Source organism: Enterovibrio sp. FF113, from assembly GCF_041439165.1.
In the GTDB taxonomy this organism is placed as follows: Bacteria; Pseudomonadota; Gammaproteobacteria; order Enterobacterales; family Vibrionaceae; genus Enterovibrio; species Enterovibrio norvegicus_A.
In genome coordinates this window covers 170578-223071 of sequence record NZ_JBGONO010000004.1, presented here as the reverse complement: position 1 = coordinate 223071, position 52494 = coordinate 170578, and the positions used below count along the sequence as shown (strand labels likewise).

52 protein-coding genes (1 of these 52 only partly in view) are annotated in these 52494 nt (G+C 48.5%); 15 read left to right on the top strand and 37 right to left on the bottom strand.

The genetic code is table 11. The annotated features are described in order from the left end of the window. From ACED36_RS05015 to fkpA, 9 genes are all read right to left on the bottom strand, one after another. The coding region (locus ACED36_RS05015; protein WP_371732866.1) for a GTP-binding protein at nt 1-277 on the bottom strand (277 nt) is incomplete at its 3' end. Nucleotides 278-377: 100 nt separating this feature from the next. Further along, nucleotides 378-2474, bottom strand: a complete 2097-nt coding sequence (gene fusA / locus ACED36_RS05010; RefSeq protein ID WP_016962007.1) for an elongation factor G — start codon at nt 2472-2474, stop codon at nt 378-380. A gap of 72 nt (nt 2475-2546) precedes the next feature. Next, complete coding sequence (gene rpsG / locus ACED36_RS05005) at nt 2547-3017, bottom strand: 30S ribosomal protein S7 (protein WP_016962006.1); 471 nt, start codon at nt 3015-3017, stop codon at nt 2547-2549. Nucleotides 3018-3114: 97 nt separating this feature from the next. Next, a complete protein-coding gene (rpsL, locus tag ACED36_RS05000) occupies nt 3115-3489 on the bottom strand; it encodes a 30S ribosomal protein S12 (RefSeq protein WP_002535163.1) in 375 nt (124 codons plus the stop codon). 179 nt (nt 3490-3668) lie between these two features. Beyond that, on the bottom strand, nt 3669-3959 hold the full coding sequence (tusB, locus tag ACED36_RS04995; RefSeq protein ID WP_371732865.1) for a sulfurtransferase complex subunit TusB: 291 nt from the start codon (nt 3957-3959) through the stop codon (nt 3669-3671). A gap of 27 nt (nt 3960-3986) precedes the next feature. Then, on the bottom strand, nt 3987-4343 hold the full coding sequence (gene tusC, locus ACED36_RS04990; RefSeq protein WP_017002711.1) for a sulfurtransferase complex subunit TusC: 357 nt from the start codon (nt 4341-4343) through the stop codon (nt 3987-3989). Between the two features lie 9 nt (nt 4344-4352). Continuing rightward, nucleotides 4353-4745 carry a sulfurtransferase complex subunit TusD gene (gene tusD / locus ACED36_RS04985; protein WP_016962003.1) on the bottom strand — a complete coding sequence of 131 codons (393 nt, stop codon included), beginning with the start codon at nt 4743-4745 and terminating at the stop codon, nt 4353-4355. Continuing rightward, nucleotides 4742-5464 (bottom strand): transcriptional regulator, encoded by a 723-nt coding sequence (locus ACED36_RS04980; protein WP_017002710.1) that lies wholly within the window; start codon nt 5462-5464, stop codon nt 4742-4744. The genes tusD and ACED36_RS04980 overlap by 4 nt, the downstream gene beginning before the upstream one ends. Before the next feature lie 169 nt (nt 5465-5633). Beyond that, nucleotides 5634-6404 (bottom strand): FKBP-type peptidyl-prolyl cis-trans isomerase, encoded by a 771-nt coding sequence (gene fkpA, locus ACED36_RS04975; protein ID WP_016962001.1) that lies wholly within the window; start codon nt 6402-6404, stop codon nt 5634-5636. A 122-nt stretch (nt 6405-6526) separates the two neighbouring features. On the opposite strand from fkpA, the gene ACED36_RS04970 reads away from it, so the two are divergent. Next, the gene (locus ACED36_RS04970) at nt 6527-7510 is read left to right on the top strand and encodes a WD40 repeat domain-containing protein (RefSeq protein WP_371732868.1); all 984 of its coding nucleotides are present in this window, start codon (nt 6527-6529) and stop codon (nt 7508-7510) included. Between the two features lie 7 nt (nt 7511-7517). Beyond that, nucleotides 7518-7742, top strand: a complete 225-nt coding sequence (locus ACED36_RS04965; protein WP_016961999.1) for a SlyX family protein — start codon at nt 7518-7520, stop codon at nt 7740-7742. A gap of 69 nt (nt 7743-7811) precedes the next feature. On the opposite strand, the gene ACED36_RS04960 is transcribed toward ACED36_RS04965, so the two are convergent. The 5 genes from ACED36_RS04960 to kefG form a co-directional block, all read right to left on the bottom strand. Next, entirely contained in the window at nt 7812-8780 is a 969-nt protein-coding gene (locus ACED36_RS04960) for an isoaspartyl peptidase/L-asparaginase family protein (protein WP_016961998.1), read from the bottom strand. Between the two features lie 167 nt (nt 8781-8947). Continuing rightward, on the bottom strand, nt 8948-9523 hold the full coding sequence (gene slyD, locus ACED36_RS04955; protein ID WP_016961996.1) for a peptidylprolyl isomerase: 576 nt from the start codon (nt 9521-9523) through the stop codon (nt 8948-8950). Between the two features lie 110 nt (nt 9524-9633). Beyond that, on the bottom strand, nt 9634-9843 hold the full coding sequence (locus ACED36_RS04950) for a YheV family putative zinc ribbon protein (protein WP_016961995.1): 210 nt from the start codon (nt 9841-9843) through the stop codon (nt 9634-9636). A gap of 76 nt (nt 9844-9919) precedes the next feature. Further along, nucleotides 9920-11716, bottom strand: coding sequence for a glutathione-regulated potassium-efflux system protein KefB (gene kefB / locus ACED36_RS04945; RefSeq protein ID WP_016961994.1), 1797 nt, complete (start codon nt 11714-11716; stop codon nt 9920-9922). After that, a complete protein-coding gene (kefG, locus tag ACED36_RS04940) occupies nt 11716-12279 on the bottom strand; it encodes a glutathione-regulated potassium-efflux system ancillary protein KefG (protein ID WP_016961993.1) in 564 nt (187 codons plus the stop codon). Before kefG ends, kefB begins: the two co-directional genes overlap by 1 nt. 258 nt (nt 12280-12537) lie before the next feature. On the opposite strand from kefG, the gene ACED36_RS04935 reads away from it, so the two are divergent. Continuing rightward, the gene (locus ACED36_RS04935) at nt 12538-14460 is read left to right on the top strand and encodes an ABC transporter ATP-binding protein (RefSeq protein ID WP_371732864.1); all 1923 of its coding nucleotides are present in this window, start codon (nt 12538-12540) and stop codon (nt 14458-14460) included. Continuing rightward, nucleotides 14403-14921 (top strand): TIGR02444 family protein, encoded by a 519-nt coding sequence (locus ACED36_RS04930; protein ID WP_371732863.1) that lies wholly within the window; start codon nt 14403-14405, stop codon nt 14919-14921. Before ACED36_RS04935 ends, ACED36_RS04930 begins: the two co-directional genes overlap by 58 nt. A 12-nt stretch (nt 14922-14933) precedes the next feature. On the opposite strand, the gene ACED36_RS04925 is transcribed toward ACED36_RS04930, so the two are convergent. After that, nucleotides 14934-15536, bottom strand: a complete 603-nt coding sequence (locus ACED36_RS04925) for a LysE family translocator (RefSeq protein ID WP_016961990.1) — start codon at nt 15534-15536, stop codon at nt 14934-14936. Between the two features lie 124 nt (nt 15537-15660). Between ACED36_RS04925 and ACED36_RS04920 the strand changes: the two genes are divergently transcribed. The 5 genes from ACED36_RS04920 (at nt 15661) to ACED36_RS04900 (ending at nt 20198) form a co-directional block, all read left to right on the top strand. Next, nucleotides 15661-17043 carry a PLP-dependent aminotransferase family protein gene (locus ACED36_RS04920; RefSeq protein WP_371732862.1) on the top strand — a complete coding sequence of 461 codons (1383 nt, stop codon included), beginning with the start codon at nt 15661-15663 and terminating at the stop codon, nt 17041-17043. Between the two features lie 11 nt (nt 17044-17054). Then, entirely contained in the window at nt 17055-18023 is a 969-nt protein-coding gene (locus tag ACED36_RS04915; RefSeq protein ID WP_016961988.1) for a hydrolase, read from the top strand. Nucleotides 18024-18053: 30 nt separating this feature from the next. Continuing rightward, a complete protein-coding gene (locus ACED36_RS04910) occupies nt 18054-19031 on the top strand; it encodes a DUF3187 family protein (RefSeq protein WP_016961987.1) in 978 nt (325 codons plus the stop codon). A gap of 8 nt (nt 19032-19039) precedes the next feature. Continuing rightward, on the top strand, nt 19040-19258 hold the full coding sequence (locus ACED36_RS04905; RefSeq protein WP_017002705.1) for a YheU family protein: 219 nt from the start codon (nt 19040-19042) through the stop codon (nt 19256-19258). A gap of 70 nt (nt 19259-19328) precedes the next feature. Then, nucleotides 19329-20198: a phosphoribulokinase gene (locus ACED36_RS04900; protein ID WP_016961985.1), complete on the top strand. Its 870-nt coding sequence runs from the start codon at nt 19329-19331 to the stop codon at nt 20196-20198. Nucleotides 20199-20325: 127 nt separating this feature from the next. Here ACED36_RS04900 and ACED36_RS04895 read toward each other — a convergent pair whose 3' ends face one another. Next, a complete protein-coding gene (locus ACED36_RS04895; RefSeq protein WP_016961984.1) occupies nt 20326-20733 on the bottom strand; it encodes an OsmC family protein in 408 nt (135 codons plus the stop codon). Nucleotides 20734-20969: 236 nt separating this feature from the next. Here ACED36_RS04895 and crp point away from each other — a divergent pair, with 236 nt between their 5' ends. Continuing rightward, entirely contained in the window at nt 20970-21602 is a 633-nt protein-coding gene (gene crp / locus ACED36_RS04890; protein WP_016961983.1) for a cAMP-activated global transcriptional regulator CRP, read from the top strand. Between the two features lie 166 nt (nt 21603-21768). Then, the gene (locus ACED36_RS04885) at nt 21769-21969 is read left to right on the top strand and encodes a hypothetical protein (RefSeq protein ID WP_017007162.1); all 201 of its coding nucleotides are present in this window, start codon (nt 21769-21771) and stop codon (nt 21967-21969) included. 68 nt (nt 21970-22037) lie between these two features. Here ACED36_RS04885 and ACED36_RS04880 read toward each other — a convergent pair whose 3' ends face one another. The 11 genes from ACED36_RS04880 to rpe all read right to left on the bottom strand — a co-directional run bounded on the left by ACED36_RS04880 (nt 22038) and on the right by rpe (nt 37663). Continuing rightward, a complete protein-coding gene (locus ACED36_RS04880) occupies nt 22038-22832 on the bottom strand; it encodes a DUF1338 domain-containing protein (RefSeq protein WP_017007161.1) in 795 nt (264 codons plus the stop codon). A gap of 43 nt (nt 22833-22875) precedes the next feature. Continuing rightward, nucleotides 22876-24333: a succinylglutamate-semialdehyde dehydrogenase gene (gene astD / locus ACED36_RS04875; RefSeq protein WP_016961980.1), complete on the bottom strand. Its 1458-nt coding sequence runs from the start codon at nt 24331-24333 to the stop codon at nt 22876-22878. 9 nt (nt 24334-24342) lie between these two features. Beyond that, on the bottom strand, nt 24343-25359 hold the full coding sequence (astA, locus tag ACED36_RS04870; protein ID WP_017002703.1) for an arginine N-succinyltransferase: 1017 nt from the start codon (nt 25357-25359) through the stop codon (nt 24343-24345). Nucleotides 25360-25403: 44 nt separating this feature from the next. After that, on the bottom strand, nt 25404-26621 hold the full coding sequence (locus ACED36_RS04865; protein ID WP_016961978.1) for an aspartate aminotransferase family protein: 1218 nt from the start codon (nt 26619-26621) through the stop codon (nt 25404-25406). A 352-nt stretch (nt 26622-26973) separates the two neighbouring features. Then, a complete protein-coding gene (locus tag ACED36_RS04860) occupies nt 26974-27561 on the bottom strand; it encodes an aminodeoxychorismate synthase component II (protein ID WP_026023778.1) in 588 nt (195 codons plus the stop codon). A gap of 92 nt (nt 27562-27653) precedes the next feature. Continuing rightward, the gene (locus ACED36_RS04855) at nt 27654-28622 is read right to left on the bottom strand and encodes a two-component system response regulator (protein ID WP_016961976.1); all 969 of its coding nucleotides are present in this window, start codon (nt 28620-28622) and stop codon (nt 27654-27656) included. Next, entirely contained in the window at nt 28612-31953 is a 3342-nt protein-coding gene (locus ACED36_RS04850; protein WP_017002702.1) for a PAS domain S-box protein, read from the bottom strand. The genes ACED36_RS04855 and ACED36_RS04850 overlap by 11 nt, the downstream gene beginning before the upstream one ends. Nucleotides 31954-32125: 172 nt before the next feature. Further along, nucleotides 32126-34942 carry an ExeM/NucH family extracellular endonuclease gene (locus tag ACED36_RS04845; RefSeq protein ID WP_016961974.1) on the bottom strand — a complete coding sequence of 939 codons (2817 nt, stop codon included), beginning with the start codon at nt 34940-34942 and terminating at the stop codon, nt 32126-32128. Between the two features lie 247 nt (nt 34943-35189). After that, nucleotides 35190-36206 (bottom strand): tryptophan--tRNA ligase, encoded by a 1017-nt coding sequence (trpS, locus tag ACED36_RS04840; RefSeq protein ID WP_016961973.1) that lies wholly within the window; start codon nt 36204-36206, stop codon nt 35190-35192. A gap of 80 nt (nt 36207-36286) precedes the next feature. After that, on the bottom strand, nt 36287-36985 hold the full coding sequence (locus tag ACED36_RS04835; protein ID WP_016961972.1) for a phosphoglycolate phosphatase: 699 nt from the start codon (nt 36983-36985) through the stop codon (nt 36287-36289). 3 nt (nt 36986-36988) lie between these two features. Beyond that, a complete protein-coding gene (gene rpe, locus ACED36_RS04830; protein WP_017006890.1) occupies nt 36989-37663 on the bottom strand; it encodes a ribulose-phosphate 3-epimerase in 675 nt (224 codons plus the stop codon). 174 nt (nt 37664-37837) lie between these two features. Here rpe and ACED36_RS04825 point away from each other — a divergent pair, with 174 nt between their 5' ends. Continuing rightward, the gene (locus ACED36_RS04825) at nt 37838-38053 is read left to right on the top strand and encodes a DUF2970 domain-containing protein (protein ID WP_016961970.1); all 216 of its coding nucleotides are present in this window, start codon (nt 37838-37840) and stop codon (nt 38051-38053) included. A gap of 24 nt (nt 38054-38077) precedes the next feature. Here the strand turns inward: ACED36_RS04825 and ACED36_RS04820 are convergent, their stop codons facing one another. The 9 genes from ACED36_RS04820 to pilM form a co-directional block, all read right to left on the bottom strand. Continuing rightward, complete coding sequence (locus tag ACED36_RS04820; protein WP_016961969.1) at nt 38078-38911, bottom strand: Dam family site-specific DNA-(adenine-N6)-methyltransferase; 834 nt, start codon at nt 38909-38911, stop codon at nt 38078-38080. Nucleotides 38912-39015: 104 nt separating this feature from the next. After that, nucleotides 39016-40524, bottom strand: coding sequence for an AAA family ATPase (locus ACED36_RS04815; protein ID WP_016961968.1), 1509 nt, complete (start codon nt 40522-40524; stop codon nt 39016-39018). A gap of 30 nt (nt 40525-40554) precedes the next feature. After that, nucleotides 40555-41631 carry a 3-dehydroquinate synthase gene (gene aroB, locus ACED36_RS04810; RefSeq protein WP_016961967.1) on the bottom strand — a complete coding sequence of 359 codons (1077 nt, stop codon included), beginning with the start codon at nt 41629-41631 and terminating at the stop codon, nt 40555-40557. An 18-nt stretch (nt 41632-41649) separates the two neighbouring features. Next, nucleotides 41650-42168 (bottom strand): shikimate kinase AroK, encoded by a 519-nt coding sequence (aroK, locus tag ACED36_RS04805; RefSeq protein WP_026023777.1) that lies wholly within the window; start codon nt 42166-42168, stop codon nt 41650-41652. Nucleotides 42169-42452: 284 nt separating this feature from the next. Continuing rightward, nucleotides 42453-44225 (bottom strand): type IV pilus secretin PilQ, encoded by a 1773-nt coding sequence (locus ACED36_RS04800; protein ID WP_241823310.1) that lies wholly within the window; start codon nt 44223-44225, stop codon nt 42453-42455. A 9-nt stretch (nt 44226-44234) separates the two neighbouring features. Then, nucleotides 44235-44756, bottom strand: coding sequence for a pilus assembly protein PilP (locus ACED36_RS04795; protein WP_016961964.1), 522 nt, complete (start codon nt 44754-44756; stop codon nt 44235-44237). Next, complete coding sequence (locus ACED36_RS04790; protein ID WP_016961963.1) at nt 44753-45346, bottom strand: type 4a pilus biogenesis protein PilO; 594 nt, start codon at nt 45344-45346, stop codon at nt 44753-44755. Before ACED36_RS04790 ends, ACED36_RS04795 begins: the two co-directional genes overlap by 4 nt. After that, complete coding sequence (locus ACED36_RS04785) at nt 45336-45923, bottom strand: PilN domain-containing protein (protein ID WP_016961962.1); 588 nt, start codon at nt 45921-45923, stop codon at nt 45336-45338. Before ACED36_RS04785 ends, ACED36_RS04790 begins: the two co-directional genes overlap by 11 nt. Continuing rightward, nucleotides 45907-46881: a type IV pilus biogenesis protein PilM gene (gene pilM / locus ACED36_RS04780; protein ID WP_016961961.1), complete on the bottom strand. Its 975-nt coding sequence runs from the start codon at nt 46879-46881 to the stop codon at nt 45907-45909. The genes ACED36_RS04785 and pilM overlap by 17 nt, the downstream gene beginning before the upstream one ends. Before the next feature lie 117 nt (nt 46882-46998). Between pilM and ACED36_RS04775 the strand changes: the two genes are divergently transcribed. Then, nucleotides 46999-49512 (top strand): penicillin-binding protein 1A, encoded by a 2514-nt coding sequence (locus ACED36_RS04775; protein WP_016961960.1) that lies wholly within the window; start codon nt 46999-47001, stop codon nt 49510-49512. An 81-nt stretch (nt 49513-49593) separates the two neighbouring features. On the opposite strand, the gene oxyR is transcribed toward ACED36_RS04775, so the two are convergent. After that, nucleotides 49594-50502, bottom strand: a complete 909-nt coding sequence (oxyR, locus tag ACED36_RS04770; RefSeq protein WP_026023775.1) for a DNA-binding transcriptional regulator OxyR — start codon at nt 50500-50502, stop codon at nt 49594-49596. 149 nt (nt 50503-50651) lie between these two features. Between oxyR and ACED36_RS04765 the strand changes: the two genes are divergently transcribed. Both ACED36_RS04765 and ACED36_RS04760 read left to right on the top strand, forming a co-directional pair. Next, nucleotides 50652-51383: a glutathione peroxidase gene (locus tag ACED36_RS04765; protein WP_016961958.1), complete on the top strand. Its 732-nt coding sequence runs from the start codon at nt 50652-50654 to the stop codon at nt 51381-51383. A 104-nt stretch (nt 51384-51487) separates the two neighbouring features. Beyond that, nucleotides 51488-52494, top strand: the 5' portion of a protein-coding gene (locus tag ACED36_RS04760; RefSeq protein ID WP_016961957.1) for a dihydrolipoyl dehydrogenase. Its footprint extends 445 nt past the window's final position; 1007 of the gene's 1452 nt are visible here — the first part of the coding sequence; it begins with the start codon at nt 51488-51490; its stop codon lies beyond the right edge, outside the window.

The following is a 52494-nucleotide window of genomic DNA, read 5'->3' as shown; positions in this document are numbered from 1 at the left end:
TCATGTTTTTAACATAATCGGCGTGTCCTGGGCAGTCTACGTGTGCGTAGTGACGTGAAGGAGTATCGTATTCTACGTGTGAGGTAGAGATAGTGATACCGCGCTCACGCTCTTCAGGAGCGTTATCGATAGATGCGAAGTCACGTGCTGAACCGCCGTATACTTTTGACAGTACAGTACAGATAGCAGCAGTTAGAGTGGTTTTACCGTGGTCAACGTGGCCGATTGTACCAACGTTAACGTGCGGTTTCGTACGTTCAAATTTTTCTTTAGACACGATCGTGTTCCTTCCTAGTTATGAGCCGCACCTACCGTCGTAAGTGCGATCAGAAGTTTTTATCAATGCTGGCGAACAATGCCAGCATCAAAGTTACTAATCAACAACGCTGTGCGATGATTGAATCAGCAACATTCTTTGGAACATCAGCGTATTCGCTAAATTCCATAGAGTAAGATGCGCGGCCCTGAGTCGCTGAACGCAAGTCAGTTGCGTAACCAAACATCTCAGCCAGCGGTACCTGTGCGCGAATAATTCTCAAACCAGCAGGACCTTCATCCATACCAGAAATCAAACCACGGCGACGGTTCAAGTCACCCACTACATCACCCATCCAGTCTTCTGGAGTGGTGATTTCCACTTTCATCATTGGCTCAAGAATAACAGGTTGCGCTTCAAGCGCACCTTTCTTGAAGGCCATAGATGCAGCGATTTTAAACGCCATTTCGTTAGAGTCAACATCATGGTAAGAGCCATCGAACAACGTCGCTTTCACGTCAAGCACTGGGTAACCGGCGAGTACACCGCTACTCATTTGCTCTTCAATGCCTTTACCAACAGAACTGATGTATTCTTTTGGTACTGAACCACCAACGATTTCATCAACGAAGACAAAGCCTTCGCCTAGTTCAGATGGCTCCAGTTTGATCCATACATGACCATACTGACCGCGACCACCGGACTGCTTGACGAATTTGCCTTCGACTTCAGCACTTCCACGGATAGTTTCGCGATATGCCACCTGCGGCTTACCTACATTACATTCCACACTGAACTCACGACGCATGCGATCGACAATGATGTCGAGGTGTAATTCACCCATGCCAGAGATCAGGGTTTGTCCTGACTCTTTATCCGTTTCGACGCGGAATGATGGATCTTCTGCTGCCAGCTTACCCAGCGCGATACCCATTTTCTCTTGATCAGCTTGTGAGCGTGGCTCAACGGCAATCTGAATAACAGGCTCAGGAAACTCCATACGCTCAAGAATCACTTTAGATTCTAGTGCACATAACGTGTCACCTGTCGTCACGTCTTTCAGACCAATTGCCGCAGCGATGTCACCCGCGCAGATCTCTTTGATCTCTTCGCGTTTATTTGAGTGCATCTGAACGATACGTCCAAATCGCTCACGTTTTTGCTTCACAGAGTTATAAACTGTGTCGCCAGTGTTAACCACACCTGAGTAAACACGCAGGAAGGTCAATGTACCCACGAATGGGTCAGTGGCGATTTTGAATGCTAGTGCTGCAAAGGGTTCGTTATCGTCTGCATGACGGTCGATCTCATTGCCATCTTCGTCTTCACCCTTGATTGCTGTCACGTCAACCGGAGAAGGAAGGTATTCAACAACGGCATCTAGCACCGCTTGAACACCTTTGTTCTTAAATGCAGAACCACAAGTTGCCAGTACGATTTCATTGTTAATCGTGCGTTCACGCAAAGCTTGCTTGATTTCGGCCTCTGTCAATTCCCCGTCTTCGAGGTATTTATCCATCAGCTCTTCATTTGCTTCAGCAGCGGCTTCTATCAGATTCTGATGCCACTCTTCAGCCAGCTCTTGCATGTCTGCAGGGATCTCTTCATAACTGAAGGTCATACCCTGATCAGCTTCATTCCAGTTAATCGCCTTCATTTTGATCAGGTCGATTACACCGCGAAACTCATCTTCTGCGCCAATATTCAAATGAATTGGAACAGGGTTAGCGCCTAGTCGATCTTTAATTTGATTAACTACGCGCAAATAATCTGCGCCTGTACGATCCATCTTATTGACGAAAACCATACGAGGGACTTGATATTTGTCGGCTTGACGCCAAACAGTCTCAGACTGAGGCTCAACGCCGGACGCTGCACAAAATACAACGACTGCACCATCTAATACACGTAATGAACGCTCAACTTCAATCGTGAAGTCAACGTGTCCAGGGGTATCGATGATATTGATGCGATGCTCAGCGAATTGTGCATCCATACCACGCCAGAAGGTTGTAGTCGCAGCCGAGGTAATGGTAATACCACGCTCTTGCTCCTGCTCCATCCAGTCCATGGTTGCCGCACCATCGTGCACTTCACCAATCTTATGAGATAGACCGGTATAAAACAGGATACGCTCTGTTGTTGTAGTTTTGCCTGCGTCTACGTGCGCGCAAATACCGATGTTACGGTAGCGCTCAATAGGTGTCTTACGAGCCACAGTAGTATCCTCTTACTCAGGTCGATCTTGGAATTGGGTTTAGGCGCGGCAGAAGCCGCGCCTAAAAAGGTATTACCAGCGGTAATGAGCAAACGCTTTGTTCGCTTCTGCCATACGGTGAACGTCTTCACGTTTCTTAACAGCAGTACCTTTGTTCTCAGATGCATCTAACATTTCGTTAGCTAGACGCTGAGCCATAGATTTTTCACCACGCTTACGCGCTGCTTCAACCAACCAACGCATAGCAAGTGCGTTACGGCGAACCGGACGTACTTCTACTGGTACTTGGTAAGTTGAACCACCAACACGGCGAGATTTAACCTCTACCGCAGGGCGTACGTTTTCAAGAGCTAGTTCAAACACAGACAGATGTTCTTTACCAGAACGCTCAGCCATGATTTCTAGTGCACCATAAACGATTTTTTCTGCAGTCGACTTTTTACCGTCAACCATTACGATGTTTACAAATTTTGCCAGCAGCTCTGATCCGAACTTAGGATCCGGAAGGATTTTACGCTGACCAATTACGCGACGACGTGGCATGGAATTCTCCGTTGTCTTCTTCAGGTTTTATCCAAAACTTTTCAGTTTTTTCAAAATTACAAATTAATTAGTGTTTGGCCTTACTTAACGGATTCCATTAAGACTTCGGACGTTTCACACCGTACTTAGAACGACCTTGTTTACGGTCATTAACGCCTGCACAGTCAAGTGCACCACGAACGGTGTGGTAACGCACACCTGGAAGGTCTTTTACACGACCGCCGCGGATAAGAACAACGCTGTGCTCTTGCAGGTTGTGACCTTCACCGCCGATGTATGAAGTAACTTCAAAACCGTTGGTCAGGCGAACACGGCAAACTTTACGTAGAGCCGAGTTAGGTTTTTTAGGCGTGGTAGTGTAAACACGAGTACAAACACCACGTTTTTGCGGACACGCTTCCAACGCAGGCACGTTGCTTTTCGCAACTTGCTTGATGCGTGGCTTACGTACCAGCTGGTTAATAGTTGCCATTAAATAGCTCCTGATATTACTTACGTATATGTGTGAAAAATCTATGCCCCACAGAAGTAGGGACGCGAAATTTTAGGCGTCGTCTATTTGGGTGTCAAGATTTATACAACGATCTTTGCATCGAGCAATTTGTAAACGCTGCTATCCTGAGCTTTTACGCTAGTCGAAAGAGACAATATTCACCATTTCATTTGCGTGACATGCTGCTCCGTTAGCGAAACAAAACCTTTAATATCAACAAGTTCGAAATCCTTACTAATTTCCCGACTTAAGCCTCTCGCCACCACATCGTCATGAAGAACATAAATACGACGTCCTGACAACGTCAACGCTTCTTGCCACTCCCCGCTGTCAATTGCGGCGATCACAGCGTCTTCGATCAATAAGATCTCGCTGTTTGGGTCAGAATAGCGCAAACAATTGCTCAACGATGACGACGAAAAAGGAGAAGTACTGACTGTATGAAGCATCGTCTGTCCTTTAAAACTGGAGCACTTTTAGAACTGAAGTACTTTGGCACACTGAGCTAATTGTTCAGCGATCACTTCTGGCGTTGTGATATCGACATCGACAACTAACGATGGTTTGCTCAAGCCGCGTTCACTCAACGATGCTTCACAAACATAGATGTCTTCAACATCGCAAAGTGCCAACATTTTAAATGTTGAAATGTAGTCACGACATAAAATGTCAGCTGGCTGCTGATGCGAGAGAAGTTGCAAGACACCATCACCCACAAAGAACAACACAAGATTTTCACTGTAGTTTGAGGTAGCCAAAACGGCATCAAGCCCTTCACGCCCACTTGCAGATCCATGCGGTGCTGATGAAAAGACAAATCCAAGTTTCTTCATGTTCGAACCTTAAAACTGCACAACGCGATCGGCAGTAAGCATCGCTTCTGACAGCGCACCCAACCCAGCCTGCGAAAAGCCATCTGCCATATTGGATGACGATAACTGATGTTGCTTGGCTTCATCTTGGCTCACTTGTCCACGACGCAGCGCAGCGGCAACGCACGTTTCCAGTTCGGTATTGTTTTCTTTTGCCAACGTTTGCCATGCCACGACCAAATCAAACTCATCGTTGGCAGGCACGGTTAGCGATGAAGCATTAGACACACCATCTTGATAAAAAAAGACACGCGATAATGTGTGCCCTTTCTCCACTAGCGCCTTAGCAAATCGATAGGCTGTCAGTGACGATTGTCGGCCATATACGGGCGCACTCACCACGATGACGTAATCTAGTGTCATCTTTCCTCATCCTCACCTTTACGCTGACGGATATACAGATACACAGTGTGCTTAGAAATATTGAGACGGTCTGCCACACGGTTGATCGCATCTTTGATATCGAAAATACCTTTATCGAACAATTCCATAACGATCTGACGATTCTTGGTGTTATTGGATACGGATTTATCTGCGTTGATTTCTTCGATGGTGCGTTCAACCGTTTGGTCCACTAACTCGTCAACGTCGCTGGCAAAGTTAACCGCAGAAACCGCCTGACGTGCTTCTTCGGTTGGCATAAATGCTTGCAATACCTGAGAAAAAGGAGCGTCCAGATTGATATTGATACAAAGCAGTCCAATGACACGATTTTCGCCATTGCGAATAGCCACCGTGATGGATTTCATCAGAGTGTTGCCCTTGGCACGCGTAAAATAAGCACGGGAGAAGTTGCGTTCAGATCCTTCGATATCACGCAGCATACGTAGCGCCAAATCCGTGATAGGTGAGCCAACCTGACGACCAGTATTCTCGCCGTTGGCAATTTTAATCGCTGACGTATTCAAGTCTTCCAGTGAGTGCAGCACGATTTCACAGTGTTGGCCAATCAATGCAGCTAACCCGTCAACCACGGCTTCATAGGATTTTAGGATAATGTTGTCTTGTTCGGTAAAAGGATTACTTTCGATAAAGTCACTGTCGACGATCACATCTGAACCGAAACTGTCTGTTGATACCACAGGCCTATTTTCCTTTTGTTAGTTTTCGCTCATCAACGGACAAAAGATAAACGAAATCTGCAATCTTTAAAATCTAGCGATAAGTCTAACAGACTTGGTTCAAAAGATGTAAAAACCCCGACAGACGTCGGGGTTTTTAGTGTTCCAATGCTATCGCTTTAAGGCGGTATTAATTAGCGGCTGGTTTACCTTTGATTTCTAGCAGCTCAACATCAAACACTAACGTTGAATTTGCTGGAATAGCAGGCGTGTCTTGCGAGCCATATGCCAACTCAGAAGGGATCACGAATTTGAACTTAGAACCGACAGGCATTAGCTGAACACCTTCTGTCCAACCTGGGATCACGCGGTTGAGTGGGAAAGTCGCTGGCTGGTTACGATCGTAAGAGCTATCAAATTGCGTACCGTCAGTCAGGGTGCCTTTGTAGTGCACAACAACGGTATCTTCCGCTGCTGGTTTCTCACCGTCACCCATTTTCTCAACCATGTACATCAAGCCAGAGTCTGTGGTGGTTACACCATCGGTTTTCGCAAACTGTGTGCGGTACTCATCGCCAGCTTTCACTGCAACCGCTGCTTTCTCTTGCGATTGCTTTTGCGCCATTTCTGCAACACGCTGATCTAGCGCTTGCAATGCCACTTGTGCTTCTTCTTCACTCAATTTTGATTGATCAGCAAAGGCGTCTTGTACACCTTGAAGAACCAGATCAGAGCTTAGTGCCAAACCAATTTCTTGTTGTTGCTCAAGATTTGCTTTTAAATATTGCGCTAACGAAGCACCAATTGCATAGGCGGCTTTGTCATCTTCAGTGGCGAATGTAACGGTTTCAACAGCGACAGGCGCTTCAACTTTCACGGTTTCTTCTTTCGCGTCTTCTTGACAACCTACGGCCAGTGCAACGGTGGCCGCCAGCAATGACATTTTAAAAACTGATTTCATTAGTTACTCCGTTGGTATAAAAACCACATTTCTCTCATTCGCTTACGCGATAAAAATGCGAAAGCCCGAAACGATCAATATACTCGACGTTATAGGGGTCCAAGATAAGGAACACAAGCGTGATGCGACAATTCGTCAGCACAATTTGCTTATTTCTGACACTGTTAGCACTTTCAGGATGCTTTCACTCTACGCGTGAAGCCCAGCGTTGGGCGCTTCATCCTGATGGCGTAACCAGTTTCAGTCTCAGCCGAGATGGGCGTTTTGCCCTCATAGCATCGACTGAAAAAGGTATCGTTCTCTGGGACCTAATGCAAAATAAGCAACTTGCTGATTTTGGCTATCAAGACCCAGATAAGAGCACAGTGATCGCCAGTCAGATCTCTGACAACAATCGCTATGCGGTCTCTGCCACATCGCAAAACTTTGCAGTATGGGATTTGGCATGGGGACAAGCAGAAGGCCTTTGGTCGATATCAGACGGGATCATCCGTGGCCTAGACATCAGCAACAACGGCCAGAAAATCCTACTTGCACTGTCAAACGGCAAAGCCTTGTTCGTGGACTTAGGCACAGGAAGACGCTTAGAGTTCCTTGCTCATAAAGAAAAAGTAAACAGTGTCTCTCTCTCGCCCAATGGAAAATATGCCCTGTCAGGCGGCAATGACCACAATGCTTATTTGTGGAGCACTGAAACCGGGCAGATCATCAATACATTTGCACATAGCCACCGTATAACACGCGTTGAACTGCACCGAACTGGAAAATATGCCTTCTCCGCGGACGGCGATGACACGGCCATCATCTGGGATCTTTCAACGGGCGAGGCAATAAGCGAGCTGCAGATGTTCCACCGCTACCCTAACTTTACCACCGCCCGCTTTTCAGACGATGGCAGTAAATTGGTGACGGGAACACCCGCGCGAAGAATAGAATATTGGGACACGGGGACGGGTTATAATCTCGGTCGTTGGTTGGCGGTAGAGCAACAAAATACTCGGCCGCCAAGTGCAGTGGTGTATGATGTGGCGATTGATCCAACCGGACGCGTCATCTCTGGCACATCAGCCGGTATCGCACAAGCTTGGATAGCGCAGGAAGATTGAAAACACCATGACCGAATTTGAACAACAGCTACAAAAGCACATTGAAGATCTTGAAATCAAGCAGGCGTTTCAAGAGCACACCATTGAAGAACTCAATGACGCAGTGACTGCCCATCAAAAGGCGATTGACCGAATGAATACGCAAATTGCGTTTTTGGTCTCCAAACTACGTTCTATGGAACCGGCTAACATTGCGGGCATGGATGAAGAAACGCCGCCACCGCATTATTAGAGTGGGGTGTGGCAATAACAGGTCCTAGGTATGAGGAAGAACCAAGCGATTCTCCCCAGGTTCTAGGGCCTAGCTATTACTCTCAACCCTCAACGCCTCATCTGCAAATATCGCCACCAGCGCATTTCCACTTTCGTCAACTGTCGCTCGGTACATCCCTGCACAGTTCAGTTCAAAGTTAACCTTACCGTTTGCGTCAACCGCAATCACACCGCCTTCACCACCTAGATCAAGAAAATCGCCGTGTATGACATCGCGACAGGCCTGCTCTATCGAGGCATCTCCATATTGCATGCGTCCTGCAATATCACCAGCCACGGTGCAGCGCATTAACAACTCGCCCATACCCGTTGCAGAAACCGCCACATTGCCGTTGCGCGCATAGTTACCACCGCCAACAATAGGTGTGTCACCCACGCGCCCCCAGCGCTTGTTGGTTAAACCGCCAGTGCTTGTGGCTGCTGCCAGGTTACCGTTTTTATCGAGCGCTACTGCACCCACAGTGCCATGTTTTTTTTCATCGGGATAACGCGCTTCTGACAGTGCCACGCCGCCGGTTTTTTTCATCACTTTTAATTCGTTGTAACGGCGCGGCGTAAAGAAGTAATCCTGCTCGGTGTAGTCGTACCCACATTCTTTAAATGCAAACGCTTCTGCACCATCCCCCGCCAGCATGGCATGAGGGCTTTTGAGCATGACATCGCGGGCAAGCTGAATCGGATTTTTGATATGACGAATAAGCGTCACTGCACCCGCATCCAGATTCTGTCCATTCATCACGCAAGCGTCCATCTCCACCGTTTCCTCGTGAGTGAGCACCGAACCTTTACCCGCATTAAATAATGGGCTGTCTTCCATCACCGTGACGGCAGCAACCGTGGCATCTAACGCATTTCCGCCTGACACTAATACGGCATGACCAGCCAGCACAGATAGACGTAGTGCTTCACGATAAGCTTGCTCAAGTTCTGGCGTCATCAAGCTACGTTCGATGGTGCCAGCACCGCCGTGAATAGCAATAGAGAAAGGTTGAGGCATCAGAAGTTCCTTGGCGTTTAAGATTCGAGGTTAAGTGGCCAATTAAAGAACTTGATGATGTTGAAGTAAAGCGCTTTTCTCTTTTCACAAAACGAATAAAAAAAACGCCGCTCGGTTTCCCAAGCGGCGTTTCAATCAGAAGTCAGTCGACCTCAGGCATTCAGCAATTAGTGAGAACCACAACCGCCGCCGCCACAACATTCGTGGTCGTCGCCTTTGTCTTCGCCGCCACAACAACCACCTTCGTGGTCATGATCATGGTGACCGCCACAACCACCTTCTTGGTGGATATGACCATGAGCGATCTCTTCTTCTGTTGCTTCGCGTAGTTCAATTACCTCAACGTCAAACGTCAACGTTTGACCAGCCAGCATATGGTTACCGTCAACAACAACTTCGTCGCCATCAACTTCAGTCACTTCTACTGGGATTGGACCTTGGTCCGTATCCGCGAGGAAGCGCATGCCAACAGTAATTTCGTCAACGCCTTGGAACACATCAGCAGGAACACGCTGAACCATTTCGTCCATGTGCTCACCGTACGCGTCTTCCGGCGTAACAGTCACTTCAAATTTCTCGCCCACTTCGCGGCCTTCCAGCGCGTTTTCTAGGCCAATGATCAGGTTGTCGTGACCTTGAAGGTACTGCAATGGGTTCGATTGTGTTGACTCGTCAACCACGATACCGTCTTCGTTTTTCACTTGGTAAGCAATGCTTACTACCACGTCTTTAGTGACTTTCATCTTTACTCCGGAAGCGGTTATTTAAGTCTGGGTGCTGCCATAGCGAGTTTGCATCATGGCCACCTGCTTATTTCGGCGCCGATAATACAGAAAACTGTTCGCTACGACTATCACTGCGGTTTAAATATCCCTATCACTTGTCCATCTTCTTGCTTTGGATCTGACTCAGAAGCTTCCGATGCTATTGGTGAGCGGCGGTCAGTATGGCCACACTTAACACACTCAACCATTTCCACGTGATGCTCTTGCCACCAGCGCATCGTGTCACTCTCTTTGCATGAGGGGCAGGTTGCGCCAGCAATAAAACGTTTCTTACTCATGTCAGTCCTTGTACTTATTCCATCAATCACAGCGCCAAATCAGCCGTGTTTATCCCATGATAATCGGCGATTGATATTATTCCCTGTTCCAGCTTTGGTGTCGCTCTGTATCCCCTTTCATTTCGAGGTCGAACAACTCTTCCAGCTCTAAACGGGCTTCTTTCGTTCTTGACGCCGCCGATACATCATCACTGTGATGAGGCTGCATTTCATGCAAACGCATTTCATCTAACTTTCGGAAAAAGGCTTCGGCTCGTTTTGCTTTATACGGATGCATACCCAAGGCGATCAGTGTCTGTTTACCTAAATCCAGCGCGCTTAAAAAGGTTTCTCGCGCAAAGCCGTCCACATTGTGGCCGAGCAATTGATTCGCCTCAACACGACTTCGAGCACGCGCCAACACTTTGAGGTTAGGGAAATGATGCTGACAAATCGTCACAATTTCTATCACCTCCTCCGGCGAATCCGTACAAATGATAATTGCTTCGGCGGATGCAGCGCCAGCAGCACGCAGCAAGTCCAGCTGTGTTGCATCGCCGTAATACACCTTATAGCCAAACCTACGCAGCAAAGCGATTTGCGACGGGTCTCGCTCAAGGATTGTCAGTTTAATTTTGTTGGCAAATAGCAAACGCCCGACCACCTGCCCAAATCGGCCAAACCCGGTGATAATGACGCGCCCACCTTCATCATCAAACTGTTCGTTTTCTGGCAACGACACGTCTGCATTAATGGTGCGAGCAAACCATTTATTTTGCAGCATCAGCAAGATGGGTGTTGTCATCATCGACAAGCTTACGACCACCAACAAGAAAGCATTGAGATCAGGGTCTAGCAAACCTTCACCACGTGCGGCGGTGAAAAGTACGAATGCAAACTCGCCGCCCTGACTGAGCAGAAGCGCCACCTGACTTCTCGATTTCGCGCTGCCGCCAAACATGCGAACCAATCCATATATGATGGCGGCTTTCACGCTGATCAAGGCCACAACGGCACTTAATATTTCAATCGGGTATTCGAGTAATAAACCCAAATCGACGGCCATACCGACTGCGATAAAAAACAGACCGAGTAACAAGCCTTTAAATGGCTCAATGGCAATTTCAAGCTCATGGCGATATTCACTTTCGGCCAGCAGCACACCCGCGAGGAACGTACCCAGTGCCATCGATAAGCCCAACGCCTGCATACCAAGCGCAAACCCGATTACCAGCAAGAGGGCGGCAATGGTAAACATTTCCTTTACGCGACTCATCACGACCCAACGCAACAAGGGTCGTAACAAGTAATGTCCGCCCACCAGCAAAAGGACAACGGCACCGAGCATAATGACCACATCGAGCCAGCTGCCGCTGGCGCCACCGGCTAATGCCGGTAACACAGCTAGCATAGGGATCACCGCAATATCTTGAAAAAGCAGCACCGCAAATGCCGATTGCCCGGCTTCAATGCGCATCATGCGTTGCTCTTCAATGATGCGCATGGCAATAGCGGTCGACGAAAGGGCAAGCCCCATCCCAACAATTAAGGCATCCACGTTAGAGGCGCCAAACATTGCAACCACCAAGCCGATAACCACGGCGCTAATCATCACCTGACTACCGCCCAACCCCAAGATCGGCTTGCGCATTTGCAGCAACTTCTTCGGGTTCAATTCAAGACCAATGAGGAACAAGAGCAATACCACGCCCAATTCGGCGAAGTGCAATATGGCTTCCACATCGCTGATAAGGCCAAGTCCCCAAGGGCCAATGACCACACCCGCGATAAGATAACCAAGCACAGATCCGATCCCAAGGCGTTGTGCAAGCGGCACAGCAACGACGGCAGCCACAAGGAAGATAAGTGCATCGAGAAGGAAGTTATGCTCCATCACACCACCTCCGACACGGGATGACACAGCCAATCTGCGTATAACTCTGCGTGTGCATTTCTATCGTCATCGGCTATTCGACGCGCCCAGTGCAACACTAAAGGCTCAACCCAGCGCATTTGACACAATAGCGCGGTGAGTTCAAACGGCTGAAGTAGTTCTCCCATGCTGTACTTGTTGTAACCGGTTTGGCTGAATGCTTCAGCGGCACCGCCTGTCGTGACGACAAATCGACAGGTCTTGCCAGCCAGCGCATTTCCGCCACCGTGTGCAAAGCCTTTGCCAAGCACCACATCAATCCATTCTTTTAACAGTGACGGGCAAGAGTACATTTGCAGTGGGTGTTGAAATACGATCACATCATGGGCGAGCAAAAGCTCACGCTCATGGTGAACGTCAATAATAAAGTCGGGATACGTGGCATAGAGATCGTGAATCGTCACATGCTCGAACTGACGAGCAGTATCAACCATGCGCTTATTTGCCACCGATTCATGCGGATCGGGATGAGCAAATAAGACCAACACTTTTGATCGAAAAAGCGACGTCGTTGTGGTTTCCATTTCGCAGCAAATTCCTATATCACTGTGATGCATCGGCATCTAACAGGCAAAAGCACTAACGCAATATTTTTTATCGTCTTTTTATGATGACACAAAACGCCTTATCATGAGGCACTCTCTGTATCCTCTCCACCATACGGTAAATATGGCATCTTTTCATCGCCTCACGCGATCACGTCTTAAGTAAACTTCTGGCCTATGGTATAACTGCGCCAGAATTCTCTACTTCAAAGCATACGGCTGGGGCCGTCAGTTGTCATGATCACACTCTCAGATATTCAGCTTCTTCGCGGCGGAAAACCGCTACTTAATCAAGCGTCGGCCACCATTCACCCTGGCGATAAAGTCGGTCTGGTTGGTAAAAATGGCTGCGGTAAATCTACCCTTTTTGCATTGCTAAAAGGCGAACTATCTCTCGACGCAGGAAGCTGCAACTTCCCAAGTGGTTGGCAACTGGCATGGGTCGCGCAAGAAACACCGGCCCTAGCGCGCGAAGCCGTTGAATACGTCATTGACGGTGATCGTGAATACCGTGCGCTAGAAGCAGCACTGCGTCACGCTGAAGCGATTGATGATGGCCACCAAGCTGCGGTCATCCACGACAAGATTGATGCCGTGGGTGGTTACAGCATTCGAGCCCGTGCTTCAGAGCTCTTGGACGGCTTGGGTTTCAGCCAAGAGCAAATGCAGTGGAATTTGACGCAGTTCTCGGGCGGTTGGCGTATGCGTCTTAACCTTGCTCAGGCACTGCTTTGTCGCTCAGACCTTTTACTACTCGATGAACCGACTAACCACCTCGATTTAGACGCCGTAATGTGGCTAGAGAAATGGCTGCAAAACTACCGCGGTACCTTAGTATTGATTTCCCATGACCGCGATTTTCTTGATCCTGTGGTCAATCGCATCATTCATATCGAAAACGATTTGTTGAACGAGTACACCGGTAACTATTCATCGTTTGAAACCATGCGCGCTGAAAAACTGATGTTGCAACAGTCGATGTATCAGAAGCAGAAAAAGCAAATGACGCACATGCAGTCATACATTGATCGCTTCCGTTACAAAGCCAGTAAAGCACGCCAGGCACAAAGCCGTATCAAAGCACTGGAGCGCATGGAAAAGGTACTGCCAGCACAATTCGATAACCCCTTCAGTTTCGAGTTTCGCGAGCCGAGCGCCCTGCCAAATCCCATTCTGATGATGAAAGACGTGGCGGCAGGCTATCCTAACAAGCTGATTTTGGAAAAAATTCACCTAAACTTAGTGCCAGGTAGCCGTATCGGCCTCTTGGGTCGTAACGGTGCAGGTAAATCAACGCTAATCAAACTTCTGTCTGGTGATCTGCCAGCACAAGCAGGTGAGCTTCAATACTCACAAGGCGTGAAAATTGGCTACTTTGCGCAGCATCAACTTGAAACACTTCGTACCGACGAAACGCCGCTGCAACACATGATGCGCCTTGCCCCAAAATCAACCGAACAACAATTACGTGACTATCTCGGTAGTTTTGGCTTTGTCGGCGAAAAGGTATTGGACATCATTGCCCCATTCTCTGGCGGCGAGAAAGCACGCCTAGTGCTGGCATTGATCGTGTGGCAAAAGCCAAACCTGCTGTTGCTCGATGAACCAACGAACCATTTAGACCTTGATATGCGTTCCGCGCTGACATTGGCGCTACAATCATTTGAAGGTGCAATGGTTATTGTCAGTCACGATCGCTACTTGCTGCGCGCCACGACCGATGATTTGTATCTGGTTCACGATCATCAAGTGTCGCAATTTAACGGTGATTTGAATGACTACCACCAATGGCTCACCGAACAGCAACGCGCCGAGCGTCGTCAGGAACAAGCGGAAAATGCGAAGCCTGTCAGCACCAACTCCCAAGCCGCGCGCAAAGAACAAAAGCGCCTTGAAGCCGAGTTCCGACGTTTGACTGCACCAATACGCAAGAAAATTGACAGTCTGGACACAAAACTTGAAACCTACTCTGCCACAATCGCCGAAGTAGAATCAGCCCTTGCGGAAACTTCCATTTATGAAGTGACCAATAAAGATAAGCTGACAGAGTTACTGCGCAAACAAGCAGATGCAAAATCGTCGCTGGAAGAGGTCGAACTGGAATGGATGGATCTTCAGGAACAACTGGAAGAGATGGACGCGGCACACCAAAACCGCTAAAAAACAATGCCACCGCCGATGGGCTGTGGCAGTTTTGCCTGCAACACTACAGTCAGCAGGAAGTGAAACATGCCTGCCTGAAACTTCAAGACCAGTTCAAAGGTAACGTCAATGTTGCGTTGCTATTGGCATGGCTAGAAGATGCAGGCTTTTCACTGACCAACACCTCGCTGGCTGCGCTTCGTCAATCCATCACCCAATCTGAAACACTACTCGGTCGCTACCGCTTGATGCGACGTGATCTTAAACCTCAGCTATCACGCGGCGCTTACCAAAAAATGCTGAACTACGAATTGACGCTGGAAAAGTTTCAACAACAAGTGCTACTCGCCTGCATCAATCAACAACCATGGCGAGAAAATGGCCCTTCAGCACTTGAGATGTATTGCGGACAGCTCGACCCCGCTGCCCGCTATCTGTATCCAACCTTGACCAAAGGCCTGCACGGCCTGACGGAATAACGCCGCTTTCCGTTACGCCCAAATGAAGAACAAGCATGATGCGGTTAACAAACCCATCACGCGATTGAACACAATCCAGCTTCTTTCAGTGGGCAGCACTTTACCTACCCAGACACCAAAGCCAGCCCAAAGTGACGTTAGCGGAAAACCAACCGCCATAAAAATCAGTACAATCACCATGGCAGACCACCAGTAATCGCCACCTGCAAGTGTGAATGTGCCCACGGCGCTCACTGCCATCGCCCACGCTTTTGGGTTCACGTACTGAAACGCGGCACCTTCAAGCAACGTCATTGGGCGTCTATCACTCAAATCAGCCTGATTCGGTGCACCTGCATTGGCGATACGCCATGACAAAAGCAACAAATACGCGCTCGCCACCAGTTTCATCACCTGCTGAACCCATGGGAACATTTCAAACACGACCCCTAACCCGCCAGCGACAACTGCGATGAGAGAGGCAACACCTAGCGTAATACCCACAAGATGCGGAACAGTGCGACGATAACCGAAGTTTGCCCCCGAGGCGGTCAGCATCATATTATTTGGCCCCGGTGTGCCTGTCATGGTGGCAGCGAATATCGCCAGTGTTGCCAGAAATGAAAGTTCCATCATGAATTGTCTCCCCGCTCACATTGTATCGATACAATCCATGCAGTTTTGTTGAATTAGTCACCATTATTGGTCAGAATTCACGCTAACAGGGATCAAGTTTTCAATCAAAAGGTTTATTGTCACCATGACAATCATGAATATTGTGTTGGATAAACAGGGCGCACCTCTTTATCGACAAATCGCCGATGCGATCACTGACAAAGTGCAACGCCATGAATTAATGATGGGAACAAAGCTTCCCACGCATCGCGCACTGGCGGATGCACTCGGAGTGACAGTTGGCACCGTCACTCGCGCTTATGCCGAAGCCGAGCGACGCGGTATTGTCGAAGCCAAAGTCGGCGCGGGCACTTATGTCTGTGACAGCGACAAACCACATTGGACCTTTGCTAGCCCTGAACGTCTGGGGATCACCAGCTTTGGCTACAACGTACCACCAGCCATTAATCGCGCCGATTTGTTTTCCGATGCTTTGCAGCAATTGGCTTCGCACCCCAATGAATTGAATAATCTGATGCTGTACCAACCACCATCTGGCATTGTCCGCCACCGTGAGATTCTGTCGCAGTGGCTAGCGCAACACTCTGTGATTGCAGACGCCAACCGCTTACTGTTCTGCTCGGGCGCACAAAACGCCATGCAGCTTTGCTTACTGACCCTTTGTCGTGCTGGTGATACCATTCTCGCTGACAAATTCACGTATCCCGGCTTAATGAGCCTCGCGCGTCAACTTCAACTTACTGTCAAGCCTGTGGACATGGATGATGAAGGTATGTTGCCAGACTCGCTGCAAGCGGCCTGTCAGCAGTATCAACCGCGCATGGTGTACTTAACACCAACGCTGCAAAACCCTACCACCGCCATCATGAGCGAATCTCGTCGCAAGGCACTGATTAACGTGTGTCAAACTCAGCAATTGGTGATTGTCGAAGACGATGTGAACGGATTGCTGCCGCGAGAGCGACCGCAGCCTTTTGTCAATCTGGCGCCAGATGATGTGATTTATATAGGTGGAATGGCGAAAACGTTGGCACCAGGGTTACGTTTGGGTTTTCTGCATCTGCCAGAGCGTTTCTACCCGCAATTTGTCAATGCACTGCAAAATCACAGTTGGATGATCAGTCCCTTGCTCACCGCTATGGCGTCGATTTTGTTGGAAAATGGAGGCGCTAACCGAATTTTAGAAACTATCCGTACTGAAATGGAACAACGCTGGGCATTACTACAACAATATCTTGGCAATGCGGATCTGCGTTTTCACCCCAATGGTTTTCATGGTTGGTTACGACTCCCCGATGAATGGTCATTGAGCGAATTCCTCACTGCGTGTAAAGCACAGGGGTTGGAGATCAAATCCTCTGAGCTGTTTGTGCCAGCGGGGTATTCTGCACCACCTTGCGTGCGGATTGCAGTGAGCGCGCCGCCCAATAGAGAAACGCTGGAAAACGGCTGCCAGCAGCTGGCACAATTGCTAGCCAATCCCCCGCTGTCCGAATTTGCGATGTGAGTGTGACCTTGATGACTGAAAATTTCGAGCCCATGAAATGGGGACGTAACCCCCACGTGCAAACACTGTTGCCTCGCTTTGTCAGACGCAAAGCCTTGTTTGAACCGATCTGGCAGCGCATAGATACCCCTGACGGTGACTTTCTCGATCTGTGCTGGACAGAGCCACCAGAACAAGCCCAAGGCAAACCTGTGGTTATCTTGTTTCATGGTTTAGCGGGGTGTTTTTACAGCCCATACGCCAATGGCCTGCTCAACGCCTTCAAACAACAAGGTTGGCTCGGTGTCATGATGCATTTTCGAGGCTGTAGCGGTCTGATTAATCGCCAGCCACGCAGCTACCATTCAGGTGAAACCAGCGATGCGCGCTTTGTTCTGGAATACATCAGTACCCGTTTTCCCGACGTACCTAGGGTTGCAACGGGCGTGTCACTGGGCGGCAATATGTTGGTGCGCTATCTGGCCGAATTTAACCATGACCCGTTGATTAACGCCGGCTGTGTGATCAGCCCGCCTCTCGATTTAGCGGCTTGTTCATCGCGCATCCAGCTCGGGTTTTCCAAGGTTTATCAGGCTTACTTGCTGCGTTCAATGAATCGTACCCTGTCGAAAAAGCTCGAACGTCACCCCGAAATCGGTCATTGGAAAAGTGGTCAGAAAGTAAAGATTTCAACACTGTATCAGTTCGATGAAACCGTCACGGCACCACTCCATGCATTTAAAAGCGCGGAGGATTATTACAAACTATGCAGTGGGTTATCTGTCTTACAAGACATTGCGACACCGCTGAAAGTGATCCATGCTAAAGATGACCCATTTATGACACAGGCAGTGATACCAACCGGTCACCTGCCCGATAACATTGATTACCATTTAACAGAGTATGGCGGTCATGTTGGCTTCGTGTCAGGTACGCTCAAGCACCCCGAGTTTTGGCTTGAGAAGGAAGTACCACGCTGGTTAGCCCTGCACTTAGAATAGCCACAACACGCAGGGCGAGAGAGGTGAAATATGACATTATCTCGCACTGCTTTTTCGCTATTGGCGATATCTTTCTTTGTGCCCAGTGCCCATGCCGATACCATGCGCTTTGGGCCACTCATTTCACAAAGCCAAGCGCCACTGCAAATCACAGGGTTAACGCCCATCATGCAAGACCCCACGCTTTTGCAAGCGGATGAAACGGAGGTATTTGCCTCTGCAACGATGGCAAGCGTGTGGGCGAATACCCCAGAATATCAATTCGATTATTACCACAATCAATTCATGCTCGGTTTCATGCATGCACTCAGTGAAGAGACAAAGTTCGGTGTTTGGTATCAATACCGTTATGCTGCCAATAATCGTCTAGATGGGCTGACGGAAAAGTTTCACAGCGTTTTTGGCATTGATCAAAATGGGCGCACCGAGGTCAATGAAAACCGCTTTTATATCGACTATCCCAGCGACAACAACGATCCAATGGAAGATTTTGTCGGCGACCCATTGCTAAGCGCCATTAACCTCTATGGTGAACAGACCCTCTATCGCACAACGCACCATGCCATTAGCCTAGGCGTCACCTTGTTTTTCAATCGCGTCAGCCACGGCATTTTTACCAACACGTCTTTTGAACAGTCTTTGCAGGTCAATTACGCCTACCAACAAGAAAATCATCACGTAACAGCGACTATTGCGATGGTGCATCGACCCAACAAACAGCAACATTTCGCTCCGGTAAAGTCCGTCGGAATGAATGGAGGAATTAGCTACCAGTATCGATGGCGAGAAAACCATGACTTCATTGGTGAATACCTTATCTCACAAGCTAAAACTGACAGTAAGGAGTTGGGAGAGCTCACATCACCCGTTCATGAGTTCGCGCTAGGTTATCGCTACCTTTTTGATACCAGTGCGATAGAATTGTTGGCACTAGAAAACATGTTTAACCACGATAACAGCACCGATATCGTGTTTAGTGCCACTTTCCGCCACCGTTTTATGTTGTAGGTATCGCGATGATCATCCCTTGGCAAGAAATCCCAGAAGAGACCCTGAAAAACTTGGTTGAGCACTTTGTGCTGCGCGAGGGCACAGACTATGGCGAGCAAGAAGCAAGCTTCGATGAAAAAGTCGAACAAGTCTATGTCCTGCTCAAGAACAAAGAAGCCATGGTGGTCTATTCTGAGTTACACGAAACGGTCGATATCAAGCACGCGCGATCACTCAGCGCTTAACGTCTGCTTGACCAATACGCTACACCCTGTTAATTGTTTGACATCATTTTAAAAATTGACAGGGTTTGTCATGTCTGCAAAACACCCGATTATTGCAGTCACCGGTTCATCTGGGGCAGGAACCACCACCACTTCCGACGCATTTCGGAAGATATTCAATATGATGGACATCCGCGCGGCCTGGGTTGAAGGCGACAGTTTTCACCGTTTTACGCGTCCTGAAATGGACGTTGAAATTCGCAAGGCCAGAGAGCAGGGTCGTCACATCAGCTATTTTGGCCCTCAAGCCAATGATTTCCCAAGACTAGAATCCTTTTTCGATGAATATGGCAAACACGGTACGGGACAATTCCGCCGTTACTTGCATACGTTTGATGAAGCAGTGCCGTATAACCAAATGCCAGGTACGTTTACGGCATGGCAAGATTTGCCAGAGAATAACGACTTAATGTTCTATGAAGGGCTTCACGGCGGTATTGCCGACGGCGAAATTAACGTGGCTCAGCATGTTGATTTGCTCATTGGCATGGTGCCAATTGTGAACCTGGAGTGGATTCAGAAATTTGTTCGCGACACGCGCGACCGCGGCCACTCACGAGAAGCCGTGACGGACTCCATCGTGCGCTCAATGGACGATTATCTTAACTACATCACGCCGCAGTTTAGTCGCACACACATTAACTTCCAGCGCGTACCGACCGTTGATACCTCTAACCCGCTTAACGCTAAAGGCATTCCAAGTCTTGATGAAAGCTTTGTCGTGATACGTTTTCGCGGCATCAAGAAAGTGGATTTCCCTTATTTTCTGGCCGTGATCCAAGGCTCTTTCATGTCACGGCATGACACCTTGGTTGTGCCTGGGGGCAAAATGAGCTTCGCCATGGAGTTGATCATCCAACCGCTTATTCAGCAGTTAATCGAAACGGGCAAGATAAGCTAAGCCCACGAGAGCCTCCCTTTTCTGTATGAAGATCTTGGCAATCCATTGATAAACAGCCAATAGCAAAAAAGGAGGGCATGCCCTCCTTTGTTTTATGGTCACTTCCAACAAAACCGCAAACACGCCATTAAGCCGCCTCACGAACCTCGTAAGAGTGGGTCATTTCAATACTGGCACCCAACATCAAACACACCGAGCAGTATTTCTCTAGGCTGTCTTTGACCGCAGAAGCCACCAATGCTTCATCCAATGCGGTACCTGTGACCACAAAGTGAATATTGATCTGGGTAAACAAGCGCGGTGCTTGCTCTCGGCGCTCTGCCGTCAGTTCGGCTTCACAATATGACACTGCTTGATTAGCCGCTTTAAGCGCTGCAACAACGTCGACAGAGCTGCATCCACCGGCCCCCATCAGCACCATTTCCATTGGACTCGGGGCTTTTTCTCCGCCATTCCCATCCATCACGATGCTATGACCTGAATTCGACTGCCCTAAAAACGTCTCTTTTCCGCACCACTTGACGCTTGCTCGCATCTATTTCTCCTGTTTACTTTCAGTGTCGTGATCTTGTCCACGTTTTTAGCCTTTAATAGGGGGGGAAGTCCATATCAAAATCAAGAAATCGTGCTGGAAAAAGGATAAACTCAATGACTCAAACAGAGAGCTTGTAGCCTGACGGTTGACACTTTATGCTATCCCACGGACTTGTGCCGCAGGACGGTGGGCTAAGGAAGACTCATCAGGCAACAACTGCAGAGGAAATGAGAGATATGGTTCCAGGAAAACCTCAAACAGACCCAACACTAGAGTGGTTCCTTTCACACTGCCACATTCATAAGTACCCATCAAAAAGTACGCTGATTCATGCTGGTGAGAAAGCTGAAACGCTTTATTACATCGTGAAAGGCTCTGTGGCTGTACTGATCAAGGATGAAGAAGGCAAAGAGATGATCCTTTCTTACCTCAACCAGGGCGACTTCATTGGCGAACTGGGCTTATTTGAGGAAGATCAGGAGCGTACAGCTTGGGTTCGCGCTAAATCTCCATGCGAAGTCGCTGAAATCTCATTCAAAAAATTCCGTCAGCTGATTCAAGTGAATCCAGACATTCTGATGCGCCTTTCTTCTCAGATGGCTCGTCGTTTGCAAATCACTAGCCAAAAAGTTGGTGATTTAGCATTCCTAGATGTGACTGGTCGTATCGCGCAAACACTGCTTAATCTGGCGAAACAACCAGATGCTATGACTCACCCAGACGGTATGCAAATCAAGATCACCCGTCAGGAAATCGGTCAAATCGTAGGTTGCTCACGTGAAACCGTTGGTCGTATTCTGAAGATGCTGGAAGAGCAGAATCTAATTTCTGCACACGGTAAAACTATCGTGGTATACGGTACTCGCTAAGCATTATTGCTTTGAAATGAAAGCCACCATTATGGTGGCTTTTTTGTTTAAGCATGATCACTATCACGTCAAAAAATCCACAAAACCCCTTTCCCAGTGCTACCTTTCAATGCAAAGCATGTATACATTTACGTGCAACGTTTTTTTGCGATGATGGAGCATCGATATGGACTTGGAACATCAAGCGTTTAGCCGCATAAATACGACACCTGCCGTCGTCCCTTGGGGTCAGGTCAGCATCGAATTGACTGGCTTTGCTGGTATGTCTCACTATCAGCTACAGCGCATGCTCGGTGATGACGGACGCAAATCAACACCGACCTCTCACGAAGAGTGGCCATCAAACTTGGTATCAGAGCGCAATTAGATCGGCGAACGGTACACGCGATGGGCAATCGCTACAGGAGTAGCGACTGCATGAGCCACTAACGGTCCCTACTTATCGGTACTTTCAAAGATTTTATCTGCCGAGGCCTCAACAAACCCTTGATACAGGCTTCCGTTCGGTAACGGGTAACGTTTGGCAAACTCATAAAACCCACCCGGGATCATCAGTTCTTCATCACTAAAGCGCACCGTCACTTTGTCCGCCATGGTTGCCGATTGCTCCAAGCGCACTTGCGGACCCCCTTTCACCTCACCGCCAGATTCATTAATCGCAAAACCTGACTCTCGCAGCAATTGGTTCACATCCAACACGTCATGGAGCGTACTCAATTGATTCACACTCACCGTGAAATGATTGGCACCAAAGCCATGAGCAGACAGCCAACCTGCATATTCACTTTCCGCCGCTAACTGATGATAAGTTTCCGTGTCAATGCCCCACAAACGACCACCATACAAGAACGCGGGATCATTAAGTGCTGTGTCATCTACCTGATCAACCAAGGCACGAACAGCCTGCTGCAGTTCCGTGGAACACTGTCCCACCAGCAACTCACTGATAAACACTTTGGGTGCATCAGGGTTAGGATGCTCATAATGCCGCGCGTACAGTTTTTTCGCTTTGAAATGGTACTCCCCTTTAGGGGTATAACCGATGGCGATAAACGGCGCAGCCAAACGATCTAGCCCCACCTTGGGTAACGCAAAAGTGCGCAACGCGATGTGGTCATTGAGAAGCGGACTGCCCTCTTCTAATAACGCATGCACTTTTGCTGCCGACGGGCATAACCTATCGATATAGTCTTTCCAAAGCTCATCAAATAAAGCCTGAACGCGCTCCATCACATCCTCCTACATTGAGTGTTCGGTAGTTACTTATCTTTTGTTACAACGACAGCCCAGGGCTGAGTTGATCAGGCAAGGACACATCCTCACCTTCCATTGACGCCATAGGATAAGCGCAATAGTCAGCGGCATAGTAAGCACTTGGTCGTAAATTGCCTGATGCTCCCGGCCCGCCGAAAGGTGCATCACCACTCGCGCCCGTTAGCTGGCGATTGCGATTAACGATACCTGCGCGAATATGGTCAAGAAAATACGCCCATTCTGCGTCATCGGTTGAAATTAACCCTGCCGACAAACCGTAGCGGGTATCATTGGCCAGCGTGACTGCGTCTTCAAGAGAGTCATAACGCACCACTTGAAGTAGTGGCCCGAAATATTCTTCATCAGGCAATTGAGCCACTTGGCTCACTTCAATAATGCCCGGAGTGACGACGGCATCATGCAGCAACTGGGCTTTTAGAAGCGGCTGCCCACCCAGTGATTCGAGATTGCCCTGAGCAGCAAGAATGCCTTCTGCTGCGCGCACAGAGATTTGTGACCCCATGAACGAGGCAGGTTGATCAAATTGACCACCCACTTTGATGTTTTTGGCCATCTCAACCAAACGCGAAAGCAATGCATCACCGCGATCGCCTTTCGGTACATAAAGACGACGAGCACAGGTGCAACGCTGCCCTGCACTGATAAATGCGGATTGAATGATGGTATACACGGTGGCATCAAGATCGCCGTATTGATCGGAAATCACCATCGGGTTATTTCCGCCCATTTCCAACGCCAACATTTTGCCCGGCTCTCCCGCAAATTGACGATGCAGAATATGACCTGTGTTAGCGCTACCTGTGAACAACAGACCATCGATGCCTTTAGATTGTGCCAGCGCCTCGCCCGTTTCACGCCCTCCTTGGACCATATTGATCACGCCTTTCGGCAGTCCCGCCTCAATCCAAAGCTTAATGGTTTCTTCTGCTGTTTTTGGCGTTAAATCCGAAGGTTTAAATACCACGGTATTCCCCGCCAACAACGCGGGAACAATATGACCGTTCGGCAAATGTCCGGGGAAATTGTAAGGCCCAAATATCGCCATTACCCCTAGAGGGCGATGGCGTAGCACCGCCTGTGTGCCAGCAACATCTTTGCTGCGCTCACCCGTTCGTTCTTGATAAGCACGCAGTGAAAGGGCAATTTTCCCGACCATGGCAGCAGCTTCAGTGCGGGTTTCCCACAGTGGCTTACCGGTTTCTTCGGCAATCACTTGTGCCATGTGTTCGCTGTTTTCTTTTAGCTTCTCGGCAAAACGTTCGACCAGTGCCTGACGTTCTGCGAAAGCGGTGTGCTTCCATGTGGCAAACGCGTCTCTCGCCGAACTCACAGCGGCTTCCACTTGTGGAGATGTGGCTGCTCGTCCCTGCCATATTGACTCACTGTTAAACGGATTCAGTGAATCAAACATATCGCCATCACCCGCGATGGGCTGGTTATCAATCCATTGTGTCATCATCTACTCCTACACCGACACGAGTCGCACGTTATCACCATTTTTGACACTCAACGCATCGGCGACTTCTTGGCTGATCAACGCTTCATTGCGCTCTTCGTCCACACCAATCTTGGCGGACGTGGCGCGAAAATTTTGAAAGTCACTGTTACAAATCAGGTAATCCTGCGCACTGCTGTGCTCCGCAATCTTCACCCTTGCAGTGAACGAGCGGCGAATAGAATCAATGTTCTGACGTAGACACTCCACTGTAGGCCCCGCATCAAAAATATCGACGTAGCCACGACGCGTGAAGCCTTCCTTTTCAAGCAAACGCAGCGCTGGACGGGTTTTTTCATGCACCTCACCAATCACTGCACGGGCTTCATCACTCAACAGGTTGACGTAAATCGGCAACTTGGGCATCAAATCCGCGATAAAGCCTTTCTGTCCAATGCCAGTTAAATAATCCGCCAGCGTAAAATCAATCGAAAAGAAATGCTCTTTCAGCCACTTCCAAAACGGTGAGTTACCTTCTTCATCAGACACGCCGCGCATTTCAGCGAAAATCACGTCTGAGAACTTTTCGGGGAACTGCGCCAGCATCAAGAAGCGGCATTTCGACAGCAACTTACCATTGAGACCACCACGAAACTCTGGGCGTAAAAACAGGGTGCATATTTCTGTCGCGCCCGTGTAGTTATTGCCAAAGGTCAGCACTTCTACCACGTTGTGGACATTTAACCGGCGTGAGTGATGCACCACCTTGCTGATGTGGTAGCTGTAAAACGGATTGTCCATCCCAATCGCTGCTTCAATACCCGTCGTACCTGCGATCTCTCCCGTTTCAGTGTCCTCAGCAACCATGAGGTAACCTTCGGTGCCTGGCGCTTGGGCATCGCGGCCAAAACTGTCTACCGAGTGGTCGATACGGCCTTGGATCAATTCATCATTGACCGGCAGCGACGTGAATCCGTGACCCGACTCTACGGCGCACAGCATCAGCGCATCAAAATCAGTTTTCTTTATGGGACGAATTACCAACATCTTACTTCCTCCTGCTGCAATGGATGGTCAAAACAGGACGGCAATTAAGCCGCCGCCAGTTTCGCCAGCGCACGATCCAGACGCGCTAAACCTTCTTCTACTTCTTCTTTGGTAATAACCAGTGATGGCGTCATGCGAACCACGTTGGCACCGGCTACCAGCAGCAGCAAGCCTTCATCACCTGCAGCCAGCAATACGTCTCGCGCTCGGCCGTTCCATTTGTCGTTAAGAGCTGCGCCAATCAGCAAGCCCTTACCACGGATCTCACTGAACATATTGTATTTGGCATTCAGCGCTTCAAGACCGTCACGAAACCAACCTTCGCGCTCTTTCACACCAGCAAGTACTTCAGGCTTACTCACTTCTTCCACGACCGCTTCTGCTACTGCACACGCCAGTGGATTACCGCCGTACGTTGAACCGTGCGTACCGACTTTCATGTGCGCTGCCAGAGCTTTTGTGGTCAGCATGGCCCCAATAGGGAAGCCACCGCCCAGTGATTTTGCTGTGCTGAGGATGTCCGGTGTCACCCCCGTTTGCTCATAGGCATAGAAGGTACCCGTACGGCCATTGCCAGTTTGCACTTCATCGAAAATCAGCAATGCATGGTGCTTATCACAAAGCTCACGTACACCTTGCAAGAAGGCTGAATCTGCCGTGACAATACCGCCCTCACCTTGCAAAGGCTCCATCATAATGGCGCACGTTTTGTCAGACATGGCCGCAGCCAATGCTTCAAGATCGTTATATGGCAGATGGGTGACATTGCCCGGTTTCGGGCCAAAGCCATCAGAGTAAGCGGCTTGCCCACCAACGGTCACCGTAAAGAAAGTACGCCCATGGAAACCTTGAGCAAACGCGATGATCTCGCTTTTCTCTGGACCATGTTCTTCCACTGCCCAGCGACGGGCCAGCTTCAGTGCGGCTTCATTGGCTTCTGCGCCGGAATTGGCAAAAAACACACGTTCGGCAAAGCTCACTTCCGTCAGTTTTTTCGCCAAACGCAGCGCGGGAGCGTTGGTCATCACATTGCTCAGGTGCCACAGCTTGTCGGCCTGTTCTTTTAGCGCATTCACCATCACTGGGTGGCAGTGACCAAGACAGCTCACCGCAATCCCGCCAGCAAAGTCGATATATTCACGATCGTCTTGATCCCAGATGCGCGAGCCTTGGCCTCTATCTGGAATCATTGTCATTGGTGCATAACAGGGCACCATTACTTCATCGAACAATTTACGTTCTACTTTATGTCCGGCTGTCATCGCTCATATCCTTCTGTCGATTCTGCTTTAAGCATAGTATTTACATTTCGTTAACCACATCAATAGCAGAAAATATCAAACCCTTAGGCTGTAAAGATGGGTAAATTCATCACAGTGCCATAGTTATGCGCAATTTCGGCAAAATGATTAATAGAGCAAGAGGTAAGAGTGTCTTTCCTAGTGGGAAACAAAGCGAAGATGAAAGATTGAAGATGAATAAGGTTTCACTGTGAACGGTGAGAAAACCGCGTGATTTAAATGTAAATTTAGTGATACAGATCGTTTTGCTCGTCAGCGTCAGAACTCAAAGCATCACAGAGGGAAGGTTATCGCCCAAACTCAGAAGCAACGGCTAAGACATGACAGAAGAAGAAAGGAAGTTAGCGAGAAGTTGATGACCTTGCTCGGTCAAAATGCTTTCCGGATGAAATTGAACCCCTTCAAGTGCAAGGGTGCGATGGCGAATCCCCATAATCTCATCAAACACACCATCGCGTTCTGTCCATGCCGTGACATCAAAACAATCGGGCAGAGAATCCGCATCTACCACTAATGAATGGTAGCGCGTGACGGTCAGGGGGTGATTCAACCCTTCAAACACTCCGATGCCTCGATGTGTCACTGGACTGGTTTTTCCATGCATGACTTGCCTCGCGCGCACCACCTGAGCGCCAAATGCCTGCGCCATGGCTTGATGCCCAAGGCAAACACCAAGAATAGGCAGCTTTCCTGCATAGTGTGCGATGGCTTCAAGGGATATACCGGCATCATCCGGCGTGCAAGGTCCTGGGGAAATCACGAGGTGAGTCGGCGCCATGGCATCGATATCGGCAAGGGTGATGGCATCGTTGCGGTGCACTTCAACCTTTGCACCTAACTGGCAAAAGTACTGATAGAGGTTGTAAGTAAAAGAGTCGTAATTATCAATAATTAACAGCACAGTCGATTCCGCCACATCCTTCTCGCACTACGTCAGCGAGACTGGGCGCAAATGCTACCACAGCAATCTGCGCGCTGCATTAGATGGCTGCATCAGAACTCACTGATAGGCAGAATTGGCGTTGGCCAAGGCATAGCGAGCCAACCTTGGTATAACTTTGATAATTCGCCGCTATTGGTGTCTAGAATATGGACAAGGCGAGGATCAATCAAAGTGCCGGCTTCTTGAGAGATAGCCTGAATCGCGCCAACGACCCGATCTTCAACGCTGCCCTGTCGACGCTCCACCTCACTGTCCAACCGCTCTGCCACACACACAACACGACACTCCTCTGGAATTTTCTCTCCTTCAATTTCCGGAAAACCCGACCCATCCCAACGGGTGTTTTTGTACGTCAGCAAAGTCACTGAGACACAGGCAAAGCCTTTGGTTGCTTCAGATAGGAGCAACATGCTTCGACTGTCTGCCGATGTATTATTGCCGCCATCATCCCAAAGCTCGCCAATCGAACAAAGTGGGTAGGCCAAAGAAATATCTTCCGCTTTCGATTTGGTCAAACCATATTGCATCGCTAACCACTCGCTGAGTTCGGCGATACGAGGCGCTGCAATTTCGACGTCGTTGTTGTGAAGCGCAGCCACCGCCGCGATTTGATTCATGACCAGTTGGTAATTTTCACGCATGGTATTAGCGCGAGATTCCCCCAGCAAGTTGGCAACACGACTCTTCACTAACTCTGGTGAAACAGGCTTAATGAGAAAATCCGCTGCACCGCTTTTTAGCCCTTCGACTTCGCTTTGATATTCGTCGAGCGCCGAGACAATCACGATAGGAATATGACTGACACCTCGTTCACTTTTTAGCTGCCGACACACCTCGTAGCCATTCATTCCCGGCATCATAATATCAAGTAAGATCAAATCAGGTCGTTGCTGCATCGTCAGTTCAATCGCGCGCTCGCCGCTCTTGGCGAAAATCAAGGTGTACTGCTCTTGCAAGATGGTACGCATCACATGCAGATTGCTGGGTTCGTCATCAACAACCAGGATTTTATACGCCATAACTTTGTACTCCACTGTGCTGCGATGTCGGCATTTCATTCATCATGGTTAAGATCAAATCGTACGCCTCATCCAGTTCAAAATTTTCAATCGCCCCAACAAACTGCGCGAGCAGTGACGGAGCAACAAACGCCGCCAATGCGGGCACCAATTCTTTGTACAAGCCATCATCAAACTGACCTTCTGATAATCGGCTAATGAACAATTCCGCTTTACGGGCGAATGCATCAGGCGTCAGCTTCACCAATTCCAGATCTTTATCTAGCTCTTCAGCACGCACGCCAAGGTAAGCCAACGCTCTTTCAAACGTCGCCACGAAGCATGCTTCTAATGCTTGCACGTTTGATTCCGCTTTCCCCATGTCTCCGCCTTCAATGTAAGCGAGCAAACGCGTCAACTCTTGCTCAACACGCTGGAAGCCTATGTGGTGAGCGCCGTCTATCGCTTCTGCTAGCAATCGCTCTAACACCTCAGGTTGCTCATGGAGAAGTTGCTCTATACGCTGCGGAAGATTGGCATAATTGGCGCGATATTCGCCCACTACACTGAGTAATATTTCCGATGTCGGCCAATGACGGAATGCCCATGAATCATTGAAGTAGTCTTTCTCTTTTTCCTGCTCAACCCTATTCAAGATTGCTACATTGTTGTCGTTTTCATCACTGCCGCAGCAGTTTTTCAATACCTCAAATATGGCATCGCTACGAAAGGGCTTTTCAATCACAGCATCAAACCCTTTTTCTTCCCAATCAGCGTCGGTAGTTGGATCAACCACAAGCTTCATTGCTATCACGTTTAACGACTCTATACCGCTTTGTTTTGACCACTCCCGCAAGATCTTCGGTGTTGGGTAATGCTGCTCATCAAGATAAGCATCAAACAAAACCACATCCACTGGCTGAGTCTTGATCACATCTTGAGCGGAATCGATATCCGTATAGGTCAGCACTTTCACCCCTTGGCGCAATAACATATCGCGCAACTCCTGCTGGTTGCGCTGAACATCATCTATCACCAAGACTTCCAGCGGCGGTAAGGCATAGCGGATAGGTTCACTGTTGAGCCCCGCATTGCTTTGAGTAGGAATAATGGGTAAATCAGCATAAATCACCGAACCATGAATAGATTCTCCGTCAAACCAAAGCTTGCCATTCATAAGCTCGATAAGCTGAGTGACAAGGGTTGCGGACAAGGTTTGACTGGACTTTTCGTTGTTCTTAGACAGTGAATGGGCATTTTCTAACGAGTAACTTGCCACCGCAAAACGAACCATGTTGTCCGTCGGCAATACATGCAAGGCAACATTACCTTTGTCAGTTTTCGTCAATGCACTTCGCATCATGTTTTGAAGCAGTTGTTTGATTCGGCGTGAATCGCCCACGTAGTGCTCCCATAAATGATCGCTGTAATCCAAGGTAACGTGCAGATCTCGTGCCTGCACGGTCTCGCGAGCAATAAACTCGATTTGGCGGCAAAGTTGCACTAAGGAGAAGTCGCCAATATCGAGCGGCAGCGACTGACTTTCGAGTTTGGACGTGTCCAGAATGTCATTGATTAGTTTTAACAAGCTGTTACCCGACTCTCTGATGACCTCCAAATGATGACGATGAACGGGGTTGTTTTCTTCATCAATCAAGACTTCTGTCAGCCCCAATATGGAATTCATCGGCGAGCGAAACTCGTAACTCATGTTGGCTAAGAAAGAGGCCTTCGACTGTGACGCTTTTTCAGCTAAGCGTATTTTCTCTTCAAACTCTTCTTCGGCTTCGCGCTTGTCGGTGATGTCGATAATGACGCCATCAATCCAGGTGCTGCCGTCTTCGGCACGATAGCTGTGCCCAATCTCCCAGAACCATTTTTCTTCTTCATCGCGGCTTATAAAGCGATATTCACAGTCATATTTACCGTTTCGTCTCGCCGCTAATTCACGTGCTTTGCGATAATTAGCGGTGTCTTCTTGATGAATACGATCAATAAAATGAGAGACCCCGTTTTCACCCGTCAGAATAGATGCGCTGTAACCCGTAATCGATTTTGCTGCATCACTGATATAAACCATATGACGCGTTGCACCCGTCATTTCACGAAAAGCCATGCACGGTAAATTAGCCACTAACGAGCGATACTGTTTCGCGTTTTCTCTTAAAGCCCATGCGAGGTGTCGCTGTTCGGAAATATCAGAAAGAACGCCTACAAATTCATGATGCCCTGCTGCATCTTGGTGATAGCCAATCGCTAACCTAACAGGGAATACGGAACCGTCTTTGTGCTTGGCCATCACTTCGCGAACACTGCCTACTACGCCTGACTCTCTATTTTCCAAAAAATTATGAATGTACATATCATGACGATGCTGATGTTCGTCAGTGACCAAAATACGGATGTTTTTCCCCGTTGCATCAGAGGCATGCCAACCAAATACATTTTCTGCAGCCTGGTTGAAAAACGTGATGGTGCCTTTGCCATCAAGCGAAATAATCGCCTCAGTCGCGGTATGTAAAATCGCATCAAGCTTTTTCTCGCTTTCACCTAAGCGATTAGCTTTGGCTTTAACATCAAACAACGTATTGGCGAGTTGGCTGAACATCACAACGAAGGTGAAGCTAAAGATCAAAATCATCAGCACATCGCGCACCGCAAAAGGAAGTGCATCAATACGGTTAGGTTGCGCAGATAACAAAATGGCTTCACACGATAAAATCGCACTCACGAGTAGCGCTATCGTGACGCAAAGCCCACTCGCTAGGGCTCCGGAAATATCACGCTCCCAAAGCATATTTTTTTGTTTAGAAAAACGAAACCAAAGAGCAAATGCGATTAATAGTGCCCCTACTCCTAGTGCCATGGTGAACACCGCCAGGTCAAAATGTGCGATCGCGACGCCATTAATACCGGCATAAACCAGTATGTTTTGCACAATCAAGGACAGTGTCATTAATCCTGCTGCGATGAATATTTTGAGCGGCGGATTGAACGTAAAAGCGATCATTCGAAGCGCCGTTACGTTCAAAAAAAACGTCAAGGCCAATGGCAAAACAAACAAGAGGGGGAGGAAACCTTGATCTTGAAATGATGACACAGACAACACAGTGGCGATGGGCAATAAAGCCATACCGACCGTTAATGTCAGAGCATTGACTAAGATAGGAGAAAACCGGATAAGCGCCACACGTTTTGTCTGCAACGGGCGATGCAAAAAGGCGAGTGTCGCCGTGATAAACGTAGCGACTGACGCAAGCAGCAACACCCATGGGCCAGTAAAACTATGGGGCAATGGCTGATAAGTGACCGAAGGCAGGAAAAATAATGACAGTGATTCAATGATTGACATGCACGCTACCGATTCAGCTCAAGGAGATACGCAGTTAAGCACCGCTCAATAAAGAGATGTTCGCCGCTCAAGTGAGACACTTATAAGCGTAGTAAAGAATCAGCGGGCAACCCATTAAAAGAAGGGTAAAAAATAGGCTCCCGCAGGAGCCTATTTTTAGATTAAAACCTCATTATTTGATGTTGCAGGTAAAGCGACGGAAAACAGCGGTTGTTTTCTCATCGAGTGTGACCTGTCCACATGGGATATCAATAAAGCCCCAAAGACGAATGCCGAGTGATACCGAATCTCCGTAGCCAATACCTTCATTGGTAACAAATTCGCTGTTTTGATTGTACTTACGATTGCTCTTCCAACGCAGCCAAGGACGATTTGGGTTAACGTCACCGTTAATGGTGGGTTGTACCCAGAAGAAGCTTTTGTTTTTGAATCTCAACGTGAATTTCTGTGGCGCCTCGACGTAATTCAAACTGACAATCACAGGATCGTGATCAGAGGATGAATACGGATTATCCGATTTAACCAAATCACCGGTAAAGCGGCCAGAATATTCAAACAAGGTGCTTTCTACCGAGTTGATATGCCAATCTTCCACGCCAGTAAGCTTTTCAACCACGCTCGTATTACCGACAGCGTGATCCAAACTACCTAGCTCGCCGTCAAAGGTATAAGAGAAAGCATCATCACCTAAAGCGTAAGTCGCCAGATTGACATAGCCGAAGCCATCACCCACTTCCCGCGCCATTTCATCCAGCGTAACACCCGCAATCGAGGTGCCAGCCGCCGTGACAATTTTGCGCGATGCATTGGCAGCGTCATAATCGGTCATTACACGCATGGGATCTTCTTGTCCGTAGGCATTGAAGTCGCCAAGCGCAATGATATCGCCTTGCACATCGATTAACGCGTTCCCGAGTGTTTCTGCTGCTGACACACGGAATTCGTTACAGCGCCCTTGCAGATCGGCGGGGTCATCATTGAATTCGCCCGCAACCCAATCTTCATAGCAGCCAGAGCCTTTCGATTTAAAGTGGCTCACGGCAACGGATAGATTTTCACCCTCAACCACACTGAAGGTTTGCAGTAAGCTATCACGTTGGAACTTATCTAATTGACGCTCCTCACCATCAGGGTTAGCACCACTGATGTGCTGCTCAGGCATACGCACGACCACGGCGTCGGAAGCTGGTGTGACTTTCTCAGGACGATAAATCAACGCCACTTGTATCGCGTCACCACCTAGGAACGCCCCTTCGGTCAGATCATTGGTTGCTGGTGTCACATAGGTGTAATGATCCGTTTCATCAGCAAAACGACTGTTTAGCTCGGTCACCAAGTTCGCCAATGCGCCAGAATCAGCAAAGCCATTGTTCTCGATTTCCATCAAGCCAACGATATCTGCATTCATTGCCTGCAATGCATTAACGATTTTCGCCTGTTGCAACGCAAACTCTGCCGCGTCTTTGGTACCTCGGTTACAGCCGCGAGATGCATCCGCATCCGCCTGATCGTCACAGGTGACATTCAAGTCACCACCAATAGCGCTGGCACTGGTGAAGTAGTTCAACACGTTAAAGCTAGCAACCTTCAAATTGGTGTCGTCGAAGGATTGCGGCGCGGCGGTGCGATCTTGCTCGCGCACAAAATCACCCGCAGTAATCGTGTTGGTTGTCACGAGACGATAGTCACTAAAGCTATAACCAATCACGCCTTCAAGGTTGGTCACGGTATCACCGATACGGATGTAACCTTGCTCAGCATCCAGGTCAGGGAAATACGGCACTACACCATCTGGCGCTTTCAGATCAGACTCAATAAACAGTTGGTTGGCATCATTTTCTGCAACTAAATCCGCCGCCTCCTGCGAGCCTGCAATGTGAAGCTGAGTCGGCTTGAACAGTGGCTCATCATGTGACAGCACCATATTGTTACGGAACGCGTCAAAATCGAAACCAAAGTTACGCGTGACAACCATATCGCTGGTCTGTGTCAGACGGACTTTCATGCCTTCGTGGCGTTCCAGTGCGTCATCTAAAGTTTCACCTTCATCTACCACCAGATCCGTGGCAGCCAATTCACCGACAGTATCGATCACTTCCCAGTTGTTGCCGGATGCATCCAACTCGGTAAAGCTGAAGAATTCTTTGACCTTACCACCAGCACAGACTTGCATGCCGGGTTCCACATCAGTCGGTGCTTGGCTCGTGAAAACAAAGAGACCATCAGAGGTAGCAGCGTCATTGTCGCCGTTGGCATCTTGCAGCCAAAAGCCTTTGTACAACCCTGTCGTCACTGCTGTGACCACACCGGAAACAAAGTAGTCGTCCGTACTCTCAAAACTGCCATCTGGGACAAGTGGACTGCGCGCCCCGCTACCCTGCACGGCATAGGTTGGTGTTAAGGTTTCATCGACACATGTAAAGGTATTGCCACCCCCCCCGCCGCCATCACATGCCTCAAGGCCACTACAACCAAGGCCATCAAACGTATCTTGAGCGAAGCTTTGCCACTCCACTGCGGGGTCAAACGCGACGGTGACATCAGTACGGCCAGTACTGCCTTCTTTGCGACGCAACGTTGTGTTGGCGGCATACGTCGATCCCAAGGCAAGCTCACCTAAGCTGTCGACGACATTGTCGTTATCATCAACCAATGCCACCACGTCATTGCCATTAAAGCTTAACGAACCAGAAGTGATTTGACTGACGTCGGTGACATCAGCAGACGCGTTGCTGTTCCCCACCACAACACTCTCCCCTGCGGCCAATGAGCCAGAAAGGGCGATGGTGGATGAGAACGTCTGGTTACTGTTGAACGCCAATTTCAACACCCAATTATCCAGCGCAACACTGGACGTACCGAGGTTGGAAATTTCGATCGCCTTGTTGTTTGACGAGCCTTCGACATATTCCGTGATCAATACATCGGCGCTGGCGGGCAGAGCGACACTTAAAGCTAGAGCCAGAGAGCTCCATGTTGAAGTCTTCATTTGCTGTCCTTTTTTGCGTGTGAAGTCATAAACACAACAAATGATTTAACAGCCTGAGATTTCATTTAAGTGATGAAAGCCGCAGTTCTTCTAATAGAGAGAGGGCGTTTCTTTTTGAAATAGGATACTGATTCAAGCTTCAACACAAACCGAAATCGTTAAGTGCGTCGCAAACAGATTGAGATTGGGAGGATTTGGAGACAAAAAAAGCAGCGGTTAGGCTGCTTTTTATCGATGTTGGCGAAGACTATGGACGGGTCACAAAACCCACAGCTTCGTACACTTTCTTCAGTGTCACGGCTGCACGTACGGAGGCTTTTTCAGCACCCGCTTTCATAACCTGATCAAGATAGTCACGATCTTCACGGAACTGCTTATAACGCGCCTGTACAGGCTCAAGCATCGCCACCACGGCGTCTGCCGTGTCGGTTTTTAGGTGACCGTACATTTTGTCGGCGTAGTCTGCTTCAATTTCAGCAAACGTCTTGCCCGTCGCAACAGACATCAAGCCCATCAAGTTCGCGACACCCGGCTTGTTTTCGATGTCGAACAGCACACGTGGCGGCTCTTCTGAATCCGTCATGGCGCGCTTAATTTTCTTCGCAATGGCTTTTGGATCTTCTAGCAAACCAATCACGTTGTTGCGGTTATCATCCGACTTCGACATCTTCTTAGTCGGATCTTGCAAGCTCATCACGCGTGCACCCACTTGCGGGATGTAAGGCTCTGGTACAGAGAACACCTCGCCATACACATTGTTGAAACGGTGTGCGACATCACGTGCTAGCTCAAGGTGCTGCTTTTGGTCATGACCAACAGGCACTTGGTTCGCTTGATACAGCAAAATGTCAGCAGCCATCAATACGGGGTAACCAAACAGACCCGCATTAATATTTTCAGCGTGGCGAGATGATTTATCTTTAAACTGGGTCATGCGATTTAACTCACCCATTTGGGTGTAGCAATTCAGCACCCAACCCAATTGTGCATGCTCTGGCACGTGAGATTGAATAAACAGATTGCTCTTTTCTGGGCTTACACCCACAGCAAGGCACAGTGCAAGCGAGTCCAGCGTGGCTTCACGAAGCTTTGACGCTTCTTGACGTACCGTAATGGCATGCAAGTCAACGATGCAGTATTGGCAATCGTAGTCATCTTGCATCTGTTCCCACTGACGCAAAGCTCCAATGTAGTTGCCGATACTGAGTTCACCAGAAGGTTGAACACCGCTAAGTACAATGGGTTTGGTCGTAGGATTACTCATGTTCTTTCTGTTCCTGTCAGTCAATTCAGCCAGCGTGACTAAACGCTGGCTGTATGTTCGAGAAAATTCGAATCTTTAATTTACGCTGTTTTTTCGGTGCTGAGAACCGTTAAAAGCTGGTTAAATTGGTCTGCGACAAATTCCGGCGCGCTGTCGCTAATTGGCTCGCCATAGTTATACCCATATGTCAGGCCAACAGAGATAATGCCAGCATTTTTGGCGGCTAGGATATCGTTTTTCGAGTCACCTACCATCATCATTTGCACATCGCTCAAACCATGCTTGTCACGTAGGCTAACCAACCCTTCTGGGTCCGGCTTGTTCGTTGGCAAAGAATCCCCGCCAATCACATCACTAAAGTAATGCGCCAAACCTAGGTCTTCCAAAATTTCAGGCACAAACTGATACGGCTTGTTGGTCACAATACCCATCGTATAACCCGCCTCTTTCAAGGCTGAAAGCGTGTCTTTCACACCTGGGTACACGACAGTTTTGTCATGACCGTTGTTCGCGTAGTGAAAATCAAAACGTGCACGGATTTTTTGGTACAGCGCTTCATCCAATTCTGGATTGATATTAACGCTTTGGCTTAAAGCACGCTTGAGCATGATTTCCGCGCCATTGCCAATCCAACCACGTACGTCGTTATCCGTCACCGTGTGCAGGTTAAGGTCAGCTAGCGCCATGCGAATGCCTTCGGCAAGATCGGGGGCACTGTCGACTAACGTACCGTCTAAATCAAAAGCGATGTATTTGATGGTTTCAAAGGTTGCCGTCACGAATTATTTTCCTACTTTACTCAGTTCCGCGCGCATTTCATCAATCACTGCTTTGTAATCAGGCTGACTGAAAATAGCTGAGCCTGCGACAAACATGTCAGCACCGGCTTCTGCCACTTCGCGGATATTATCTACTTTAATGCCGCCATCAATTTCGAGGCGAATATTGCGACCGCTTTCGTCAATACGACGACGCACTTCGCGCAGTTTATTCAATGTTTCAGGAATGAAGGACTGGCCGCCAAAACCAGGGTTAACCGACATCAACAAAATCATGTCGAGCTTGTCCATCACATGATCAAGATAGTGCAGCGGCGTAGCTGGGTTGAAAACCAATCCGGCCTGACAGCCATGATCTTTGATTAACTGTAGGCTGCGATCTACGTGATCACTTGCTTCTGCATGGAAGGTGATCATCGTTGCGCCGGCTTTGGCAAAATCAGGAATGATGCGGTCAACGGGCTTCACCATCAGGTGAACGTCAATTGGCGCGGTGATGCCATAGTCACGAAGTGCTTGACAGATAGGCGCACCAAACGTCAGGTTTGGTACAAAATGGTTGTCCATCACATCAAAATGCACCACGTCAGCGCCCGCTGCCAGTACATTTGCGACATCTTCACCTAAACGTGCGAAATCCGCCGAGAGTATTGACGGTGCAATCAGAAAATCCTTCATCCTATAGCCTCACTAGCCCAAAAGTCGGCGCAATTCTACCCCATCAAAGACCGTGTGTCTTATCAGATCCGCTGATTGATACCATAACGCGGCAGTTTTACAGATGGCGCAAGTGACACCCAGACGAATAGACTAAGCTGGAGTCAGATCAGGCAAATATCAAAGAGAATGTGTATGCACGACACCGAGCAAAAAGAAGAAAAGGTCACTATTTGGGAGGTAGTGAAAAGTGTGTTCGCTGCGATGCTTGGCGTACAGTCCGACAAAAATAGGCAGCGGGACTTCAAGCAATCGAGCATGCTGCCTTATATTCTTGTCGGTGTTGTTTTTGTGGTTTTATTTGTCGTGGGGTTGATTGGGGTTGTGTCACTGATCATGCCCAATGAGTGATCACTGATTGGTGCAGCCCGAGCATTAAGGTGACTCGGGACTTTCACTTGCGAACAATGCCAGCAACTCATCCACTTTGTTTCTGCCACTGCCATTTCGACTAATGGTTCGTTTCACTCGCACCACATTGAGATGCGCACCATGATAAAGACTTCGCGTTAGCGGCGTATCATGGTTTGAAACCAGCACAGGCACACTCTTATCCATTGCCGCTTTACGGGCATACTCACCCAGTAAGGCTTGATCATCAAGACTGAACCCACCACTGGAATAGGTGGTGAAATTGGAAGTAGAAGAAAGCGGTGCGTATGGCGGATCGCAGTACATCACGCTACCACGGCGCGCACTCTTAAAGCTCTGCTCGTATCCTTCGCACACAAAGATCGCTTTTTTTGATTTCTCTGAAAAGAACTCAAGCTCCGCTTGCGGGAAATAAGGTTTCTTGTACGAACCAAACGGCACATTGAAGCCGCCTTTCTTGTTGTAGCGGCAAAGGCCATTAAATCCATGTCGGTTCATATACAGGAAATACAATGAACGCAGGTACGGATCTGTGGTGGCGTTAAATTCTTCGCGGATCGACAAATAGGCTTCTTTTTGATTGTACTCTTGAGTAAACAAGGTTCGCACGTCATCGATATAGCGCTGAGGCTCTTGTTTGACCAAATTATACAGATTAATCAGATCCGGATTGATGTCAGCAAGGCGATAATGTTCAAAGTCTGTATTCAGAAATACAGAGCCTGCTCCAACGAAAGGTTCGATCAGCTTTTTGCCTTCCGGCAGGTGTTTGCGGATATCCTCAACCAGAGAGTATTTACCCCCGGCCCACTTAAGAAAGGCACGATGCTTTTTCATTAATGTGTATCCACTACCACAGCTGTTCGAAAGGTGGCGGATTGTATCTCATTTTTTGTCATCAATCAGCGTAATTTCGCGCCTGACGTGAAGCCAAGTTGCGCTTAATTAACCAGTCCAATCTCTTTATGAATTTGAGTGAAGGATTTCGCCCATGGATTCAGGTTGCGAATATTGGCAGGCAATGCCAATTCTGCACGGCGAGCCTCTGCCACACTTGGGTAGTCACCGAGTAATACCATATACCAAGCCTCACCGTTTCGGCGCGTTTCATACACCAAAGCACGACCTAGCAAAGTATATTGCAATAAGAACTCGTCTACCGCTTGGGTAGACTGTAACGCGGCAAGCTGCAGCGCATAACGCGACGCGGGGACAGTCAGCAGTAGATTGTTTGCCATCGGCACGTCAGAGCTCGCGTTGACTGATTCAGTCACTAATGCCGTCGTCTCATCCACAGCCACTTGCTCAACGAGCGCTTCTCCGCTTGTTTGTGTATTGGCTTGAGCGGCGGTGTTTGATTGTGGTGTTGCTAATTCAGGGATTAATGGCTCGGTCACTGCATTGGTGCCGTCTCCGCCAATTTCTTGATCATCCATGATGGCATCAACCACTTTGTCTGGAACAACAATTCTTCGGTCTTGGTCGCGACGCCCAACAGTCATGCCTTCTACAACGGGCGCGACGGGCAGAAAAATCATGTCATCAGTGACCTCGGAGGTATCCGATAGCGCCTTTTCCCCCTGCTGTTCCGCGGTTTGTTGCGCTAGCTCTTTTTCTTTTTCGGCCAACATCGCAGCCAACTCTTTCACACCATCCGGTGTTTCAACAACGACTTCTTCTTGTGACGTTTGAGGTGCCATTGACCACCACACCAAACCACCACCTAATGCAAAAAGAAGGAACAATAGAATAATCAAAGGCAAAGGTGAGCGACGTTTTTTCTCTTCCATCAGAGAAGTCTCCTGCTGTTCCAGCCCTCTCAAAGCGCCGGGTAAAGAAGGCAAAGAGGCAGCTTTTTGCTTTAGCGCTCTGCGCTGCGCTGCATCCAATTGGCGGTTGACCATCATGACTTCGATGAACATCTCGCGTTCATTATCAGCCAGTGGGCTGATTTCTAACTCTAACGGTTTAACACCTTGACCGTAAGAGACTTTGTGCAACCACTTGTTCAATTTACCACGCAAACTAAACAGCAACACATTGATTTGCCAATCATCTCTCTGCTGTGCTTGCGTCACCAATGCCCATAGCTCAGCGATTAACGAGGCACTCAAACGTTGCGCATCATCAATGACAATAAGGGCATGAACCCCATTGCCTTCCAGCATATATTCGAGACTTTGGAGCATGGAATCATGCTCATTGAACACGCCATCACGCACGATTTGACGCAAGATGATTGCGCGATGTTGCGCATCTTGCTGACTATGGTTGCAGATAAGAAGGGATTGGGTGGGCTCGTTCGCCCAATTCTCGAGATAGCGTTCGCTCAACCACGTCTTACCTGCACCAGGCTCGCCAGTGATTTGAACAAGGTTAGAACTGAATCGAGTAAGAAACTGAATTCTCGACAAAAGCTGGATCTGACTGTCCAAATCCAGCGCGATCATGTCATGGGAGCCTGTCATATACAAACCCGCTTAGTGTGTCTTAATGACCTCAGCAAGCGTCTCGGATGTTACGTTTGCAACCACTTCGGACGTACCAATCGATGTTGGCAGCACGAATCGCAGTTGCCCTGAAAGCACTTTTTTATCGCGTTTCATATGCTTAATAAACGCATCATAGTCCATGCTTGCTGGTGCTTTCACGGGGAGATTCGCTTTTTCAAGCAAAGAAGTGATACGGCTAACATCTTCTTGCGAAAGCAGTTGTTGAATCTGAGCCGTTTTGGCAGCCATCACGGTACCTGCGGCAACCGCTTCGCCATGCAACCAATTGCCGTATCCCATTTCAGCTTCGATTGCATGACCGAAAGTATGACCAAGATTGAGCAACGCGCGAACGCCAGACTCTTTCTCATCTTCAGCAACAACATCCGCTTTAATCTGGCAGCAACGCTTGATGGCATACACCAAAGCCGATGAATCAAGCTGGTTGAGTACATCGAGGTTTTCGTCAAGCCATGCAAAAAAGGCACTGTCGACAATAATGCCGTATTTAATAACTTCAGCCATACCCGCTGCAAATTCACGTGCAGGTAAGGTTTTCATCACTTCAATATCAATCACGACCGCTTTAGGTTGATAAAACGCGCCGATCATATTTTTACCAAGAGGATGGTTCACCGCGGTTTTCCCCCCCACAGAGGAATCCACTTGCGATAACAGGGTAGTAGGTACTTGAATAAAGTCCACACCACGCTGATAACAAGCCGCAGCAAAGCCCACCAGATCACCAATCACACCACCACCTAACGCGACAATCAAAACGTCACGGGCGTAATTACCTTCAAGCAAGAAGGTATTGATGGTGTTGAATGTCTCTAGTGTTTTGTACTGCTCACCATCGGGAAGGGTAAGCAAAGCTGGCAAACCACCAGCTTTTCTCAAGGTTTCCAGGAGACGATCCGCATACAGCGGAGCAACGGTGTCATTAGTGACAACCACCACTTGACGACCTTTAGCATCAGAAAAGAAGGTGGGATCTGAGAGCAATCCAGCACCAATTGATATGGGGTAGCTTCTGTCGCCTAGGTTAACGTCGATCCTTTCCATGGAATGCCTTTTTCGTGCTTAGTGATTTTCCAATAGTTCGATGATTTGGTTTGCCACAACCTTGGCGCTTTGATCATCAGTACGAACTACATAGTCAGCGATTTCTTCATAAAGAGGATTACGCTCTTCCGCCAATGCTTCCAGCACTTCACGAGGTTGATCGGTTTGCAGCAATGGACGCTTCTTGTCACGTTGAGTACGTGCCAATTGCTTTTCGATAGTGGTCTCTAGATACACAACGATGCCACGAGCAGACAGACGATTACGGCTCTCCTTACTAAGGATAGAACCACCGCCAGTCGCCAACACGATACCTTGCTTTTCAGTCAGGTCGTTGATGACGTTCTCTTCGCGAACACGGAATCCTTCTTCACCTTCAACATCAAACACCCATGCGATATCAGCACCAGTGCGCTCTTCAATCACGGTGTCCGAGTCAAAAAATTCCATGTGTAGTTGTTGTGCTAGGTGTCGACCAATTGTGCTTTTGCCAGCCCCCATTGGACCTACAAGAAAGATATTTCGTTTTTCAGCCATGTTAAGCAATATACGCGCGGTTAATGAAAACAACACCGCCCGCAGGCTCGCTACTTGAAAGCCCGAGGCGCCAATTTCCTCACAGATAATTCGTGATCAGACCAAAAATTATCTCAGGTCAACTAGCCCTTTGGCAACTTAAAATACGCCTTTAGGGCTGTTTAAATTTACGGGCACAGTGTGGTTAAGAAGGAAACAGGCTGAAATGTGCACTTGGTGCTCACTTCTGCCTGTTCATGCGATTTGTTACGGTAAACAATTATAACACAATGACTTAAATGACTTTATTGCGTCATGATTCTTGGTGTAACAAAGATAAGAAGCTCCCGTTTGCCCATGGTTTCATAGTTACGGCGAAAGAGTTGCCCTAGTCCAGGAATGTCACCAAGTAGGGGGATTTTATCGACACCTTCCATCATTTCGTGTTGATAAATACCACCGAGCACGACAGTTTCACCATCATTAACGAGAACTTGTGTACCAATTCGCTGAGTATTGATAGCCATTGCTTCACCCGTACCCGCTTTTACTGTGCCAGCTGGCTTATCTTGGGTGACCTCCAAATCCAACACTAATTTGTTGTCAGGGGTAATTTGAGGTGTCACTGACAAACTCAATACCGCCTTTTTAAATGACACAGCCGCCGCGCCACTTGAAGACGCTTCCAGATAAGGCAATTCTGTCCCTTGTTCAATGTACGCTGCTCGCTTGTTGGTTGTCAGCAAACGAGGGGACGAAATGATCTCAGCGCGAGACTCAGCCTGAAGCGCTGACAGCTCAAGATCTAACAGCAAGTCTTTGCCTAGATTAGCCACCTGAAAAGCAATGCTTGCCGCATTAGGGCTCACCGCGCCAAGGTTTACATTGAGGAAGTCATCCACGTTTCCAGTGCCAGACTCAAGCCCGTCAACGTTACTGACATTGAGAAAATCTCCACTGCCCGTATCAAAGCCAATGCCTTTGTTCCATCCCAAATTGCTCTCAATTGACCCCCCCGTTGAAAAGCTACCATTGGTGTTAGACACGCCCCAACGCACACCAATCTCTTCCAACGTGCCCTCATCAACGGTCACGATTCTCGCTTCTATCTCCACTTGCTGAACAGGAATATCCAATGATGCGATGAGCGACTTCACCACATCAATATTGTCGGCCAAATCTCTGATCACCAGGGCATTAGTCCGTGAGTCGACAGCGATGCTGCCTCGCTCAGTCAGTAGACTGATCCCTTCATCTTCGCCGCCATCAAGCATGTTTTTAAGATCGACGGCATTGGCGTACTTAATATGCAGCACTTCTGAACGCAGTGATGCCAACTCTCTTTCGGTGCGACGTTTTTCAAGCACCAAGCGCTCTTGCTCATCAAGCTCAGCTTTGGGTGCCACCAGCAAAATATTGCCCATCTGGCGCTTATCTAAGCCTTTAACATTCAAGATGGTGTCTAGTGCTTTTTGCCACGGAACATCATCGAGCCTAAGCGTTAAATTGCCATTTACCGTATCAGACACCACCAAGTTAAACCCATTGTGCTCTGCCACCATCTGCAGGACTGAACGCACAGAAATATCTTGAAAGTTAATCGATATATTGGCGTTTTTCTTCGCTGCTTTATCTTTTTTAGACTGACCGCTAGGCAGCGATGAGAACGGGATAATTTCTACCGTTAGCACATTATTGGTTTGATAATAGTCGTAACCAAAAAAGCCCTTGGTCTTTAGCGTTAATTGCGTGTCGTCGTCAACCGTCTGCACATCCAACGAGGTCGCGATGGTTTCGATCTGGTCAAGGCTTCTTGCTCCAATCAAGTTATCTTCGATTTGTGTCGCTTTGGCACTTATCGTCAATGTCTTGTCTTTCTTATCAAAGTTTGTAACAACGGATTTATCCGCAAATGTCAGGGTCAGCAGTGTTCGACCATTATCCCCCTTTGCAAATTCTAAGTTTTGTAACTGGTTGGCCGCAGACACAACGGGCGTCAGCAACAGACATGCTAAAGCAATAATCCAATGCACACCTCCGCTTACGTTGCCTTGGCATCCTTTCCTCAGGCTTCTCATTCTTTACCCTTATTTATTGTTATTTAGTGCCAATCTGACGTTACGTACTTGCCAGCAACCTAGGCCATCCGGCAAATGTTCTGTGAGAGATAATGTGTGCTGGCTAATACTGTCGACACGACCTCTATGATTTCCAATCATGCGTCCCAGCCCTACACGATGTAGCGTGTTATCTGGCGCTTCAACTAAGGCCCAATAACTGCCAGGTAAGCCAATTACACCTTTAAAATCTAACGACGCCAGCTCATACCCCTCCAAGGAATCTCTATTATTCGGTAAATCATTAGGTTGCCAGCAATCGCCTTTTGCCAAGGTGTCCTCTTGCTCTGCGATGGGTAATACAAAAGGATCAGAATCAACAGTGGGCTCAAACGACATTGCCAAATAGCTAGGCTCTGGTGGCAATTGCGTCGCAGTCACCTTCGCAGAAGCGTAAGTCTGCACAATGAAGCGATCCAAATCTTGAGATGTCTCATGTTGCATGCAACCCGTTAACGCCAGTGTCACTGCCAGCCCAGAAAGGTATCTCATTGCTCCCCCCCGAATTCCCTGTTTTCATATCGATAGGTATGCGCTGTCACCACAAAACGCAGATCGCTGCGCTTATCAACGCGTGAGACAGTGAAATCTTGCAGCGCAACAATGCGTGGTAAACGAGCCAATGCAGCAGAAAACTGACCAATATCGCGATAGCTACCATTAAGTTCAATCTCAAGGGGGACTTGGTGAAGCCAACCGACACGTTTACCGCTCCGCCAATTGAGACGGGCAAAATTCAAGTTATATTGGAGCCCAGTATCATTGATACCTGCGAGTAAAAGGGCGAGTTCATCTTGTGCAGGAAGCTGCTGAGTTAAGCGCGCATAGTAACGCTGTAGCTCCTGCACTTGCTCTTCAACGTCGGGTAACGCGGCAACTTGCTCCGCTTTAATACGAAACTGCGTACGAAGCAGGCTCTCCTCTTGTTTTGCTGCATTCACTTCCTCCTGTGCTGGCAGCAAAACAAAGAAAATAGAGGCGGCGAACAGGGTTACAGCCAAAACGCCAAGCAAGATGTTTTGCGCGACGGGGGACCATTCAGGGATCTCATCGATTTCCCAATCACGCCAATCAGCTGTCATTTTTTTTCTCCTGCGGCAAATTGGGAATGACATATCCCACAAGCTCAAACGTTGCCTTAAATCGCTTTTCCACCAACGTAGGGCGCGATGAATCACTAATGATGGAATGAATTTGCACGTTATCTGCGCCAACATCATCTTCAAGCAATGCCAGCAAGCTAGCCAGTTGGGCATTTGAGCGACTGCGCCCTTCAATGCTTACCTTGGCTGAAGTCATAGATACTTTATCGAGTACAACGCCATCAGGCGTTATCTGAGGCAGGAGATTGAACAGCATGGTGGCGTTATTGCGTTGTTTTTGCAGCGAGTTGACCAAGGTTAAACGACGATGAAGCGCATCTCGCTCGATTTCTCTTTTTGCAAAGGTGCGCAAGGTGCTATTCAAACTGTCGATTTCAGTTTGCAAGCGTGCGTTACGCGTTTCTTGGGTGTTTAATTGCTGATAAATCACCCAACGCGACATCCCTACACATCCAGCCACGACTAAAATCGCAATCATTATTTTGTGGAAAAATCGTCGACGCATAGCCAAGCGTTTACTATCACGCCATGGCAGTAAATTAATACTGACGATCATGCGAGACTCCTCGAAGTGCTAAACCAATCGCGGTAGACCAAGCACTGACTGGCTCGTTGAGTTGCTCAATGATATTCGGGGAGTAGACCAGCCCCTGTAAGGGGTTGAGCGCCTGAGTAGGCCAAGACAAACACGTTTCAAGTAATGAAATATCAACGCTTTTCGCGCTCTCTCCTGATAGCCAAACATGTGAAACTTCTGCACCTGAAAGCTGTGTCGCAGCAAGTTGGTAATGACGCTTAATGACATCAGCAAGCTGTTCAGTAAAGTGCTGTCGAGCCAGTTTGGCATCAGAGGCTCCAGACAGTACCGGGGCGGGTAACTCTCGGTAAAACTGTCCCGATTGACCGTCTCCCATACAAATCTGTAACCGCTCACTGCCCACATCGACCAACAAGCCTATGCCTTGCATCAACTGATGGCCTGACTGCTCGCGATATAAACGCATTAAAGCTTGAGTATGTAATTCGATCACAGAAAGCTCAAAACCCGCACTTTCAAGCCCATTGAGCGTCTCGTTAAGCATGGACTTTCGACAGGCATACACCTCGGTCGCACTTTTATCGTCAAGCACGTGATAATCGTAAAGCAGTTCGTCAATAGGCAGTCCAAGGCTTTCAGAGAGCTGCAAGCCCACTTGCACAAATTGCTCATGATCTGGCACGTCAGCGAGTGGCGGAAAACGTTTTACCGCAACACTGCTTTGCGGTACGCCCATGATTTGGTGTTTTGGCCAATGCCAAGGCATTGAGCAAGCTTTACTAATCTGCTTTTTTAACCCTCGTAGTACCGCTTCCAATGTTTCTACTTCGTAAGGCACAACCAAGAGCGTTTTTAACGCGACTGATTGGCTACCTTGCTGAAGTAAGGCCGCTCGCACAGCACTTGTGCCAATATCGATGCCCACTGTTGTTGTTACACCAAACATTTGCAGCGCTACCTTCTTAAAAGTCAGCATCAAGTAACTTTTTTGAAAGTTCTCTTTGCGGATCCGTTATTTTTTGTTCAGTTGTCTTTATACTAACGACACTAATCGATCTGACGGTTCGACAAAAAACGTGACGGGAAATATCAAGTGAAGTTCATTAAGCGGCTGCTTATCATTGCATTGATTTGCATATTGTTTGGAGTGGGTACAATCTTTGGGTTTTATATTTATGTAAAACCAGAGTTACCAGATGTAGCCACCCTCAAAGATGTCGAGTTGCAAACACCAATGCAGGTATTTAGCGCAGACGGCAAACTTATCTCTCAATTTGGTGAAAAACGTCGTATACCAGTCACTTACGATCAAATTCCTCAAAATTTAATGAATGCATTGATCGCCACCGAAGACAGCCGCTTTTACGAGCATCCTGGCATTGATCCGATTGGCATTACTCGCGCGGCAATTGTGGTCGCGATGTCTGGCTCAGCCAAACAAGGGGCGAGTACCATTACTCAGCAATTGGCACGTAATTTCTTCCTCTCTAATGAGAAGAAAATCATGCGGAAAATCAAAGAGATTTTCATCGCCATCCACATTGAGCAATTGCTGACAAAACAAGAAATCATGACGCTATACGTCAACAAGATTTTCTTGGGTTATCGCTCCTACGGATTTGGCGCTGCTGCACGCGTGTATTTTGGCAAAGAGTTGAACGAACTCACCCTGAGTGAAATCGCCACCCTTGCTGGCATGCCAAAAGCACCATCAACCATGAACCCGATTTATTCGGTAGAGCGCGCAACCCATCGACGTAACGTCGTACTGAAACGTATGTTGGACGAGGGCTACATTACGCGTTCTGACTATGAGCAGGCTCGAAATGAGCCGCTGGTTGCTCGCTACCATGGCGCTGAAATAGAGCTAAACGCACCCTATGTGGCAGAATTAGCACGTGCATGGGCTGTAGATAAATACGGTGCAGACGTTTATGAATCAGGCTTGAAGGTTTACACCACGGTCGATTCTCGTCTGCAAAATTCAGCTCAAGAAGCTACTGTTAACAACTTGATCTCTTATGACCAACGCCATGGTTACCGCGGCGCTGTTGCGACATTGTGGAAGGATAAAACCACGCCTTGGGATGCTGATAAAATCAAAGCACACCTCAATAAACAACCGTCTTATGGCGAACTCAAGCCCGCAGTCGTGACCAACGTTGACGCAAAAACCGCCGAGGTTGAACTTCAAAATGGCGATATAGCTACCCTGCCTTGGAATGGCATGAAATGGGCTCGTCGCTACGTCACCGATACCCGTCAAGGTTCTGCGCCGAAACAAGCCGCAGACATATTGAGTGCTGGTGAACAAATTTGGGTCCGGAATATCGATGACACTTGGCACCTCAGCCAAGTGCCGGATGCCAACACGGCCATGGTTGCTATCTCTCCTGACAATGGTGCCGTCAAGGCATTGGTGGGCGGCTTTAACTTCGTCCACAGCAAGTTCAACCGCGCAACACAGTCTATCCGTCAGGTAGGTTCAAGCATTAAACCATTCATCTACTCAGCAGCCATTGATCAAGGCATGACACTGGCAACACTGGTTAATGATGCCCCTATCAATCGATGGGACGCGAGTCAGGGTGTCGCATGGCGTCCGAAGAATTCGCCACCGACTTATGATGGCCCAACCCGTGCTCGCATCGGTTTGGCACAATCAAAGAATGTCATGGCTGTGCGTGTCCTTCGTCGTGTTGGGCTGGATGAAACAATCGACTTCCTCACCCGTTTTGGCTTTAAGCAAGATGACTTACCGCGCGCAGAAGCACTTGCATTGGGCGCAGGTAGTTTGACGCCAATGGAAATGGCGCAAGGATTTGGTGTATTTGCAAACGGCGGTTATTACCTCAAGCCGTATTACATTGAAAAAGTCGAAGATGCATTTGGCAAATTAGAATACAGCGCAACCCCGCAAACCATCTGCCATGAAAATTGTGATAACCCAACCAACAAGCGTGACTCAGCGAACTTGTCGGAAGAGGAAAATTTACTAGAGCAAACCGCAGGCATGGAAAATGAACCCGAGTTTGCACCTAAGGTCGTGAGTGAGCAGAACGCATTCTTGGTCAGAGAAATGCTGGAAGCAAACATTTGGGGCGGCGGTGATTGGCGTCAAGGTACGGGCTGGAACGGTACGGGCTGGCGCGCACAAAAACCGCTAAATCGACGTGATATTGGCGGTAAAACAGGGACGACTAACGACTCAAAAGATGCATGGTACACGGGTTTCTCCCCAGGTCTAGTGGCAACCGTCTGGGTGGGTTTTGATGATCACTCACGTAAATTGGGCAAAACGTCACGCAACGCCAACTTGGCAAATGATCAAGTCTCAGGTGGCGAAGCGGGCGCTAAAACAGCACAGCCTGCGTGGATAGACTTTATGTCAGACGCACTGGTTGATGTGCCAGAACAACGCAAGGTTGTACCATCAGATATCGTGAAAGTGCGTATCGATAGAGACACCGGCCTACTCACTCGTAAGAATGATGCCAGCTCGATGTTTGAGTACTTTCAAAAAGGAACCGAGCCGACAGAGTATGTCTCAGCGGCGGCATCAAATGGCGGCAATATTTATGAGTCTGAAGGCGAGGAGCTGTTCTAACACTTAACCGCTCACATCAATACTTACCATAAACAAAGGCGCCGATTGGCGCCTTTGTTACATTTAACCCACCCGTTTTTTCTAGCGGCTTACCGGATGACACACTTCTTTCATCGAATCCGCAATCACAACAGCCAGTTTTTCATAGCGTGTTCGCAACGGCGAGCCAGGACGATAGTCCAAGGTAACCAACCGTGTTGGCTCCGGATCAACCGCTTTGATATAAACCACGCCATCACGGTGCATACTTTTCGGGACGGATAACTTAGGCAACAAGGTGATCCCCGTTTCGGCTGCGACCATGTTACGCAGCGTTTCCAAGCTGGTTGCTCGGAATCGTGTGTCTTCTTTTGCACCTGCCGCAAAACAAAAGCCCAGCGCCTGATCGCGCAAGCAGTGCCCATCAGCAAGCATTAATAAGTTTTCTCCATGCAATGACGGCATAGTGATTTCTTTTTCTTTTGCCCAACGATGGCTTTCTGGCACAGCCACCAACATCGGCTCGAGATAAAGCGGGATTTCTTTAAAGTGCTCGGTCTCTTTGACTGTCGCGACGATAATGCAATCAAGCTTGCCTTCATCGAGCTGTTGCACCAATTGATGGGTTTGCGCCTCGTGCAAAAATAGCTCTAACTCAGGGAAAGCCTGCTTAATGGCAGCCACTATATACGGCAATAGATACGGACCAATCGTGGGAATAAACCCAACATGCAAAGGGCCCGACATCTCCTCCCCTTGTTGACTCGCCATTTCTTCCAGCACTTTTACTTCCATCAGGATCTTTTGCGCTTGCCTAACAAGCTGCATTCCCGCATCAGTAAACAACACTTTTCGGCTAGTACGCTCAAGCAACATCACGCCAAGCTCATCTTCAAGCTTGCGTATCTGTCCACTCAGAGTAGGTTGACTGACAAAACATGCCTCTGCAGCCTTGCGAAAATGCTGATGCTCAGACAAAGCCACCAAGTATTCGAGATCTCGGATATTCACGCCAAATGCCCCTTTGATAGATTTCACTTATTAAAATGATAAACCTAATCAATTAGATCTATCTACCCCTCTCGGCATAATATAACCACATCAACCGGGAACACCGGATTAAAGAACTAAAAAACAATAATTATTTAAGGGGTAACACCATGGAACTGATTAACAAAGAAGGTCAAAAAATCCCAAACGTAACGTTCCCAACTCGCCAAGGCGACGCATGGGTTAACGTCACAACTGACGAACTATTTGCTGGCAAGACAGTCGCTGTATTCAGCCTGCCAGGTGCGTTTACGCCAACGTGTTCATCCACTCACCTGCCACGCTACAACGAGCTGCACGCTGTCTTTAAAGAGCACGGCGTTGATGACATCCTTTGTGTCTCCGTGAATGACACCTTCGTGATGAACGCATGGAAAGCTGACCAAGACGCAGAGAACATTACCTTCATCCCAGACGGCAATGCAGAGTTTACTCGCGGCATGGGCATGGCAGTCGCCAAAGATGACATTGGTTTTGGTGAGCGCTCATGGCGTTACAGCATGCTAGTCAAAGATGGCGTAGTAGAGAAAATGTTCATCGAGCCAAACGAGCCAGGCGACCCGTTCAAAGTGTCTGACGCTGACACCATGCTGGCATACATTGCACCAGACCATAAACTGCAAGAATCCATTACGGTATTCAGCAAACCAGGTTGTCCTTTCTGCTCGAAAGCAAAACAACTGCTGATCGATAACAAGCTACAGTTCGAAGAAATTGTACTTGGTCAAGATGCCACTACCGTTAGCCTCCGCGCGATAAGCGGCCGTGCAACCGTACCGCAAGTCTTCATCGGTGGTAAGCACATTGGTGGTAGCGACGAGTTGGAAGCGTACTTCGCTTAATCTCAATCAATCGTCATCCAAGGGCTGCACATGCAGCCCTTATTATTTAGAAGCCTTATCGATTTATCGCGCCTTCTGGAATTTGTTTCATCTGGAGAAGAACAATGAAAACCTTGAATGTTGATGTAGCTGTAATTGGTGGTGGTACCGCAGGACTTGGTGCTTATCGCGCCGCAAAGGCACACACTGACAATGTTGTAATAATTGAAGGTGGCCCTTACGGAACAACATGTGCCCGTGTCGGTTGCATGCCATCCAAACTGCTGATTGCCGCCGCTGAAGCTGTTCATCACATCGAGAAAGCGCCAGGCTTCGGCGTTTATCCTCAAGGTGAAATCAACATCAACGGCCGTGAAGTGATGGATCGCGTTAAACGTGAACGCGACCGCTTTGTCGGCTTTGTGTTGGAAGGCGTTGATGAAATCCCTGCTGAAGACAAAGTGGCAGGCTACGCAACATTCATCGACAGCCATACACTGATGGTCGATGACCACACTCGCATCGAAGCAAAGCGCGTTGTTATTGCAACCGGCTCCCGCCCGACATGGCCAGCACCTTGGAATGACTTGGGCGACCGCTTAATCATTAACGACGATGTGTTCGAATGGGACGACCTGCCTGAATCCGTCGCAGTATTTGGCCCTGGCGTGATCGGTCTAGAGTTAGGTCAAGCACTCCATCGTCTTGGCGTAAACGTGAAACTGTTTGGTGTTGGCGGACAAGTTGGCCCACTGACAGATCCAACGGTAATGGCTTATGCAGACAAAGCCTTCAATGAAGAGTTTTATTTGGATGCCGATGCCAAGGTTGAAGAGATGGTGCGTGAGGGCGAGAAAGTTCATATTCGTTACCTCGACAAGCAAGGCGAGGAGCAACACATGGTCGTTGATTACGTGTTAGCCGCAACAGGTCGTCGTCCAAATGTCGACAAGTTAGACATTGAAAAAACGGGTATGGAATTGGATGCGCGCGGCGTACCGACAGCCGATCATTACACGATGCAAACCAGTGTTGATTCCATCTTCATTGCGGGTGATTCAAGCAATCAGATGCCTTTGCTTCACGAAGCTGCCGATCAAGGCCGTATTGCGGGTGACAACGCGGGTCGCTT

What these genes read in the sequence shown, in the direction of transcription:
- ACED36_RS04910 (WP_016961987.1), top strand. Translation starts at nt 18,054, where the DNA reads ATGACATTATCTCGCACTGCTTTTTCGCTATTGGCGATATCTTTCTTT.
- astD (WP_016961980.1), bottom strand. Translation starts at nt 24,333, where the DNA reads ATGACACAATGGATTGATAACCAGCCCATCGCGGGTGATGGCGATATG.
- ACED36_RS04790 (WP_016961963.1), bottom strand. Translation starts at nt 45,346, where the DNA reads ATGACAGCTGATTGGCGTGATTGGGAAATCGATGAGATCCCTGAATGG.
- ACED36_RS04960 (WP_016961998.1), bottom strand. Translation starts at nt 8,780, where the DNA reads ATGCCTCAACCTTTCTCTATTGCTATTCACGGCGGTGCTGGCACCATC.
- astA (WP_017002703.1), bottom strand. Translation starts at nt 25,359, where the DNA reads ATGTTGGTAATTCGTCCCATAAAGAAAACTGATTTTGATGCGCTGATG.
- ACED36_RS04795 (WP_016961964.1), bottom strand. Translation starts at nt 44,756, where the DNA reads ATGAGATACCTTTCTGGGCTGGCAGTGACACTGGCGTTAACGGGTTGC.
- aroK (WP_026023777.1), bottom strand. Translation starts at nt 42,168, where the DNA reads ATGGCTGAAAAACGAAATATCTTTCTTGTAGGTCCAATGGGGGCTGGC.
- kefB (WP_016961994.1), bottom strand. Translation starts at nt 11,716, where the DNA reads ATGGAGCATAACTTCCTTCTCGATGCACTTATCTTCCTTGTGGCTGCC.
- ACED36_RS04845 (WP_016961974.1), bottom strand. Translation starts at nt 34,942, where the DNA reads ATGAAGACTTCAACATGGAGCTCTCTGGCTCTAGCTTTAAGTGTCGCT.
- ACED36_RS04915 (WP_016961988.1), top strand. Translation starts at nt 17,055, where the DNA reads ATGACTGAAAATTTCGAGCCCATGAAATGGGGACGTAACCCCCACGTG.
- ACED36_RS04785 (WP_016961962.1), bottom strand. Translation starts at nt 45,923, where the DNA reads ATGATCGTCAGTATTAATTTACTGCCATGGCGTGATAGTAAACGCTTG.
- tusD (WP_016962003.1), bottom strand. Translation starts at nt 4,745, where the DNA reads ATGACACTAGATTACGTCATCGTGGTGAGTGCGCCCGTATATGGCCGA.
- ACED36_RS04855 (WP_016961976.1), bottom strand. Translation starts at nt 28,622, where the DNA reads ATGGCGTATAAAATCCTGGTTGTTGATGACGAACCCAGCAATCTGCAT.
- rpsL (WP_002535163.1), bottom strand. Translation starts at nt 3,489, where the DNA reads ATGGCAACTATTAACCAGCTGGTACGTAAGCCACGCATCAAGCAAGTT.
- ACED36_RS04815 (WP_016961968.1), bottom strand. Translation starts at nt 40,524, where the DNA reads ATGATCGCGCTGGATTTGGACAGTCAGATCCAGCTTTTGTCGAGAATT.
- ACED36_RS04880 (WP_017007161.1), bottom strand. Translation starts at nt 22,832, where the DNA reads ATGGAGCGCGTTCAGGCTTTATTTGATGAGCTTTGGAAAGACTATATC.
- ACED36_RS04820 (WP_016961969.1), bottom strand. Translation starts at nt 38,911, where the DNA reads ATGAAAAAGCATCGTGCCTTTCTTAAGTGGGCCGGGGGTAAATACTCT.
- ACED36_RS04800 (WP_241823310.1), bottom strand. Translation starts at nt 44,225, where the DNA reads ATGAGAAGCCTGAGGAAAGGATGCCAAGGCAACGTAAGCGGAGGTGTG.
- ACED36_RS04965 (WP_016961999.1), top strand. Translation starts at nt 7,518, where the DNA reads ATGACCGAATTTGAACAACAGCTACAAAAGCACATTGAAGATCTTGAA.
- rpe (WP_017006890.1), bottom strand. Translation starts at nt 37,663, where the DNA reads ATGAAGGATTTTCTGATTGCACCGTCAATACTCTCGGCGGATTTCGCA.
- pilM (WP_016961961.1), bottom strand. Translation starts at nt 46,881, where the DNA reads ATGCTGACTTTTAAGAAGGTAGCGCTGCAAATGTTTGGTGTAACAACA.
- ACED36_RS04935 (WP_371732864.1), top strand. Translation starts at nt 12,538, where the DNA reads ATGATCACACTCTCAGATATTCAGCTTCTTCGCGGCGGAAAACCGCTA.
- ACED36_RS04920 (WP_371732862.1), top strand. Translation starts at nt 15,661, where the DNA reads ATGACAATCATGAATATTGTGTTGGATAAACAGGGCGCACCTCTTTAT.
- ACED36_RS04865 (WP_016961978.1), bottom strand. Translation starts at nt 26,621, where the DNA reads ATGACAGCCGGACATAAAGTAGAACGTAAATTGTTCGATGAAGTAATG.
- ACED36_RS04900 (WP_016961985.1), top strand. Translation starts at nt 19,329, where the DNA reads ATGTCTGCAAAACACCCGATTATTGCAGTCACCGGTTCATCTGGGGCA.
- aroB (WP_016961967.1), bottom strand. Translation starts at nt 41,631, where the DNA reads ATGGAAAGGATCGACGTTAACCTAGGCGACAGAAGCTACCCCATATCA.
- slyD (WP_016961996.1), bottom strand. Translation starts at nt 9,523, where the DNA reads ATGAAAGTCACTAAAGACGTGGTAGTAAGCATTGCTTACCAAGTGAAA.
- ACED36_RS04950 (WP_016961995.1), bottom strand. Translation starts at nt 9,843, where the DNA reads ATGAGTAAGAAACGTTTTATTGCTGGCGCAACCTGCCCCTCATGCAAA.
- ACED36_RS04930 (WP_371732863.1), top strand. Translation starts at nt 14,403, where the DNA reads ATGGATGGATCTTCAGGAACAACTGGAAGAGATGGACGCGGCACACCA.
- ACED36_RS04895 (WP_016961984.1), bottom strand. Translation starts at nt 20,733, where the DNA reads ATGCGAGCAAGCGTCAAGTGGTGCGGAAAAGAGACGTTTTTAGGGCAG.
- crp (WP_016961983.1), top strand. Translation starts at nt 20,970, where the DNA reads ATGGTTCCAGGAAAACCTCAAACAGACCCAACACTAGAGTGGTTCCTT.
- ACED36_RS04825 (WP_016961970.1), top strand. Translation starts at nt 37,838, where the DNA reads ATGCACGACACCGAGCAAAAAGAAGAAAAGGTCACTATTTGGGAGGTA.
- fkpA (WP_016962001.1), bottom strand. Translation starts at nt 6,404, where the DNA reads ATGAAATCAGTTTTTAAAATGTCATTGCTGGCGGCCACCGTTGCACTG.
- ACED36_RS04925 (WP_016961990.1), bottom strand. Translation starts at nt 15,536, where the DNA reads ATGATGGAACTTTCATTTCTGGCAACACTGGCGATATTCGCTGCCACC.
- trpS (WP_016961973.1), bottom strand. Translation starts at nt 36,206, where the DNA reads ATGAGTAATCCTACGACCAAACCCATTGTACTTAGCGGTGTTCAACCT.
- ACED36_RS04905 (WP_017002705.1), top strand. Translation starts at nt 19,040, where the DNA reads ATGATCATCCCTTGGCAAGAAATCCCAGAAGAGACCCTGAAAAACTTG.
- ACED36_RS04765 (WP_016961958.1), top strand. Translation starts at nt 50,652, where the DNA reads ATGGAACTGATTAACAAAGAAGGTCAAAAAATCCCAAACGTAACGTTC.
- rpsG (WP_016962006.1), bottom strand. Translation starts at nt 3,017, where the DNA reads ATGCCACGTCGTCGCGTAATTGGTCAGCGTAAAATCCTTCCGGATCCT.
- tusC (WP_017002711.1), bottom strand. Translation starts at nt 4,343, where the DNA reads ATGAAGAAACTTGGATTTGTCTTTTCATCAGCACCGCATGGATCTGCA.
- ACED36_RS04885 (WP_017007162.1), top strand. Translation starts at nt 21,769, where the DNA reads ATGGACTTGGAACATCAAGCGTTTAGCCGCATAAATACGACACCTGCC.
- kefG (WP_016961993.1), bottom strand. Translation starts at nt 12,279, where the DNA reads ATGGAAACCACAACGACGTCGCTTTTTCGATCAAAAGTGTTGGTCTTA.
- ACED36_RS04850 (WP_017002702.1), bottom strand. Translation starts at nt 31,953, where the DNA reads ATGTCAATCATTGAATCACTGTCATTATTTTTCCTGCCTTCGGTCACT.
- tusB (WP_371732865.1), bottom strand. Translation starts at nt 3,959, where the DNA reads ATGCTTCATACAGTCAGTACTTCTCCTTTTTCGTCGTCATCGTTGAGC.
- ACED36_RS04970 (WP_371732868.1), top strand. Translation starts at nt 6,527, where the DNA reads ATGCGACAATTCGTCAGCACAATTTGCTTATTTCTGACACTGTTAGCA.